The following is a 43,061-nucleotide window of genomic DNA, read 5'->3' as shown; positions in this document are numbered from 1 at the left end:
CTCTCGCCGGGCCCGGCACGGGTATCGGTCAGCGGAGACGACCGCGCTTGGCGTCGGCGGCGGCCCGGGCCTCGGCTCCCCTGATCCGCCACTCGCGGCGGATCTCCTGGCGGAGGCGGGCGTCGGTCTTGGCGACGATGCGCTGGTTCTCCCGCTGGAGCTTGCGGTAACTCTCCAGGCGCCGTGCCGGCAGTACGCCGCCGTCGACGGCGGTGAGGACGGCGCAGCCCGGCTCGCTGTGGTGGGCGCAGTCCTGGAAGCGGCACCGCCGGGCGTACTCCTCGATCTCGGCGAAGACCCGGTCCACGCCGGTGCCCGCGTCCCACAGGCCGACGCCGCGCAGCCCGGGGGTGTCGATGAGGACGCCGCCGCCCGGCAGCGTCAACAGGTTGCGGGTGGTCGTGGTGTGACGGCCCTTGCCGTCCACGTCCCGGGCCGCCCGCACCTCCATCGCGTCCCGGCCGAGCAGGGTGTTGGCGAGGGTGGACTTGCCCGCCCCGGACTGGCCGAGCAGCACGGTGGTGCCGGAGCCGGCCAGCGCCGCCAGGCGCTCCAGGCCGGTGCCGTCGGCGCTGCTGGCGGCGAGGACGGTCACACCGGGCACGGTCCGCCCGACGTCGGAGAGGAGGTGGCCGAGGGTGGCCGGGTCGGGCACCAGGTCGGCCTTGGTGAGGACGACCAGGGGTTCGGCGCCGGACTCCCAGGCGAGCGCGGTGAAGCGTTCGATCCGGGCCAGGTCGAGTTCGGCGGCGAGGGAGACGGCGATGGCGGCGCGGTCGATGTTGGCGGCGAGCACCTGGGCGTCGGAGCGCTTGGAGGAGCCGGAGCGGACCAGAGCGGTACGGCGCGGCAGGTGGTCGCGGACGTAGCGCGGGCTGCCGCCCTCGGGGTCGAGGGCGGCCCAGTCGCCGGTGCAGATGACCTTCATCGGGTCGCGGGGCACCACGAACGCGGTGTCGGCGCGGACGGTGCCGTCCGGCGTGACCACGTCGCACTGGCCGCGGTCGACGCGGATGACCCGGCCGGGGACGAGGCCGCGGGCGGCCCAGGGACGGAAGGCGTCCTGCCAGCCGTCGTCCCAGCCGTAGGGGACGAGCGGCGAGGCGAGGGCGGTGGAGCGGTCGGGGACCTCGGAGGAGGCGGGGAGGGGCAAGGGGGCGACCCTTCGCAGGCCGGCCCCCTGGGCGTCGTACGGGCCGGTGGTTACCGGTCGGTCGCCCGGGGGCGGCGGGGCTGGGGAATGGCACGCTGAGTGCGGGCGAAGCCCGTCTCGGTCTCGACAGCCATCGGTCACACCTCCCGGTTCGTACGACGTGGGACAGTGACGGCGCGTCGGCGCGCGGCCACCGTCGTGAACTGTGAGGACCGTAGCCCGCGGCGGGCTGAGGGGGCCACAGGTTTTTCCGGACCGAGGTCGCCGCCCGGTCCGCACGGCGGTCCGAGCCGCGCACCCCGCGCGAAACCCGCCGCGGGGCTCCGTGCGCACGCGGCCAGGGGCGCGCGGTCCCAACCCTGTGCGCCGGCCTCGCGAGTGCGGGGGCGAGGGTGGCGATGACGCGAGGGTGAGTTCCCGCCGTGCGGCGGTGGCCCGCGCCCGCGCCGCCGCCCCCCGCACCGCCGTCGTCGTCCCCGGCTCGGACAACGACCTGGAGAACTTCGACCGCTCCCCCGGCTCGTACGGCACCCCCGCCGGCATGGCCCGCTCGCTCTACCAGGCCACCGACCGGCAGACCGCCGTCATCGCCTGGACCGGCTACACCACCCCGGTCGGGATCGGCCTGGGCGCCGCCACCGAGGACCTGGCCCGGGCCGGGGCCGCGCGGCTCACCCGACTGCTCGACGGACTCGCCGTCAGCACCCGTCCGCAGGCCCCGGCCACGGTGTTCTGCCACAGCTACGGCTCGGTGGTCTGCGGGCTGGCCCGCCCCGGGCCCGACCAGGCCTCCGGCGTGGTCGTCCTCGGCTCTCCCGGGATGGGCGTCGGCTCGGCCGCCGCCCTCGACCCGCGCGTCCCGCTCTGGGCCACCGCCCGCAACGACTCCGACTGGATCGGCCGGGTCCCCTACGTCTCGGTGCTCGGCCTCGGCCACGGCGCCGACCCCACCGCCCCCGGCTTCGGCGCCCACCCGCTGCCCGCCACCGGATCCGAGGGCCACGCCGGCTACTTCGCCCCCGGCACCGCCTCGCTCACCGCCTTCGCCGCCATCGCCCTCGGCCTCGGCCTCGACCGCTGACCGCTGACCGCTGACCGCCTCACCGAAAGGAGCACCGCCATGGCCCACCCGCTGACCGCCCTGCGCCGCGCCGCCCACCAGGTCGACGCCCGCACCCCCGAGACCCGCGACCGCGCCCTGGACGGGCTGCGCGCCCTCGCCCTGCTCGCCGTGCCGGTCGGGCACTGGCTGCTCGGCGGCTTCACGCTCTCCGCCGACGGCGCCCTGCACAACGCGAGCCCGCTCTCCTCGCTCGGCGGCCTCGCCCCGATCAGCTGGGTGCTCCAGATGCTCGGGGTGTTCTTCCTGGTCGGTGGCCACTCCTCGGTCCAGTCGCTGGAGCGGGCCCGGGCCAAGGGCGTGACGTACCTGGGCTGGCTGCGCGGCCGGTCGGTGCGGCTGCTGCGCCCGGTGTTGGGGGTGACGGCCGTCTGGGCGCTGCTGATCGCGCTGCTGCCCGCGCTCGGTGTCCCCGGCGACACCGTGCGGACCGGCGCGACGCTGGTGGTGCAGCCGCTCTGGTACATCGCGGTCTACCTGGGGCTGACCGCGCTCACCCCGCTGTGCGTGGCGGCCGGGCGCCGGCTGGGCGGCTGGGCGGCTGGCGTCCTGGTGGCCGCCGTCGCCGCGGTCGACCTGCTGCGGTACGGGCCGTGGGCGGAGGCGGTGCCGTCCTGGGTCGGACTGTTGAACATCCTGCCGGGCTGGCTGTTCGGCTACCAGCTGGGCGTGCTGTGGGCGCAGGGCCGGCTCGGCCGCCCGGTGGCCCGGGTGCTGCTGGTTGGCGGCGGCGCGCTGTTCGCCACGCTGCTGCTGGCGTTCCACTACCCGGCCAGCATGGTCGGGGTGCCCGGGATGGAGCGGACCAACTCGCACCCGCCGTCCCTGTTGGTGTTGGCCCTGGCGGCGACGCAGTGCGGCGCCGCGGTGCTGCTGCGGGAGCGGCTGGGCCGGCTGCTGACCCGCCGCCCGCTGCTGTGGCTGCCGGTGGTGGTGGTCAACCTCTCGGCGATGACGATCTTCTGCTGGCACCAGAGCGCGATGCTCGCGGTGGCGGTGCCCGGCGCGGCCGGCCTGGGCGCCGTACCGGGGCTGACCACCGCGCCGGACTCGATCGGCTGGGTGGCCGCCCGGGTGGCGCTGCTTCCGCTGTTCGCGGCCGTGCTGGTGGCGATCGGGTGGTTCACCCGGCGGTTCGACGGGCCGTGGACGGCCTTCTCCCGGGCCGGGAAGGCGCTGGCCGCGGCGGGTGCGGCGCTGTTCGCCGCGTACGCGCTGGGCATGGTGTGACCTGCGCCGGAGAGTGAGGCACTGAGGGGGCGCGGACCGATCGGTCCGCGCCCCTCCGAGCCCCCTGCCCGGGCCCGCGCGCTGTCGGTCCCCTGCCCTACGCTGCGGGCATGGTGACGTTCGAGGAGTTCCGCGCGATGGCGCTCGCCCTGCCGGAGGCCGCACAGGAGCCGACCTGGGACATCGAGACCCTGCGGATCCGCGGCCGGATCTTCGCGATGGGCGCGCCCGGGGGCCGGTCCGTCACCGTCAAGGCCTCCCCCGAGGACCAGGCCGAACTGCTCGCCGCCGAGCCCGAGGTGTTCTCCAGCGCGCCGTACGTCGGGCGGCACGGCTGGGTGAGCGTCCGGCTGGACCTGGTCGATCCGGAGGAGCTGCGCGACCTCGTCGTCGAGGCCTGGCGGCGCACGGCGCCCACGCGGATGGTGCGCGAATTCGACGTGCGGGCCGCTCTGTGACGCTGAAACGACACCGCCGGTTCATGTGAGCCATCCCACAGTTTGGGCGGGCGCGTCGCCTCTCCGGGCGCCCTACGCTTGCGCAGGGAAGCAGGCAGTCTTGTCGCACCCTCCGGGCACCGCCCGAGAAACGGTGACGGGCCCTAAGGGAGTTGGTGCGGTGCGCAACCGTCGGCGCTGGAAGCGGGTACTGATCGGGGCGTTCGCGGGCTGTGCCGTGCTCGCCGACGCCGGCGCCGCGGCGGCCCAGGCGGCCGCCTCCACCGAGCAGCTGGCGATCTCCACACCCCCGGCCGGCAGCGCCGCCTGGGTCCAGGACCACAGCTTCGACCGCACCCTGCCCGACCCGGCCACCACCACCCCGGCCGCCGCCGCCGCGTTCTTCGCCTCACTCGCCCCCACCGAGCTGGACCGGCTGATCCGGGACTACCCGCTGGTCGTCGGCAACTTCGACGGCGCCCCGCTGGACCTGCGCTACCGCGCCAACAGGATCGCGCTGGCCGCCGAACGCGACAGCGCCCGGGCCCGCGCCGCCGACCACAAGCTCGACGCCGACACCCGCGAGCTGGCCGTCTCCCGCGCCAACGACGTCGAGCACCTGCTCGGCCCCGACCGGCAGATCCTCGCCTTCGACCCGCGCGGCCGCGGCCTGATCACCGAGGTGTGGGGCGACCTCGCCGACGCCGAGCGGATCTCCGTCGTCGTCCCCGGCTCGGACGCCGACCTCGGCCACTTCGACCAGGCCGCCGAACCGCTGCGCTCCCCGGCCGGCATGGCCCGCGCCCTCTACACCGAGGAGCAGCGGCAGGCGCCGAACACCCGCACCGCGGTGATCGCCTGGACCGGCTACGTCACCCCGTCCGGCCTCGGCCCGGACGCCGTCACCTCCCGGCTCGCCGACGTCGGCGCGCCCCGGCTGCAGCGGCTGCTCGCCGGGCTCAAGGAGACCACCCGGCCGGACGCGCCCCCGGCCCTGCTCTGCCACTCGTACGGCTCCGTGGTCTGCGGCAACGCCGCCCCCGAGATCCCGCGCGCGGCCGCCTCCCCCTCCGACACCTCCGGGATCACCGACCTGATGGTGTTCGGCAGCCCCGGCATGGGCGTGCAGAGCACCAGCGAGCTGGGCACCGGCGTGCACGTCTGGGCCACCCGCAACCCCACCGACTGGATCGGCAACGTCCCGTACCTGGAGGTCGGCGGCCTCGGCCACGGCGCCGACCCGACCGCCGGCGGCTTCGGCGCCGAGCAGATCTCCTCGGCCCGCGCAGCCGGCCACAACGGCTACTTCACCGAGGGCACCGACAGCCTGCACAACTTCGCGGCGATCTCGCTCGGCCACTACCAGGACGTCGTCCGGCCCGCCCCGAACTCCTAGAGCCCCACCTACTCCTAGTCCTGGTACAGGCGCAGCGCGTCCGCCGCCGCCCGGGCCAGCTCGCGGCGGGCCGCGAGCGGGGCCAGCACCTCGGCGTCCGCGCCGAAGGCGAGCAGCGCGCGGACGGCCGCCGGCGCCGGGAAGACCATCGCCACCTCGACCCACTCCTCGGCCGGCCCGGCGCCCGCCTCCGGCGGCGGCGCGGTGACCCGGCCGCCGTGGATGCGGACGAACATGTCCAGCCGCCCGCGCCGCACCCGCACCCGCACCGGCAGCTCCTTCGGCAGCCGCTCCACCTGCTCGCGCAGCACCGCCCAGGCATCCCCGAGCCCCACTCCGGCGCGGCGGCGCACCGCCTCCTCGGTGGTCTCGGCGGCCAGCACCCGGTCGGCCCGGAACAGCCGGGGCTCGCCGTGCAGATCGGCCACCAGGTACCAGACCGCGGCCTTGCTCACCAGCCCGTACGGGTCCACGGTGTACTCCACCGGCGCGGGCGTGCCGCTGTGCCGGTAGCGCAGCCGCAGCCGCCGGTCGGCGAACACCGCGTACTGCAGCTCGCCCAGTTCGGGGCCGGTCGAGGCGCCGGCCGCCGGGCCGCTCTGCAGCCAGCGGGCCGGGTCGACCAGGATCCGCTCGGTGATGCGCTCGGCGGCCGGGCGGTGCGGGGCCGGCAGCGCGGCCATCACCTTGCGCAGCGCCGAGCCGAGCGCGCCGTCCAGCCCGAGGTCGCTGTGCGCGCCCTGGGCGGAGAGCACGAACAGCGCCCGGGCCTCGTCCGCGGTCAGTCCGGTGACGTCGGTGCGGTAGCCGGGCAGCAGGCTGATGCCCCCGTGCCGGCCGCGTTCGGTGAACACCGGCACGCCGGCGACGGAGAGCGACTCCACGTCGCGGTAGATGGTGCGGACGGACACCTCCAGGCGCCCGGCCAGTTCGGTGGCGGGCACCCTGCCGCGGGTCTGGAGCAGGAGCAGGATGGAGAGCAGGCGGTCGGCCTTCATGGCAGCAGAATCCCAGCAATCCTGACGGCGGTTGTCAGGTTTTACTGGGAGATTGCCGTTCGAGCCCGAAAGCCCGTACCACCCCAGGGAGCTGATTCCACGTGAACTCCGTCCAGGACGCCCGCCCGCAGTACCTGCTCGCCCTCGGCCAGTTGGAGAAGCTGTTCGCCGAGATCACCCCGGACGCCCTCGACCGGCCCACCCCGTGCAGCGCGTTCACCCTGCGGGAGCTGCTGAGCCACGTGGTCGGCGGCATCCACCGGTTCGCCTACCTGGGCGAGGGCGGCCGGGCCGAGGACGTCGCCGCCGCCACCGGGGACCTGGCGGACGACGCCTGGCCGGGCGCGCTGGACCGGGCCCGCGCCCGGGCCGTCGCGGCCTGGTCGGACGACGCCGCGCTGGACCGCCCGACCCACGCGCCCTGGGGCGTGGTGCCCGGCCGGGTCGCGGTCGGCGGCTACCTGATGGAGACGGTCGCGCACACCTGGGACATCGCCCGGGCGCTCGGCTCCCGGCAGCCGCTGGACGACGCCCTGGCGCACGCCGCGTTGGCCGTCGCCCAGGCCGTCCTGTCGGCCGAGCACCGCGGCGGCCCGGTTCCGTTCGGCGAGGTGCGGCCGGTCGCCCCGGACGCCGACGTGCACACCCGGCTGGCCGCCTGGCTCGGCCGGGAGGTCTGAGAAGGCACCCGGGACGGGAGGGGGAGCGGCCCGGGCGGCCGCTCCCCGGCCGCCGCTACTCCCGGCCGACCTGGGTGAGGCGCATGTCCGGGTAGCGGTCCCCGGCGACCTCGCCCGCCACCGGCTCCAGCCGGGCCAGCTCCTCGGCGGTGAGCCGCAGCGCGGCGGCCGCGGTGTTCTCGGCGAGCCGGCTGCGCTTGCGGGTGCCGGGGATCGGCACGACGGTGAGCCCGTGCACCTCGGCCCGCTGGTGCACCCAGGCCAGCGCGACCTGCGCGAGGGTCACCCCGCGGGCCGTCGCGATCTCCCGCAGCGGCGCCAGGAGTTCGGCGTTGACCGCCGCGTTGGCGCCGGTGAAGCGCGGCTGGGTGCGCCGGACGTCGTCCGCCGCGAGCTGCTCGGCGGCCTGGAACGCCCCGGTCAGGAAGCCCCGGCCGAGCGGCGAGTACGGCACGAAGGCGACGCCCAGTTCGGCCGCGGCCGGCACCGCCGTGCGCTCGACGTCCCGGGCGAACACCGACCACTCGGACTGCAGCGCGGCGATCGGGTGGATCGCGTACGCCTCCCGCAGTTCGGCTCCCGTCACCTCGGACAGTCCCAGCCGGCGCACCTTGCCGGCCCGGACCAGCTCGGCCATGGTGCCGACCGAGTCGGCCAGCGGCACGGCCGGGTCGCGGCGGTGCATGTAGTAGAGGTCGATCTCGTCCACGCCGAGGCGGCGCAGCGAGGCGTCCACGGCGGCCCGGATGTACGCCGGGTCGTTGCGGATGCTGCGGCGGCCCGGGTCGTCCTCCGTGCGCTCGAGGGCGAACTTGGTGGCGAGCACCACCCGGTCGCGGTTGGCGCGGACGAAGGGGCCGATCAGCTCCTCGTTGCGGCCGAAGCCGTAGGCGTCGGCGGTGTCGAACAGGGTGACGCCGGCCTCCAGGGCGGCGTCCAGGGTGGCGAGCGCCTCGGGCCGGTCGGTCGGGCCGTAGAAGTCGCTCATGCCCATGCAGCCGAGGCCCTGGACGCCCACGAACGGGCCGTCGGTGCCGAGTTGGACGGTGGGGAGGACGGAGACGGTCATCGCTCTGCTTCTTCCTCTGCGTGCGGTGCACTCCGCTGCGGTGTACTCCGCGTGCGGCGTGCTGATGGTGGCTACTCGTGGCGGCAGACGGCCGGTTCGTCGGACGCGGCGATCCGGCCGGAGTACAGGTCGATCTTGTAGTCGAGGACGGCGAGGGTGGTCTGGAGGTCGGCGACCCGCTGGCGGACCTCCTCGCGCTGGTCGACCAGCAGTTGGCGCCGCGCCTCGTAGGTCCGCTCACCCTCGCGGGCCAGCTCCACGTAGCGGAGCATGTCGGCGATCGGCATGCCGGTCAGCCGCAGCCGGCCCAGGAAGGCCAGCCGGTGCAGGTCGGCGTCGCAGTAGCGGCGCTGGCCGCTGGCGGAGCGGTCGACCGGGTCGAGCAGGCCGATCCGCTCGTACCAGCGCAGGGTGTGGGCGGTGAGCCCACTGGCCACGGCGACCTCGCTGATGGTGTGCCGCGGGGTCCGGTCCGGATCGCCGACCGGGCGCTGGTACACGTCGGCGCAGGTCCGCAGGTCGAGCTGGACGGGTGCGAGCGTGGCCATGAGCGGTTACCCCCTGTGGTGAGCGGTGACGACGACGCTATCGAGTTGGAGTGCACTCCAAGCAAGCCTCGCACCCGGGTGCTCCCGCCACCCGTTTTCGGGCCTTCGTTAGAGTCGGGCGCATGGAGAGCTTGCGGATGATCGAGAACTGGCCGGTGCCCCACGCCGCGGCGGCGGTGGTCCGGGGGGCGGACGGCGCGGTGCTGGGCACGTACGGGCCGCAGCAGCACCTGTTCCCGCTGGCGTCGGTGACCAAGCTGCTCACCTCGTACGCGGTGCTGGTCGCGGTCGAGGAGGGCGTCTTCGAGCTGGACGACCCGGCCGGGCCGGCCGGCTCGACCGTCCGCCACCTGCTCGCGCACACCTCCGGCCTGGGCTTCGACGAGGACCGGGTGTTCGCCGAGCCCGGCAACCGCCGGCTGTACTCCAACGCGGGCTTCGACGCGCTGGCGCGGGCACTGTCCGACGCCGCCGGGATCGAGTTCTCCCGGTACGCCGCCGAGGCGGTGTTCGAGCCGCTGGGCATGCACGACACCCTGCTGAACACCGCGCACAGGTCCCCGGCCGGCGCCGGCGGCCTGTCCACCGTCGCGGACCTGGTCCGGTTCGCCGCCGAGCTCCAGTCCCCGAAGCTGCTGGACCCGTCCACCGTCCGGCAGGCCACCCGCGAGGTCGCCTTCCCCGGCACCAGCGGCGTGCTGCCCGGCTACGGCCACCGCCGGCCGAACGACTGGGGTCTCGGCTTCGAGATCCGCGACGGCAAGGCCCCGCACTGGACGGGCACCGCCAACTCGCCCGCCACCTTCGGCCACTTCGGCCAGTCCGGCACCTTCCTGTGGGTCGACCCGGAGGCCGGCGTGGCCTGCGTCGCGCTCACCGACCGGGACTTCGGCCCGTGGGCCGCCGAGGTCTGGCCGGCCTGCTCGGACGCGGTCCTGGCCGAACTGGACAGCTGAACGACTCGAAGGCTGAAAGGACAGCCCCTAGCCGTACGAGACCGGCGAGTGCATCTCCCAGAGCAGGAGTTCGGCGCCGGTCTCGCCGGCCGTCGGGTCGGCGAAGGCGTCGCCAGTGATCCGCACGCTGTCGCCCGGGGCCATCGAGCGGCCGCCGCCCTTGGGCCCCGGGATCGTCCGGTAGCCGAGCGAGCCGGCCGTCAGGTGCGCGTACCGCCAGGCGGCCTCGGGCAGTGCGGGCAGCGGCTGCCACGGCCCCGCCGTCGCCAGCCAGAGCGCGGCGTCGCCGCGGCGCAGCCGCAGGGCGTCCGTCCCGGCGTCGCGCTCCAGCCCGGAGGCGAGCAGCGTCAACCCGCCGTCGGCCGGTTCCACCTTGCGCAGCCCGTACGCCGGGGGCGCGTCGAACACGTCCGGCTGGAGCCACATCTGGACGAAGCGGACCGGGCCGGCGGCCCCGCCGACGTTGCGCTCGGTGTGGGTGACGCCGGAGCCCGCGCCGAGGTGCTGGACCATCCCCGGGCGGACCACCCCGCCGTGCCCCCGGGAGTCCCGGTGCGCCAGCGCGCCCTCCAGCACCCAGGTGAGGATCTCGGTGTCCCGGTGCTTGTGCTCCTCGTACCCGGCGCCGGGGGCGAGGAGTTCCTCGTTGCACGCGAGCAGCGCGCCGAAGTGCGTGTTCTTCGGGTCGTAGTGGCCGGAGAAGGAGAACGCGTGTCGGGTCTCGACGCCCTCGGCCGGGGTGGAGAGGTAGCGCTCGGCGGTGCGGCGCAGGTCGGCGCGGGGGCGGGCGGCGTCGTCTGTCACGGGCCCCACGGTAGTGGGTGTGACCGGCACCACCGTGCCGCTGCACCGGGGGGTGTGCACGAGCAGTCACTCACGTGAGGCAGTCTTGTCCTTGTGCCAGCCGCTTCCGCGAACTCCAAGAGCGAACCCAGTCCCACGGCCGAGCCGACCGGGAAGAGCCCGGCCCCCAGGGCCGGCCGCGACCGCCCCGGCCGGGCGGCGCCCCGCCTCACCGCGCAGGAGCGCAGAGTCGCCGCCGAGCGGGCCGAGCGCCGGGCCGCGACGCTCAAGCGGCTGGAGAAGTCCTCGGGCAAGCTGGCCACCGCCGCGATCTCCCGGATGGACGACCAGCTCGGCTGGTACCGGCGGATGCCGCCGGAGCACCGCTCCTGGATCGGCCTGGTCGCCCAGGCCGGCATCGCCGCCTTCACCGAGTGGTACCGCCACCCGGACGCCGCCCAGGCGATCTCCACGGACGTCTTCGGCACCGCCCCGCGCGAGCTGACCAGGGCGATCACCCTGCGCCAGACCGTCGAGCTGATCCGCACCACGATCGAGGTGATGGAGGAGGCCATCGAGGAGGTGGCCGCCCCCGGCGACGAGGCGGACATGCGCGAGTCGGTGCTGGTCTACGCCCGGGAGATCGCCTTCGCGACCGCCCAGGTGTACGCCCAGGCGGCCGAGGCGCGCGGCGCCTGGGACGCCCGGCTGGAGGCGCTGGTGGTCAACTCGCTGCTGTCCGGCGACGCGGACGAGGGCGTGCTGTCGCGGGCCGCGGCGCTCGGCTGGGGCCAGCCCAGCCAGGTCCGGGTGGTGATGGGCAGCGCGCCGGACGGCGACAGCGAGCTGGTGGTCGAGGCGATCCGCCGGGCCGCCCGGTACGCCAAGCTGCACGTGCTGACCGGGGTGCTGGGCAAGCGCCTGGTGGTCGTGGTCGGCGGCGACAAGGAGCCGGTGCACGCGGCCCGGGCGCTGATCGGCCAGTTCGCGCCGGGCCCGGTGGTGGTCGGCCCGACCGTGCCGGACCTGCTCTCGGCGACCCGCTCGGCGCACGCCGCCGCGGCCGGCCTGCGTGCCTGCGCCGCCTGGCCGGACGCGCCCCGCCCGGTGCTGGCCGACGACCTGTTGCCCGAGCGCGCGCTGGCCGGCGACCAGGCCGCCCGCCGCCAGCTGGTGGAGGAGATCTACACACCGCTGGACGAAGCCGGCTCGGCGCTGCTGGAGACGCTGAGCGTCTACCTGGAGCAGGCCTCCTCGCTGGAGGGCGCCGCCCGGATGCTCTTCGTCCACCCCAACACGGTGCGCTACCGGCTACGACGTGTGACCGACGTCACGGGGTACGCCCCGTCCGACGTCCGTTCGGCGTTCACGCTGCGGATCGCACTCGCCCTCGGCCGACTCACCGCGGCCGGGGAGCCGAGCTGAACCGCCTGTAGGGACCTTACAATCCCGGATGGTTTTCTTCGTTACCGTCGCCTACCCGCCCCTGGGCGCCTGGCGAGAGAGGGTTGAACCGTGCTCGTAATCGTCGCCCCTGGACAGGGTGCCCAGTCCCCCGGTTTCCTCAGCCCCTGGCTGGAGCTGGACGGTGTCGCCGACCGCCTCCGCGGCTGGTCGGAGGTCGCCGGGCTCGACCTGGTGCACGCCGGGACCGAGGCCTCCGCAGAGGAGATCAAGGACACCGCCGTCGCCCAGCCGCTGCTGGTCGCGGCCGGTCTGATGACCGCCCGTGAGCTGTTCCCGGACGAGGACGTCGCCCGCAAGCTGGTCGGCGCCGTGGCCGGCCACAGCGTCGGCGAGATCACCGCCGCCGCCGGCGCCGGAGTGCTGAGCGCGCACGACGCGCTGACCTTCGTCCGCGAGCGCGGCCGGGCGATGGCCGCGGCCGCCGCCGTCACCGAGACCGGCATGATCGCCGTGCTCGGCGGCGACCCGGAGGTCGTCGCGGCGAAGCTGGCCGAGCACGGCCTGACCGCGGCCAACAACAACGGCGGCGGCCAGATCGTCGCCGCCGGCACGCTGGCCCAGCTGGAGACGCTGAAGGCGGACCCGCCGGCCGGTGCCAAGCTGGTCGCCCTGAAGGTGGCCGGCGCCTTCCACACCGAGCACATGGCCCCGGGTGTCGAGCGGCTGGCCGCGCTGGCCCCGACGCTGACCGTGGCCGACCCGCAGGTCCGCTACGTCTCCAACAAGGACGGCGAGGTCGTGGCCTCCGGCGCCGAGGTGCTCACCCGCCTGGTGTCGCAGGTCTCCAACCCGGTCCGCTGGGACCTCTGCATGGAGACCCTCGGGCAGCTGGGCGCGACCGCCGTCATCGAGCTGTCCCCCGCGGGCACCCTCACCGGACTGGTCAAGCGCAACCTCAAGGGTGTGGCGACGCTTGCCCTCAAGACCCCCGCCGACCTGGACAAGGCCCGCGCGCTCGTCGCGGAGCACGGCGGTCAGGATCAGGAGACCCAGGCATGACGAACCCGCAGATCCGCCCGTCCGAGGGCGCGCAGTACGCGCGCATCCTCGGCGTGGGCGGCTACCGCCCGGTCCGGGTGATCCCCAACGCCGAGGTGCTGGAGTGGATCGACTCCTCGGACGAGTGGATCCGCACCCGCAGCGGGATCGCCGAGCGCCGCTGGGCCGGCCCGGAGGAGAGCGTCGCCGAGATGTCGGTGCAGGCCTCCGGCAAGGCCATCGCCCAGGCCGGGATCACCCCGGACCAGATCGGCGGCGTGATCGTCGCGACCGTCTCGCACCTCAAGCAGACCCCGGCGATCGCCACCGAGATCGCCGAGCGGCTCGGCTGCGGCACCGCCCCGGCCTTCGACATCTCGGCCGCCTGCGCGGGCTTCGGCTACGGCCTGGGCCTGGCCGACGGCATGATCCGCGGCGGCAACGCCGAGTACGTGCTGGTGATCGGCGTCGAGCGGCTGAGCGACCTGACCGACCAGTCGGACCGCTCGACCGCGTTCATCTTCGGCGACGGCGCCGGCGCCGCGGTCGTCGGCCCGTCCGACACGCCCGGTATCGGCAAGCTGATCTGGGGCTCGGACGGCTCGCAGTCCGACGTCATCTCGCAGACCCAGGCCTGGGACACCGCCTTCGCCAAGCCCGACGCCGTCAACGGCGTGGGCGAGGAGGCCAAGTGGCCGGCCCTGCGGATGGACGGCCAGCCGGTCTTCCGCTGGGCGGTGTGGGAGATGGCCAAGGTGGCCCAGCAGGCGCTGGACGCCGCCGGGGTCACCGCCGACCAGCTCGGCGCGTTCATCCCGCACCAGGCCAACATGCGCATCACCGACGCCATGATCAAGGCGCTCAAGCTGCCCGACTCGGTGCCGGTCGCCCGCGACATCGCCGAGACCGGCAACACCTCCGCGGCCTCCATCCCGCTGGCGATGGAGCGCATGCTGGAGAGCGGCGAGGCCCGCAGCGGCGACCTCGCGCTGATCATCGGCTTCGGGGCGGGTCTCGTGTACGCCGCGGCAGTCGTTACGCTCCCCTAGGCGCGTTTCGCCCCACTCATTCCGCAAAGCCTGCGTCCGGCCGCCGGTCGGACGCGTTCAACACCGAAGAGGAGCAGCCAGTATGGCTAAGGACAAGGCCGAGGTCCTGGAAGGTCTCGCCGAGATCGTCAACGAGATCGCCGGTATCCCGACCGAGGACGTCCAGGAGGACAAGTCCTTCACGGACGACCTGGACGTCGACTCGCTGTCCATGGTCGAGGTCGTCGTGGCCGCCGAGGAGCGCTTCGACGTCAAGATCCCGGACGACGAGGTCAAGAACCTGAAGACCGTCGGCGACGCGGTGAACTACATCCTCACCAACGCCACCGCCTGACCGATCGACCCGTTCGATCCGTCCAGCACGTCCGGCGTTCTCGACGCCTCGGACGGCTGAATCGTCGGCCCGGCTCCCCCGAGCCCGGCCGACCCGCCGGCCGGGACGCCCCACCGGGCGCCCGGCCGGGCCCTTCCTCGGCTCGCCGCCGACCCCACGATCGTGAGAGAAGAAGAACCAGTGACCGCTGAAAACCGTACCGTGGTCGTCACGGGTATCGGCGCCTTCACGCCGCTGGGCGGCGACGCCGCCACCACCTGGGAGAACCTGGTCGCAGGGCGCTCCGGAGTGGCGGCCCTGACCGAGGAGTGGGCCGCCGAGCTGCCCGTCAAGATCGCCGCCCGCACGGCCGTCGAGCCGGGCGAGATCCTCCCCCGGCCGCTGGCCCGCAAGCTGGACCGCTCGGCGCAGTTCGCGCTGATCGCCGCCCGTGAGGCCTGGGCCGACGCCGGCTACGAGACGCCGGCCACCGACGACTCCTCCAAGCTCGCCCCCGAGCGCCTCGGCACCGTCATCGCCTCCGGCATCGGCGGCGTGACCACCCTGCTCGACCAGTACGACGTGCTGAAGGAGAAGGGCGCCCGCAAGGTCTCCCCGCACACCGTCCCGATGCTGATGCCCAACTCCCCGGCGGCCAACGTCGGTCTGGAGGTCGGCGCCCGCGCGGGTGTGCACACCCCCGTCTCCGCCTGCGCCTCCGGCGCCGAGGCGATCGGCTACGCGATCGAGATGATCCGCACCGGCCGCGCCGACGTCGTGGTGGCCGGCGGCACCGAGGCGGCGATCCACCCGCTGCCGATCGCCGCGTTCGCCAACATGATGGCGATGTCCAAGAACAACGACGACCCCGAGCGCGCCTCCCGCCCGTACGACAAGGGCCGGGACGGCTTCGTGCTGGGCGAGGGCGCCGGCGTGGTCGTGCTGGAGTCGGTCGAGCACGCCGAGGCGCGCGGCGCCCGGATCTACTGCGAGGCCGTGGGCCAGGGCCTGTCCTCGGACGCCCACCACATCGCCCAGCCCGAGCCGACCGGCGCCGGCGTGGCCCGCGCGCTGGCCGACCTGTTCGAGCGCAACACCCTGGACAAGGCCGAGATCGTGCACGTCAACGCGCACGCCACCTCGACCCCGCAGGGTGACACCGCCGAGCTGAAGGCGCTGCGCAAGGAGCTCGGCGACGACCTCGACCACATCGCCATCTCGGCCACCAAGTCGATGACCGGCCACCTGCTGGGCGGCGCCGGCGGCATCGAGACCGTCGCCACCGTGCTGGCCCTGTACCACCGGGTCGCCCCGCCGACCATCAACGTCGACGAGCTGGACGACGACGTGGACGCGGACATCGTGCGCGGCGAGGCCCGCCCGCTGCCCGAGGGCCGGATCGCGGCGCTGAACAACTCGTTCGGCTTCGGCGGCCACAACGTGGTGCTGGCCTTCCGCTCCCGGTAGTCCGCACTCCGACCCGGTACGCACCGGGTCCGAACGCACCGAGAGGGGCCGGCGCTCGCCGGCCCCTCTTCATGCGCCGCGTCGTGGGCCCGCCGGCTCAGACCACCTGGTGCAGCCAGCGCACCGGTGCGCCCTCGCCCGCGTAGCGGAACGGCTCCAGCTCGTCGTCCCAGGGCTTGCCCAGCAGCCGGGAGATCTCGGCCTCCAGGTCGGCCCCCTCGCTGCGGGCCCGCAGCAGGACGGCGCGCAGCCGGTCCTCGGGGATCAGGATGTCGCCGTGGATGCCCGTGACGGCGTGGAAGATGCCGAGCGAGGGCGTGCTGCTGTACCGCTCCCCCTCCGCCGTGGCGCAGGGCTCACTGGTGACCTCGTACCGCATCAGCTGCCAGCCGCGCAGCGCGGAGGCGACCTTCGAGGCCGTACCGGGCTCCCCTTGCCAGGAAAGCTCGGCACGCCAGTGTCCGGGCGAGGCCGGCTGGCGGATCCAGTCCAGGCTCACCCGCACACCCAGCACCCCCGCGACGGCCCACTCGACGTGCGGGCACAGCGCGCGGGGCGCGGAGTGGATGTAGAGAACTCCACGTGTCGTCACCGGGACCTCCAGGCTGTGGACGAGGGTCGCCTTCCCCAGCTGCCTCGTGCCTGCAGTTGATCCACAGTTACCCACGTTAGCCGACATTAAGCTACTAAATTGAGCAAAACGGACAGGCTTTCGCTCAATGCTAGTCGAATCCTCAACGAGGTCTACCCCTCGGCCGGATCTCTCCCCCGAACGGCCCCATCGCCAGGCGGGACCCACCGTACCGCGCCGCCCCGCACCGTGGATGACGCACTTTCGGATCCGGCCGGAATGCGGTAGTGCGGCCGATTCCCCCGCGCCCGTACGCAAACCGCCCCGCGCGCCCGGTGGGGGGGGCGGCGGGGCGGTCGGCGAGCTGACGAAGGGTCAGCCGTCCAGGCGGACCACCATCTTGCCGGTGTTGACGCCGCGCAGCAGGTCGAGGAAGGCGTCCGCAGTGCGCTCGAAACCGTCCACCACGGTCTCCTCGTGGCGCAGTTCGCCGGACGTCAGCCAGCCGGCCACGTCGGCGACGAACTGCGACTGCAGCGCCGCGTGGTCGCTGACCAGCATGCCCTCCAGGCGCAGCCGCTTGCCGATCGCGAGCGCCAGGTTGCGCGGGGCGGCGGGGGCGGTGGTGTCGTTGTACTGGGCGATCGCGCCACAGAGCACGGCGCGGCCGTGCACGGTGAGCGCGCCGATCGCGGCCTCCAGGTGGTCCCCGCCGACGTTGTCGAAGTAGAGGTCGATGCCGTCGGGGGCAGCCTGCGCCAGCTGCTCGTGGACCGGGGCGTCCTTGTAGTTGAAGGCGGCGTCGTAGCCGTAGACGTCCACCAGCTTGGCGACCTTCTCCGCCGAGCCGGCCGAACCGACCACCAGCGAGGCGCCCTTGAGCTTGGCGATCTGGCCGACCATGCTGCCGACCGCGCCGGCCGCGCCGGAGACGAAGACCTTGTCGCCCTTCTTGAGGCCGCCGACGGCGAGCAGCCCGGCGTAGGCGGTCAGGCCGGGCATGCCGAGCACGCCGAGGTAGGCGGAGAGCGGGGCGGCGGCCGGGTCGACCTTGACCGCGTGGCGGGCGTCCAGGGTGGCGTACTCGCGCCAGCCGAGGCCGTGCAGGACGGCGTCGCCCGGGGCGAAGCCCTCGGCCCCGGAGGCGACCACGTGGCCGACCGCGCCGCCCTCCATGGCCTCGCCGAGCCGGAACGGCGGGGCGTAGGACTTCACGTCGTTCATCCGGCCCCGCATGTACGGGTCCACCGAGAGGAAGGCGTTGCGCACCAGGATCTCGCCCGGGCCCGGGGTCCGGACCGGGGCCTCGACCAGGGCGAAGTCGGTCGGCACCGGCCAGCCCTGGGGGCGGGCGGCGAGGTGCCATTCACGGGCGGTCGCGGGTGCGGCCTGCTCTGCCATGGGAGGAGCTCCTTAGGTGGTTCCGATGCATGAAAGGTTGAGCTACTGAAGTAACGATGGGCATGAAAGGTTCATGTTGTCAACTTTTCAGGTAGACTCTCGGACATGGACACCCAGTCGACCCAGGCCGCCACGCCGCAGTCCGACGAGATCACCCGCGAGGTCGTCGACCTGATGGCCAACCTGGTCGCGCTGTTCCATCGCGAGTACGAGGAGGCGGCCGCCGCCCGCTCGCTCACCGGCGCCCAGGCCAAGGTGCTCGCCCTGCTGCGCCGCGGCCCCATGCCGATGCGCCAGATCGCCCAGACGCTCAGCTGCGAGCCGTCCAACATCACCGGCATCGTCGACCGGCTCGAAGCCCGCGGCTTCGTCACCCGGGAGGCCGACCGGCAGGACCGCCGGGTCAAGCTGGTCGCCGCCACCGGCACCGGCGCCACCGCCTCCGAGGAACTGCGCGAATCACTGAACTTCGCCCGCGAGCCGCTGGCCGCCCTCGGCCAGGACGAGCGGGCCGTCCTGCGCGACCTGCTCCGCCGGATGGTCACCGGCGCCGCCGGCGCCGGGGCGTGATCAGCATCACAGCCCCGGAGCCAAATCCGGGCCACCGCCGGAGGTAACCGAACCGCCCGTCGAAACGTCTAATGTTCGAACATCGAACACGAGAGACGGAAAGACGGGGGGACACGGAGGATGGGCAGCAGCACGCGCAGGCGCCGCTACCTGCGGACAGCCATCGGCCTGGCCGCCGTGCTGGTGCTGTCCGTCGTGGGCGCCGGGGCCTGGTTCTACCACCGGCTGGACAACAACATCACCACCTTCGACCCGGGCGGCATCGCCACCGAGCGCCCGCCCGCGCCCGCCCCGGTCACCCCCGGCGCCCAACTGCCGGTGAACATCCTGGTGCTCGGCTCGGACACCCGCGACGACGGCAACAGCGCGATCGGCGGCGGCGACGAGGGCGTCGGCCACTCCGACACCGCGATGCTGGTGCACGTCTACGCCGACCACAAGCACGCCGTCGGCGTCTCCATACCCCGGGACACCCTGGTCACCATCCCGTCCTGCAAGCTGCCGAGCGGCACCTGGACCACGCCCCGGAACAACCAGATGTTCAACTCGGCCTTCACCATAGGCGAGTTCCCCAAGGGCAACCCCGCCTGCACGCAGAACACCGTCGAGACGCTCACCGGGCTGCGGATCGACCACACCATCGTGGTCGACTTCAAGGGCGCCGCCGCGATGGCCGACGCCATCAACGGCGTGGACGTCTGCGTCCCCAACAACGTCGACTCGCACGGCATACACCTCCGGAAGGGCATGCAGAAGCTCTCCGGCCAGCCCGCGGTGGACTACCTGCGGGCCCGCTACGGCTTCGGCGACAACTCCGACATCGGGCGGATGAAGCGCCAGCAGGCCTTCGTCTCCTCGATGATCAAGAAGGTGCAGGGCCAGGGCTTCTCCCTGCCCACGCTGCTCCCGCTCGCCGACGCGGCCACCCGCTCGCTCACCGTGGACGAGGGGCTGGGCACCGCGATGAAGCTGGTGGACTTCGCCCGCTCGCTCCAGGACATCAAGCTGTCCGACATCACCTTCGTGACCGCGCCCTGGCGCTTCGCCGGCGAGCGCGTCCAGCTCGTCCAGCCGGACGCCGACACGCTGTGGCGGCTGCTGCGCGAGGACCGCACCCTGGACGGCCAGAGCACCTCCGGCACCGACACCCCGGCGCCCTCCCCCACCGCCCCCGGCCCCGACGGCGCGACCCCGGGAGCCGCGGCCGGCCCGTCCGCGCCGCTCACGCCCGAGCAGGCCGCGGCTCCCGTGCTGGTGGTCAACGGCGTCGGCACCCCCGGCCTGTCCACCTCCGGCGGGGAGGCGCTGCGGGCCCGGGGCTTCCAGAACGTCACGCTCGGCAAGCCCGCCGGCGGACGGCTGCAGACCGAGATCAGCTACGACCCGGCCCTGAAGGCCGCCGCCGACCAGGTGGCCGCGCTCTTCCCGGGGTCGCGCGCGGTCGAGGAGCCGGGCTCCGAGGGCATCACCGTCACCCTGGGCCGCGACTACCGCCCAAGCCCCGCCACCAAGCTGGACGCGGTCGGCAGCGGCCCCGGCGCGAAGCCCTCCGCCCCCGCCACCGCCGACCCGAGCGGCGTGCCCAGCGGGGTGCCCACCGGCATAGCGGAGAACACCCGCGGCGCCGACACCGACCCGTGCGCCGACCTGACCTTCGGATGAGCCCGTCCGGGGCCTGCCCGCTCCGGCTCCGGGCCCACTCGGGCGCCGGGTCTACTCCGGGTCGGGCAGGCCGGTGACGACGGCGGTGAGCCGGGTGCCGCGGGGGAAGGCTCCGGCGGCGGCCAGGCCGGTCAGCGCGGCCAGCAGTTTGGCCACGTAGCGGCGTTCCAGCGGGATGCCGTGGCGGGCTTCGAACCGCTCGGCGAAGGCGGCCAGTTCGGCCGGGACCTTGCCGTAGCCGCCGCCGTGGTGCGCGTGGTCGATCCGCCAGTTGTCGAACTCCCGGCCGTGGGCGGCCCGGTGGAGCCGGGCGACCTCGCCCTCCAGATAGCCCTCGCCGCCGCGCAGCACGGCCACGCCGAGCGCCCGCGCGCCCGGCGGCAGGCCGGCCGCGATGCCCGCCAGGGTGCCGCCGGTGCCGACCGGGCAGCAGACCACGTCGTGCCCGCCCAGGTCGGGCAGTTCGGCCGGGATCGCCGCCGCGCCGGTCACCGCCAGCGCGTTGGAACCGCCCTCCGGGAGCACCAGGCAGGGGCCCCAGCGCCCCTGCGGACCGGCCGTGGGGCCGCCGTCGGCGCGGCCGGTGGCCTCCCGGTACTCGGCGCGGGTCAGGAACTCCAGCCGCATCCCGGCCCGTTCGGCCGCCCGCAGCGACCAGTTGCGCGGCCGGTCGGCCAGTTCCTCGCCGCGGACCAGCCCGACGCTCTCCAGGCCGAGTGCCCCGGCGGCGGCCGCGACCGCCCGCAGGTGGGTGGAGTACGCCCCGCCGAAGGTCAGCAGCCGGGTGTGGCCCTGGGCGACGGCGGCCGCCAGGTTGGGCGCGAGCTTGCGCCACTTGTTGCCCGGGACGCTCGGGTGCAGCAGGTCGTCCCGTTTGAGCCGCAGCTCCACCCCGGCCCGCGCGAACACCTCGTCGGTGCAGTCCACCAGCGGGGTCGGCAGCAGGGCGGGTTCGAGCATCCGGCCAGCTTACGACCGGCCGGTCGGGGTGAGCAGCCCCAGGTTGTAGGCGGCGGCGACGGCGGAGGCGCGGTCCTTGACGTCGAGCTTGGCGTAGACGTGGATCAGGTGGGTCTTCACGGTGGCCTCGCTGATGAACAGCCGGGCCGCGGCCTCCCGGTTGGTGGCCCCGGAGGCGACCAGTTCCAGCACCTCCAGCTCGCGCGGGCTGAGCGGCTCCCGCACGGGCGCGCGGACCTGGCCGAGCAGCTTGGCGGCGACGGTCGGCGCGATCACCGAGGCGCCGCGGGCGGCCTCCCGGACGGCGTGGAACAGCTCCTCCCGGGCCGCGTCCTTGAGCAGGTAGCCGGTGGCGCCGGCCCGGACGGCGGGCAGCACGTCGGCGTCGGTGTCGTAGGTGGTGAGCACCAGGACCCGCCCGGGCAGGCCGCGTTCGGCCATCTCGCGGATCGCGGTGACGCCGTCCATCCGCGGCATCCGCAGGTCCATCAGCACCACGTCCGGGCGCAGCGCGGCGACCAGGACCAGCGCCTCGGCGCCGTCCCCGGCCTCGCCGACCACCTCGAAGCCGGGGGCGGCGGTGAACATCCCGCGCAGCCCGTCCCGGACCACCGGGTGGTCGTCCACCAACAGCAGTCTGATCGTCGTCGCGTCGCTCACGGTTCTACTCCTCCATGCTGATCGCCGGCAGGGTCGCGGACACGGTCGTGCCGGCGCCCGGTTCGGTCTCCAGGTCGAGCCGCCCGGCCAGGCGCTGCACGCGGCGGCGCATCACGTCCAGGCCGTAGCCGCCGCCGGTGGCCCGGGAGGCGGGCTCGGCGGCCGGGTCGAAGCCGACGCCGTCGTCCCGGACGTCCAGGGTGACCAGGTCGGCCATGTACGAGAGGGTGACACCGACCCGGGAGGCCCGCGCGTACTTGGCGGCGTTGGCCAGCGACTCCTGGGCGATCCGCAGCAGCGTCACCTCGACCTCGGGGTGCAGCGGGCGGGCCTCGCCGGTGACGGTCAGCCCGGCGGCGGCGCCGTTGCGCTCCCGCCACTGCTCGACCAGCTCCGCCAGCGCCTCCGGCAGCGCGGCCCGCTCCAGCTCGATCGGGCGCAGCGCGTGGACGGCCCGGCGGGCCTGGGTCAGGCTCTCCCGGGCGAGGGCCGCCGCGTTCGCCCGGTGCCGCTCGGCGGCCGCGGCGTCCTGGGCGCGGGTCTGGTCGGCGGCCTGGAGCTGGGTGACGATCCCGGCCAGGCCCTGGGCGACGGTGTCGTGGATCTCCCGGGCGAGCCGGCGGCGCTCGTCCGCGGCCCCGGCCTCCCGGGCCTGGACGAGGAGTTGGGCATGCAGTCCGGCGTTCTCGGCGAGGGTCTCGGTGAGCAGCCGGTTGGCCTCGGCGAGTTCGGCGTTGGCGGCCTTGCGGCGGGCGCTCAGCCGGTCGGCGACCTCGCGGAGCGCGAACAGCAACCCGACCACCATCAGGTTGAAGGCGACGACGGTCAGCAGTCCGCCGAACTCCGCCGGGCTGTCGGGCAGGGCCCCGCCGACCTGGGAGAGCGAGGTGGGAACGGTGGCCGCGGCCGCGCCCGCCATCCGGACCCGGCCCCACAGGTACTGGGCGGCGTGCAGGTAGCCGGTGAAGGCGAAGAAGCCGAAGATCGGGTTGTCCAGCACCAGCACGGTGGTCAGCGCCAGCAGGACGGCGAAGTGGGCGCCGGCGTACCGGGCGCGGCCGTCCGGCCCCGGCGTGCGGTCGAGCACCGAGCGCAGGACCAGCCACAGGAAGGCGGCGGCCGCCACCGGGAGGGTGGCGGCCGCGGAGCGCGCGGTCGGGACGGGGACCAGCAGGGCCAGAGCGGTGGCGAGCAGCAGGGCGACGAAGCAGAACGGGCCGATCAGCCGGTCCAACCGGTCCAACCAGTCGCCGAGCGCGCTCTCGTCGGCCGGTGGCCGCATGATCATTCCCACCGGAACAGCCTGGCAGCCGCGGCCCCCGCGAGCACCGCGTACGCCGCGAGTGTGAGCAGGCCCACGGCGTGCGGGAAGCGCCCGGACCAGGCATCCTGCAGGGTCTGGACGGCCGCGCCGCTGGGGGTGAAGTCGCCGATCCGGTTGAGCAGGGCCGGCGAGAACTCGCGCGGCAGCCAGATCCCGGAGAAGAACATCATCGGAAAGAAGGCCAGCGCGCCGACCGCGTTGCCGGCCTTGGCGGACGGGACGACCGCGGCGAGCAGCAGGCCGACCGACAGCAGCGCGGCGGCGGCCAGCAGGAAGGCCAGCAGGAACCCCAGCGGCCGGCGCGGCAGCGACACCCCGAGCAACGGCCCGGCCGCCACCACCAGCAGCACCGAGACGACGGCGACGCCCAGGTACAGCGGCAGCAGCGCGCCGAACAGCAGCGCCGGGCGGACGGGGCTGGCGGACATCCGGCGCAGCACGCCGCGTTCGCGGTAGGCGGCGAGCAGCGAGGGCAGGCCGTTGAGGCCGAGCAGCAGCAGGGTGAAGACGGCCAGGATCGGCGCGTACAGCTGGATGGTGCTCATGCCGTGCATGTCGGGCGAGGTCTTGCGCAGGGCCGGGACGGAGCCGAGGACGAGGAACAGCACGACGGGGAAGGCGAGGCTGAACAAGGCGGTCAGCGGGTCGCGGAGGAACAGGCGGGCCTCGGCGACGGCCAGGCGGCGGACGGCGTGGGCGGTGTGGTGGGCGGTGTGGTGGGCGGTGCGGTTCACGGTGGTGGTCCCCTCGGGCGTGGTGATGGCGGCTCAGGAGTCGTGGCGGGTCAGGGGGCGTGACGGCTCAGGGGGTGTGACGGCTCAGGTGTCGCGGTGAGTCAGGAAGTGTGACGGCTCAGGTGTCGTGGCGGGTCAGGGCGAGGTAGGCGTCGTCCAGGCTGTGCTCGCGGATCCGCAGCCCGGTGACGACGATCCCCTCGCGGGCGAGCAGGCCGGTGACCTCGTCGGCGAAATCCCCGACGCCGCAGACCTCGACCCGGCCGTCCCGCTCCTCGACCCCGGTGACCCCCGGCAGGGCCGCCAGCCGGGCGGTGTCCAGCGGCCCGCTGGGGCGGAAGCCGAGCGTGCCGCCGGTGCCGGAGCGGGCGATCAGCTCCGCGGGGGTGCCGGTGGCGACGATCCGTCCGCCGTCGAGGACGGCGGCCCGGTCGCAGAGCGCCTCGACCTCGTCCATGAAGTGCGAGACCAGGACCACCGTCACGCCCTCGTCGCGGATCCGCCGGACCAGCTCCCAGGTGTCCCGGCGGCCCTGCGGGTCGAGCGCGGTGGTCAGCTCGTCCAGGAAGGCCACCTCGGGGTTGCCGATCAGGGCGAGGGCGACGAGCAGCCGCTGGCGCTGACCGCCGGAGAGCTTGTCGAACGGGGTCCGGCGCTGGTCGGCGAGCCCCCACTCGGCGAGCAGCTCGCGCCAGTCCCTGGGGTTCGGGTAGAGCGCGGCGTACAGCTCCAGCGCCTCGCCGACCCGCAGCGCGCCCTGCAACTGGGCCTGCTGGAGCTGGATGCCGATCCTCGGCCGCAGCCGGTGGGCGTCCTTCACCGGGTCCAGGCCGAGGACGCGGACCGTCCCCGCGTCGGCCCGGCGCAGGCCCTCGCAGCACTCCACGGCGGTCGTCTTGCCCGCGCCGTTCGGCCCCAGCAGGCCGAACACCTCGCCGCGCTCCACGCCGAAGGAGACCCCCTCCAGCACCTGGCGCCGCCCGTAGGCCTTGCGCAGCCCCGCCACCTCGATCACGGCCATCGCGCCGCTCCCTCCCGCTCGTCCCCGCTGGTCCGGCCGGTTCTTCCGGCCTGCGACGAGCTTCCCGCGCGGGGCCCCGGCCGCGGATCGACCGGACGGTCAGAGCTGCGGGCGGGCGCGGTGGAGGGCGGATCAACCGATCGGTGGATGGGGCACGAGCGCGGGCGCGGATCGCGGGAGGCCCGGCCGCCGTGTCGGCGACCGGGCCTCTCGTTCGGATCACACCGGCTGGGTCAGACCACCGCGGCGTCGGCGTTGCGGGTGCTGATGGCTCGGCGCAGGGCGCGCGGGACGGGGCCCGCAGCGGGGGCCAGCTTGTCGATCCGGGTGCGGAACTCGCGGCTCTGGCGCCACGGCAGGACGGCTCCGAGCCGGGCGGCGTCGACCAGCGCGACCAGCGCGGCGTCCGCCGGGTCGACCCGGCTGAGCGGCGCCTTCAGCGCCGAACCCACCGACGCCACGAGCGACTTGCGCAGCCGCTGCTCCGGCAGGACGACCCGGGTGCACGGGAACAGTCCGAGCGCGCGGCGCTGTTCGAGCCGGATCCGCCCGGACGCCGCCAGCCCGTCCCGGACCACCCGCACGGCGCGGGACGCCGGGCCCTGGCGACGGCCGACCCAGCTCTGCCAGGTGCGCCGCCGGCCCTGCCGGATCTGCTCCAGCATCGCGGCGGAGAGCGGGTCGAGGCCGTCGGCCGACGCTCCTTCGACGGCGGCCGGATGCCGGCCGTCGTCGCGGATCAGCGCGCGCCGCAGGAGTTCGGCGAGCGCGGCGGCCCGCAGCACCAGGTCGAGCCTGGCGGTGGCGGTGAGCCGCTCGCGCTCGGGGTTGTAGGCGAGCAGGTAGAGCTTCTCCGGCAGGGTGATGGGCAGGTCCACGATGGACTCCAAGCAGATGGACGGTGGATGGGCCCGTTCATCCGGCGTCGGAACCGCCGGTCTCCGGGTTCTCCTTGGGCGGTCGGCCGCGCCGGGGAAGACGGGCCGCGTCGCCGGGCATCCGGCCCGCGTCGCTGAGGGCACGGCGAAGGAGGAACTCGATCTGCGCGTTGGCGCTGCGCAGCTCGTCCGCGGCCCACCGGGCCAGTGCGTCGTGGACCGCCGGGTCCAGTCGCAGCAGGATCTTCTTCCGCTCCGTCGCCAACGCCGCGCCTTACTGGTAGAGGGAGCCCGTGTTCACGACGGGCTGGGTGCCCCGGTCGCCGCAGAGCACCACCAGGAGGTTGCTCACCATGGCGGCCTTGCGCTCCTCGTCCAGTTCGACGACGTCGCGCTCGGCGAGCCGGTCCAACGCCTCCTCGACCATACCGACGGCGCCCTCGACGATCAGCCGCCGTGCCGCGACCACGGCCCCGGCCTGCTGGCGCTGGAGCATCACCTGGGCGACCTCGGGCGCGTAGGCGAGCCGGGTGATCCGGGACTCGACGACCCGCACCCCGGCCGAGACGACCCGGGCCGCGATCTCGGCGGAGAGCATCCGGCTGATCTCCTCCGCGCCGTCGCGCAGCGACAACTGGCCCTCGCGGTGGGCGTCGTACGGGTAGCTGCTGGCGATGTGCCGGACGGCGGTCTCGGTCTGGATGGCGACGAAGTCGCTGTAGTCGTCCACCTCGAACACGGCCTTGGCGGTGTCCTCGACCTGCCAGACCACCACGGCGGCCATCTCGATCGGGTTGCCGTCCGCGTCGTTGACCTTGTTGGTCTCGGTCTCGTGGTTGCGGATCCGGGTGGAGATCCGGCGGCGGCTGGTGAACGGGTTCAGCCAGGTCAGGCCCTCGGCGCGGATGGTGCCGCGGTAGCGGCCGAGCAGCTGGACCACCCGCGCCTGGCCGGGCGAGACCACGGTCAGCCCGCACAGCAGCAGCAGCGCGCCCAGGACGGCCAGCGGCCCGACGGTCAGCAGGGTGATCCCCAGCGCCTTGGACCCGCCGGCCAGTTGGAGACCGCCGGCGATGGTCGCCCCGATCCCCGCGAGCAGGCCGAGCAGCGTCCCTCCGAGCACCGGCAGCCCCGCGGCACCGGTGATGACCTGCTCGGTGATCTTGGGGGCCGGAAGGTCGAGGACGGGGCCGCCTTCGACGTCGACGGCAGAACGCGGTGTGGCCATGAGACCAGCTCCTCCAGCGAGTGTTTCCGATCCAGCTGTCAAAGTGATATCACTTTTTTCGCCGACGACGCCAGAGGTCTGACCGCATTCGTCTGGGGGTGGGGCAAGCCGGCCCGTCAAGGGCCGTGTCCACTCGATGTCCACTGGTGGGTGAATCTCGGCGCGCCAGGCCCTGAGCGGCTGGCCGATGCTCTACAGTTCCGACCGGAACTGGAGCCGTTCTGCCAGATCAAGCCACTGTTTTGCCTGATGATCGATCCAACGATCGATCAGTGGCTGAGGTGGGGCGGGTGGGACTCGAACCCACGACCAAGGGATTATGAGTCCCCTGCTCTAACCGGCTGAGCTACCGCCCCGGTTCGCCGCGTGCGCCGGTCGTCGACCACGGCAGCAGCAGACGGCCCCGAAAGGACGTCCCGCGCAGCATAGCCGGTCGATCACCCGTGGTGCGCGCCGGGGGCGCGCACGGGTGCGCACAGGCGTGCGCCTGTCCTGATTGCGCAGTTCGGGTGGCGCCCGGACGGCCGCACGGGCAGCCTGGACGGATGACGACACGTGGGACGGGAGCCGCGGCCGGGGCGCTCGCGGTGCTGCTGGCCGCGGCGGGCTGCACCACCTCCGCCGGGCCCGGCGGGGGCGCGCCGACGGTCAGCTCGGCTCCGGCCACCCGCTCCGCCCGTCCCTCCGGATCCGCCTCGGCCTCCGGCGGCGGCCACGGCTGGAGCCGACAACGGCTCAGGGGCGCCGTCTCCAGGCACACCGGAGTCACCCGCACCGCCAGGCCCACCGTGCTCAACGGCCTGGTCGGCGCCGTCTTCACCCGCAACGCGGACGGCGACCACTTCTGCACCGCCAGCGTCGTCGACAGCGCCGGGCTCAACCTCATCGTCACCGCCGCGCACTGCGTCTGGGACCCCCAACTCGGCCAGCGCAGCGACCTCGTCTTCGTCCCCGGCTACCGTAACGGCGACACCCCCAGCGGTGTCTGGCCGCTGATCGCCGTCACCGTCGACGACGGCTGGAAGGACCACGCCGACCCGGACGTGGACGTCGCCTTCGCCGTCGTCCAGGCCCAGAACGGGCAGCAGGTGCAGCAGGTGCTCGGCGCCAACAAGCTGGGCGTCGGCCTCGGCTACCAGCTGCCCGTGCGGATCACCGGCTACCCCGGCACCAGCGACGTCCCGATCACCTGCGCCAACAACACCACCGAGCAGAGCTCCACCCAGCTGCGGATCGACTGCCCCGACTACACCGGCGGCACCAGCGGCAGCCCCTGGGTGACCGACTTCGACCCGAGCACCAGGACCGGCACCGTGGTCGGCGTGATCGGCGGCTACCAGCAGGGCGGCGACAGCCCGGACACCTCGTACAGCAGCTACTTCGGCGACCGCGTCCAGGCGCTCTACGACCGGGCCACCGGCTGACCGGAGGGGCGGCGGTGGCGCCGCCGGGCACGGCCTGATAGATCTTCCTCTCGAACGGCGGAACGCACGGACCCGGTGCCCGCCCCGAGGAACGAGACGGAGCCCCGATGGCCCCCCGCCCGGCACGGCCCCCGCGCGCCGCACGGACGGTCGCGCTGGCGGCCCTGCTGCTCGCCGCCGGAACCGCGTGCGACGGGGGCGAGCAGGACCAGGCACCCGCCGCCGAGGTCGCGCAGCAGAGCAGCACCCGCGACCGGATCGGCACCCTCTCGGTCCGCACCGCGCAGGGCCCCCGGGCCTGCACGGCGAGCGTCGTCCGCAGCCCCAGGCACAACCTGCTGGTCACCGCCGCGCACTGCGTGCAGAACCGCCGGATCGGCCTGCTGGACGGCCTGGTGTTCACCCCCGGCTACCGCAACGGCTTCATCCCGTACGGCAGTTGGCCGGTGAAGTCGATCACCGTCGACCCGCGCTGGGCGGACGACGACGACCCCGAGTACGACGTGGCCTTCGTCACCGTGGGCACGGTCGGCGGCAAGCAGGTCGAGGACGCCGTCGGCGGCAACCCGATCGCCACCGGCCAGGGCTTCGGGCTCGCCGTCTCGGTGACCGGCTACCCGAACGAACGCGACGAGCCGATCACCTGCGCGGCCAGGACCCGCTCGCAGAGCCCGACCCAGGAACGCTTCGACTGCGACGGCTACACCGACGGCACCAGCGGCAGCCCGTGGGTGACGGACAGCGGCGCGGTCGTGGGCGTGATCGGTGGCTACCAGGAGGGCGGCGAGACGGCCGGCACCTCCTACAGCGTCACCTTCGACCAGCGGGTCTCCGCGCTCTACCGGGAGGCGACCGCCTGAACCCGGGTGGCGGCCACCCGGGCCCGGGAGGCGGCCGTCCGAGCTCCGGAGGCGGCCGCCCGAGCCGCCCGGCCGTCGCGAGGTGACGAAGGCAACACGAAGGCCCCCCGGTCATCCGAGGGGCCTTCGCTCTGAGCAGTCACCGGGCGGACCCGATGAAGCTCCCGCATTTGGACTCGAACCAAAAACCTGCCGGTTAACAGCCGGCTGCTCTGCCAATTGAGCTATGCGGGATCGCGGTACCGAACTGCCGTACCGCGGACGGGAGGAGGGCTCTTGCAAGACCTCTCCCGAGCTCCCCCAATTGGACTCGAACCAATAACCTGCCGATTAACAGTCGGCTGCTCTGCCAATTGAGCTATGGGGGATCGGCTTCCGCCTCGGCCCCCGGTTCCCCGGGCTCCTCGGCGCTCGCTGCGGGACATACATTAGCGCACTCGGGGGGGTGGTCCGCCAATCGCTTTCGCCGGACCGCCCCCGGGGCTCCCGCGCGGCCTCCCACCCGGCGTGCCCGGCGCGCGCCCCGCACGGCCCCCGGGGATGCTGGGGGGCATGGACGGTTCGCCGTCCCGACGGACGGGTAGGGCAATGCGGCAGAAGGCCGCCAGGAGAGGGTGGATCCGATCATGTGGAAGCTGTCGTTGGCCGCGGGGTTCGCGGCCGGCTACGTCCTGGGCTCCCGGGCCGGGCGCCGGCGCTACGACCAGATCACGAAGGTCACCCGGCAGATCGCCCAGAACCCCACGGTGCAGGGCGCCGCCGACCGGGCCAGGCAGCAGGCCGGCGCGGTCGCCGGGAAGGCCGCCGGCGCCGTCGCGGACAAGGTCGGCGACCGGCTGCCGAACGCCGTCACCGACCGGGTGCCGTACTTCAACCGCTCCCGGGCCGAGGACGACGGCTGGGGTACCTTCCGCCCGTGACGGGACGGTGACGCCAGGGTGTACCAGGGCCCTGCGTCGAGTCCCGAACGGGCAACACCTCACCCGGCCCGGACGCGTCCAGGGCCGGGCTGAGGCATGATCTCGGCATGGCCATCGTCGCGGGGATAGACAGCTCGACCAACCGCACCCGGATCGTCGCGTGCGACGCCGACACCGGCGCCGTCCTGCGCTCCGGCAAGGCGCCGCACCCCGTCCCCGAGGACCCGGACACCCGTCCCGGCGAGGCCGACCCGCAGCTGTGGCTGCACTCGCTCGGCGACGCCGCCGCCGGCGGCCTGCTGGAGGGCGTCCGGGCCATCGGCGTCAGCGCGCAGCAGCACGGCATGATCGGCCTGGACGCGGGCGGGGTGCTGGTCCGGCCGGCGATCCTCTGGAACGACCCGCGCTCCGGCGGCGCCGCCGCCAAGCTGCTGGACGCGCTCGGCGGCCCGGCCGCCTGGACCGCCGCGATCGGCGCCGTCCCCAGCCCGACCTACACCATCGCCAAGCTGCGCTGGCTGGCCGAGTTCGAGCCGGCCAACGCCCGCCGGGTGGCCGAGGTGCTGCTCCCGCACGACTGGCTGGTCTGGCAGCTCCTCGGCCACCCCAGGCGCCGCACCACCGACCGGGGCGACGCCTCCGGCACCGGCTACTGGTCCCCGATCACCGGCGAGTACCGGCAGGACCTGGTCGAGCTGGCGCTCGGCCACGAGCTGCGGCTGCCCGAGGTGCTCGACCCCGCCGAACCCGCCGGGCACACCCCCGAGGGCCTGCTGATCTCGGCCGGCACCGGCGACAACATGGCCGCCGCGCTCGGCCTCGGGCTGCGCCCCGGCGACGCGGTGGTCTCGCTCGGCAGCGCCGGAACGATCTTCGCCGTGCACGACCAGGCCGTGGTGGACGCCACCGGGCTGATCTCCTCCTTCGCCGACGCCGCCGGCCGCCACCTCCCGATGGTCGCCACCCTCAACGCCGCCCAGGTGCTCCGCGCCACCGCCGCCATGCTCGGCCGGGACCTGGACGGCCTGAGCGACCTCGCCCTGCACTCCTCCCCCGGCGCGTACGGGCTGGTGCTCCTCCCCTACCTGGACGGCGAGCGGACGCCTGCCCTCCCGCACGCAGCCGGCACCCTGACCGGCCTGCGGGCCGAGTCGATGACACCGCAGCACCTGGCCCGGGCCGCCGTCGAGGGCATGCTGTGCAACATCGCGGACGCCCTCGACGTGCTGCGCGCCCAGGGTGTCGCGGTGCGGCGGGTGTTCCTGCTCGGCGCGGCCGGGCGGCTGCCCGCCGTCCGGCACATCGCCCCGCCGCTGTTCGGCGTCCCGGTCGTGGTGCCGCCGCCGGGCGCCCACGCCGCCCGCGGGGCCGCCCGGCAGGCCGCCTGGGCACTGGCCGGCACCCCGGAGCCGCCGGAGTGGGAGCTGCCGGACGCCGAGACCGTCGAGCCGGACGGGGAGCAGGACCTGGCGATCGGGTCGGCGGTGCGCCAGCAGTACCGCGCCGCCCGCGAACAGATCCACCCGGAGACGGCGGCCTGACCCCGGCTGCGGCGGCCTCGCCGGCCGGGGACGGCGGCGCCCCCCGGCCCCGGCCGGTGAAGATGCGTCACCCGGCGGCCGGTGGCAGCGTGGGACGGGACACGGCCACCGGCTCGAAGGGCGGCAGGACTCCATGGCGCTGCACAAGGGGGCCGGCAACGACCGCCGGCTGAGCATCGGCCCGCTCGTGGGCGCCGCCGACCCGCTGGGCTCGATGAAGCTGGCACCGCCGCTGCACCGGCTCGGCGAGGGGCCCATCGCAGCCGACACCGCGTACCAGCTGATCCACGACGAGCTGATGCTGGACGGCAACGCCCGGCTCAACCTGGCGACCTTCGTCACCACCTCGATGGAGACGCAGGCCACCCGGCTGATGACCGAGTGCCTGGACAAGAACATGATCGACAAGGACGAGTACCCGCAGACCGCCGAACTGGAGCGGCGCTGCGTGGCGATCCTCGCCGACCTCTGGCACGCCCCCGACCCGGACGCCGCGGTCGGCTGCTCCACCACCGGCTCCAGCGAGGCCTGCATGCTGGCCGGCATGGCGCTCAAGCGCCGCTGGATGCGCCGCAACGCCGAGCGCTACGCGGCCGGGGCCCGACCCAACCTGGTGATGGGCGTCAACGTGCAGGTGTGCTGGGAGAAGTTCTGCACCTTCTGGGAGGTCGAGGCCCGCACCGCGCCCATGGAGGGCGAGCGCTTCCACCTCGACGCCGAGCACGCGGTCGCGCTGTGCGACGAGGACACCATCGGCGTGGTCGGCATCCTCGGTTCCACCTTCGACGGCTCCTACGAGCCGATCGCGGAGATCTGCGCGGCCCTGGACGACCTCCAGCAACGCACCGGCCTCGACGTCCCGGTGCACGTGGACGGCGCCTCCGGCGGCATGGTGGCGCCCTTCCTCGACCCCCAGGTGGTCTGGGACTTCCGGCTCCCCCGGGTCGCCTCGATCAACAGCTCCGGGCACAAGTACGGCCTGGTCTACCCCGGAGTCGGCTGGGCCCTGTGGCGCGACCAGGAGGCTCTGCCGGAGGAACTGGTCTTCCGGGTCAACTACCTCGGCGGCGAGATGCCGACCTTCGCGCTCAACTTCTCCCGCCCCGGCGCCGAGGTCGTCGCGCAGTACTACGTCTTCCTGCGGCTCGGCCGGGACGGCTTCCGGGCCGTCCAGGGCGCCTGCCGCGAGGTCGCCATCCACCTGTCCGAAGCGATCGGGCAGTTGGGCGGCTTCCGGCTGCTGACCCGCGGCGACCAGTTGCCGGTCTTCGCCCTCACCACCGCCGACGACGAGCCGTTCGACGTGTTCGACGTCTCGCGGCGGCTGCGCGAACGCGGCTGGCAGGTGCCCGCGTACACCTTCCCCGCGAACCGGACGGACCTGTCGGTGCTCCGGGTGGTCTGCCGCAACGGCTTCTCGCTGGACCTCGCCGACCTGCTGCTGGCCGACCTCTCCCGGCTGCTGCCGGAGCTGCGGCGCCAGCCCGGCCCGCTCAAGGAGCTGGGGGTGCCGGCCCGGTCGGGCTTCCACCACTAGGCGTGCGTCCACCGGGGCGTGAACGCGGTGGGACGTGAACGCGGTAGGGCGTGATCACGGTGGGGAGGGCGCGGCGAAGCGCCCTCCCCACCGTGCGTCCCGGACGAACCGGGGCAGCCTCCCCCCGCGAGGCTGCCCCGGCCGGTGGGGGAATCGGGACGTGCTGCCGGAGCGGGGACCGGTGACCGGTCCGCGTCCGAACGACGCCGTCGGGCGGCGAACCGCGCCGACCAGAGAACTGTGCACGACGGACACGTGCACATGCGAGCGTTCCCGGGGGTTGTGAGACACTTCCGTCCGTCTCAGCGCCATGACCTGGGGTTTGGGACGCCGGACCGATGGGTTTGGAGAAGCGGAGACACCCGGACGGCCCCGGCCGGAGCCCGTTCCGCGCTCCCCGTCCCCCGTTCCCGTCTCGCACCGTTGGAAGGCCCCATGGGTTCCGCCTGGAAGAACCTGCCCGAAGAGCTGTCCGGACCCGCCCGGCTCCTGGCCGAGGAGCTCCGGGCCATCAAGGACGCCGCCGGACTCTCGCTGTCCGAGCTGGCCGCCCGGACGCACTACAGCCGGGCCTCCTGGGAGCGCTGGCTGAACGGCAAGCGGGTCATCACCGGGCAGGCGCTGGAGGCGCTGACCGGGGCGGTGGACTGCGACGGGCCGGCCCTGCGGGCGCTGTGGGAGCGGGCCGTGGCGGGGCCCGAGGAGGACGGCGGGCCCGCCGCCCCGGAGGAACCCGCCGCGCAGGCGGCCCCCGAGCAGGCCCCGGCGGCACAGCCCCCGACGGACCGGACCGGCGGGCCCGCCGCCTCCGACGCACCTGCCGCCTCCGACGTGACCGACGTGCTCGACCTGACCGCCGCACCCGGCGAGCCCGGCGGCACCGTGCCGGCACCCGTGGCGTGGTGGCGGCGCCCGGCAACGCTGCTGACCGGCGCCGCCCTGCTGGTGGCCCTGCTGGTGCTGGTCGGCCTGCGGGCCACCCGGCACCAGGAGCAGCCGCAGACCGTCGCCGAGCCCGTCCCGACCGCCACCGCGGCCAAGCCCGTCCCGGGCGCTCCCGTCTGCCAGGCCGTCGGCTGCGCGCACAAGGACCCCAAGGCCACCGGCTGCGGCAAGGACGCCCGGACCCTGCAGACCGACGTCATCGGCAAGGTCGTCGTCTACCTCCGGTACAGCCAGACCTGCCAGGCGGCCTGGGCGGCGATCACCGAGGGCGAGCCGAACGACTACGCGACCATCACCGACGGCTCCGGCCAGAGCGAGACGGCGCTCATCCACTGGGGCTACGACAACTACTCGTCGATGCTGGACGCGGCCGACCCGGCCGTCACCTTCCAGGTCTGCGGGTACCAGCCGGCCGGGCACGTCTGCACCTCGCCCGTCTCCGGCCTGGCCGCCGTGGTGGCCTCCACCCCGATCCCGATCGGCCCCGCCTCGCCGCCCCCGGGCACCGGCCCGGACGCGGCGGCCACCGACCCGCCGTCCCCGGCACAACCGACCGCCGCAGAGCCGACCGCCGCGCAGCCCGCCAGCGCACAGCCCTCCCCTGGCCGGTCCTAGCCGATCCCGGTGGGCCGCTCAGTCGAGATACCCGCGCAGCTGCGCCGCGAAGGCGTGGTCGCGGAGCTTGATCAGTGTCTTCGACTCGATCTGGCGGATCCGCTCCCTGGTCACGCCGAACACCGCGCCGATCTCCTCCAGCGTGCGCGGGCGGCCGTCGTCCAGCCCGTAGCGGAGCTGGACGACCTGGCGCTCCCGCTCGCCCAGGGTGGCCAGGACCGCGTCCAGGTGCTGGCGCAGCAGCAGGAAGGTGGCGGACTCCGCGGGTGAGGCGGCGTCGGCGTCCTCGATCAGGTCGCCGAGCGCGACGTCGTCCTCCTCGCCGACCGGGGTGTGCAGCGAGATCGGCTCCTGGGCCAGCCGGAGCAGTTCGCGCACCCGTTCCTCGGTCAGCTCCAGGGCGGCGGCGATCCCGGCCGGAGTCGGTTCCAGCCCGCGCTCCTGCAGCAGGGCGCGCTGCACCCGGATCACCCGGTTGATCAGCTCGACCACGTGCACCGGCACCCGGATCGTCCGGGCCTGGTCGGCCAGCGCCCGGCTCATCGCCTGCCGGATCCACCAGGTCGCGTACGTGGAGAACTTGTAGCCGCGGGCGTAGTCGAACTTCTCCACCGCCCGGATCAGGCCCAGGTTGCCCTCCTGGATCAGGTCCAGCAGGGTCAGTCCGCGGCCGACGTAGCGTTTGGCGACGGACACCACCAGCCGCAGGTTCGCCTCGATCAGCCGGCGTTTGGCGATCCGGCCGCGCACCACCAGGGTGTCCAGTTCGCGGGCCAGCGGGTCGGGCGGCGGGGGGTCACCGTTCAGCCGTTCCTCGGCGAACAGGCCGACCTCGACCCGGCGGGCCAGCTCCACCTCCTCGGCGGCGGTGAGCAGGCGGACCCGGCCGATCTCGCGCAGGTACTGGCGGAGCAGGTCCGGCGCCGGGCCGGCGTCGCCCTCGGCCGGCGGGCGGGGCTCCTCCTCGTCCCCGTCGTCGGGCTCCGGGTCCTCTGCGTCGGGCTCCGGACCCTCTGCGTCGGGGTCCGTCTCCGGGGCCTCGGGGTGACCCTCCGGCACGCCTCGGGCGCCGTCCGGGGACGCGGCCCCGGCCCGGCCGTGGTCCGTCTCCCGTTCCCCGGGCGGTGCGGCACTCAGCGCGCCGGGCGGTGCGGCGGTCGGGCTGGAGGTCGGTGCGGCGGTCGGGCTGGCGGTCGCGGCGAAGCCTCGGTCCACGGGCATCCCTCGGGGCGGGCGCGACTCTGGCGGACCCGCGCTGAACGGAGGTGGGACGCCCTCCAGTGTGCGGTACGCCACACTCCGTGGCCGAGACTCGTGCGCCGACTTTCTGGGCCGCTCCCACGGCCCCGCCGCACTCCTACAGCCCCGCCGCGCCCTGGCTGCGGAGCTGCTGACCGTACTGCTGGAGCTGCCACAGCTCGGTCTGCACCGCGTGCTGCTGCTCGGCGTCGGCCCGGTGGCCGAGCCGCTGGAGGTAGCCGCGGACCTCGGCGATCCGCCGGTCCACCGCCAGCAGGCGCAGCTTGACCAGGAACTCCCCGGCGTAGACCGCGTCCACCTTCCGGCGGGAGCGCACCGGCTCGACGGTCAGCTCGGTGACCAGCGAGCGCACCTGGTCGTCCGGGGCCGCCTCGCGCACCGCGCTGGTGAAGTCGGGCAACGTCGCCCCGTACGCGGCGCCGCCGGCCTTGGCGATGGCCTGCCGGACGGCGGTGTACGGCAGGGTGGGGAACTCGTCCTCGCCGTAGTGGTCGAAGGCCGGGCTGACCAGGTCCGGGTGCTGGAGCGCCAGCTTGAGCAGCTCCCGCTCGACGAACTGGGCCGGGTCGCGCGGGTTGAGCCGGAAGGCGGGCTGCGCCGGGCGCACCGGCGCGGGCTCGACGCGGCGTCCGCGGTCGGCGCCCCGGGGGTTCTGCTGGCGCTCGCGGTCCCAGCGGGCCAGCTGGGAGACCCGGCGGACGACGAAGGGCTCGTCCAGGATGCCGAGCATGCCGGCCAGGCGGACGGCGTACTCGTGCTGGATCGAGCGGTCCTTGATCTTGGCGACGATCGGGGCCGCCTCCTCCAGGGCCGCCGACCGCCCCTCCGGCGTCTCCACCCGGTGCTTGGACACCGCCGAGACCAGCGCGAACTCGAACAGCGGGACGGGGTTGTCGATCAGCTGCTTGACCGCCTCGTCGCCCTGGGCCAGGCGCAGCTCGCACGGGTCCATGCCGCCCGGGCTGACCGCGATGGAGGTCTTGGCGGCGAACTTCTGGTCGTCCTCGAAGGCCCGCAGGGCGGCCTTCTGACCGGCCGCGTCGCCGTCGAAGGTGAAGACCGTCTCGCCGCGGTACTGCGAGGTGTCCATCAGCAGCCGACGGATGATCTTGATGTGGTCCTCGGCGAAGGCCGTACCGCAGGTGGCCACCGCCGAGGTGACCCCCGCCAGGTGGCAGGCCATCACGTCGGTGTAGCCCTCGACCACGACCGCGCGGCCCGACTTGGCGATCTCCTTCTTCGCCAGGTCGATGCCGTACAGCACGTGCGACTTCTTGTAGATCGGCGTCTCGGGGGTGTTCAGGTACTTCGGGCCGTTGTCGTCCTCGCGCAGGCGGCGGGCGCCGAAGCCGACCACCTCGCCCGCGATGTCCCGGATCGGCCAGACCAGCCGGCCCCGGAAGCGGTCGATCAGGCCGCCGCGCTGGCCCTGCGAGGCCAGGCCGCCGAGCAGGATCTCCTTGTCGGTGAAGCCCTTGCCACGCAGGTAGCGGACCAGGTGCTCCCAGCCCACCGGGGCGTAGCCGACGCCGAAGGTCTTCGCGGCCTCCTCGTCGAAGCCGCGCTCGGCCAGGAAGCGGCGGCCGATCTCCGCCTCCGCCGAGGCCAGCTGCTCCCGGTAGTAGGCGGCGGCCACCTTGTGCGCCTCGACCAGGCGGGTCCGCTCGCCCTGCTGGTGGCGGGGGCTGTAGCCGCCCTCCTCGTAGCGCAGGGTGATGCCGGCCTGGGCGGCCATCCGCTCGACGGCCTCGGCGAAGGTGAAGTGCTCGATCTTCATCAGGAAGGCGATGGTGTCGCCGTTCTCCTGGCAGCCGAAGCAGTGGAAGACGCCCTTGGCCGGGTTCACGTAGAACGAGGCGGACTTCTCGTCGTGGAAGGGGCAGACGCCCTTGTACTCGCCGCCGCCACCGTTGGTGAGCTGAACGTAGTCGCCGACCACGGCGTCGATCGGCAGTGCGCTGCGCACCACTTGTACGTCTTCGTCCCTGATCCGCCCGGCCACCCCGGAAGTCTACTGGGGTGGCCGGGGTTTCCCGGCGGTCCGGTCGCGCCGGGACCGGCCCGCCGCGCGCGGTCGGGCGCCGGGCGGTTGCGCCTGGGCGGTCGGACGCCGGGCGCCGGGGCCGCGGGCGGTCAGGCCCAGGCGGCGCCGACGAGCCTGGCGTGCAGGGCGAGGGCGGAGGCGTCGGTGAGGGTGGCGATCTGGTCGATGACCGCGCGCAGGGCGGCCCGGTCGTCCTCGGCCTCGCGGTAGAGCGCGCCGAACACCGGGTCCAGGCCCTCGGGGGCGCGCTGGGTGAGCACGTACGCCAGCTCGGCGATCACGATCCGCTGGCGGGCCCGCAGCTGGGCCTGCTCGTCGCGCTGCATCACGAAGCGGACGGCGACCGCCTTGAGCACCGCGACCTCCAGCCGAACGCCCCGCGGCACCACCAGCTCGGCCGTGTACCGGGTGAGCCGGCCGGGGCCGTAGCGGGCCCGGGTGGCCTGCTCGGCGGCCAGGCAGAAGCGGCCGATCAGCTGGCTGGTGAGGTCCTTCAGCCCGGCCCGGGCGCGGGCCGTGCCGTCGTACTCCTGGGGCCACCGGTCCTGGGCGAGCAGCCGGTCGAGGGCGGCGGCCAGCTCCTCCGGCTCGGCGTCCGGGGCGTAGCGCTCGGCGACCTTGAAGAGTTCGGCCCGCTCGCTCGGCGCCCGCAGCGCGGCCGGGTCGATGTGGCCGGCCTGGAGGCCGTCCTCGACGTCGTGGGTCGAGTACGCGACGTCGTCGGACCAGTCCATGACGGTGGCCTCGAAGCACTTGCGCCCGGCCGGGGAGCCGGCCCGCAGCCAGCGGAACACCGGCAGGTCGTCGGCGTAGACGCCGTACTTGGGCGAGGCCGGGTCGGTGGGGTGGGCACCGCGCGTCCACGGGTACTTGGTGGCGGCGTCGAGGGCGGCGCGGGTCAGGTTGAGGCCGACGCTGCGGCCGGGCCAGGGGGCGAGCCGAGCGGCGGGGTGCTCACCCTCCGGGGCGAAGCGCTTGGGTTCGAGCCGGGTGAGGATGCGCAGCGACTGCGCGTTGCCCTCGAAGCCGCCGCAGGCCTCGGCGGCCTGGTCGAGCGCTTCCTCGCCGGTGTGGCCGAACGGCGGGTGGCCGATGTCGTGGGCCAGGCAGCCGGCCTCCACGAGGTCCGGGTCGCAGCCCAGGGCGGCGCCCAACTCCCGCCCCACCTGGGCGCATTCGAGGGAGTGGGTGAGCCGGGTGCGGGGGAAGTCGCTGCGCATCGGGGCGACCACCTGGGTGGTGCCGGCCAGCCGCCGCAGCGCCGCCGAGTGCAGCACCCGGGCACGGTCGCGCTGGAACGCCGTGCGGCCGGGGCGCTTGTCCGGTTCGGGGACCCAGCGGGCCTCGGCGGCGTGGTCGTACGGGAGCGGGGCGGCGGCGAGGCGGTGCGCGGTGTCATCCATATGCCCCTCACGGTACGCCGCGCCCCCGACAGCCGGGGTGTGCCGCGCACGAAGGGGCGTGGGCCGGAGCGTGAATCCTGCGGTACGCGCTGATGTCCGCCCCGGCCCCGGTGACGCGCCGGTGACCGCCCCGACCCGCGGTGCGCCGCCTGCGGTCCGGCCCCGGCCTCCGGCCTCAGCCGCGGACGGCCTTGAGGACGACGGCGGCCACCGCCTCCTGCCCCTTGGCGTTGGGGTGGATCGCCGCCAGGCCCGGGGCCGGGAAGGGCGGTTCGACCCAGCGGGTGGCCTCGCCCGCGCACATGTCGTGCCCGGCCGAGGGGGCGGCCGCGTCCACGAACACCGCGCCCGCGCCCGCCGCCCGCCGCTTGAGCATGCTGTTGAGCTGCTGCTCCTTCTCCGAGAGGAAGCCCAGGTCCCCGGCCGCGACCGCCTTGCCCAGCACCGACCGGCAGCTCGCCGGGTCGGCCGGGAGCAACGTCGGGTACCCGATCACGTAGACCCGGGCCTGCGGGGAGCGGTGCTTGATGTCCTGCAGGATCCTGCCGAGTTGCTCACCGGCCGCGTCGACCTTGCGCTGCACCTCGTCCGTCCCGCCGGAGGCGTAGTGATCGCGGCAGGGCGAGGAGGCGCGGGTGGCGCCGACGATGCCCTTCACCGCGTCCACCAGGTTCTCCTTGGCGCACTCCTTGACGACCTCCATGAAGCCCGCGTCGTTGCCGCCGATGCCGACCGTCACCAGGCGGGTGGCCGAGGTCAGCGCGTCCAGCTGGGGCGGGTTGGTGCCGTGGTCGGTCTCCTGGGCGCCGGTCAGATCCCCGGTGCGGGCGCCGCTGCAACTGACGTCCTGGAACTGGCCGGCCGGCAGCCCGAGCCCCTTCGCCACCAGGGACGGGTAGTTGACCCCCGAGCGGGAGCAGCCCTTCGGCTCGCCCACCTGCGGGGCGATCTTCAGGCCGGCGGTGTACGAGTCGCCGAGGGCCACGTACGGGCCGTTCGGCGGCGGCGTGGACTTGACGTTCTTGGCGGGCAGCGCGCCCGCGAAGCCCTCCGTCCCGCCGTCCGGGGCGGTGCACCCGGCGAGCAGCAGCGCGGCAAGCCCGGCCGTCAGGGCGACGGCCGGGCGGATGGTCCTGGACATGGTCGTGGGCATGGCATCCCCCCGGGGGATAGGCGTCACGGGCAGCTCCGTACGGCGGCGCGTCCCCCGACGCCGCCACCACCAACGAACGGAGCCCGCGAATGACTCCCATGGCTCCCGGCTGCCGCAGACCCGGCCGGTTCCCGCCCCTACGGGGCCGATTCCGCGCCGGACCGACTCCCGGCCCGGACCTGTTCCGCGCCGGGCCTACTCCGCGCCGCGCTCGTGCTCGGCCAGGAACTGCTCGAAGCGCCGCCCCAGCTCGTCCGCCGACGGCAGGTCCACCGGCTCGGCCAGCAGGCTCTCCCGACCCTCCGCCCCCGCCACCGCGTCGTACTGGCCCTCCATGCCGCGGATCGCCGAGCGCAACTCGCCGTCCCCGTGCGCCAGCTGCTCCTCGATGTCGGCGTACACCTCGCCGACCCGCTCGCGCAGCCGGGTGCCCGGCAACACCAGGCCGGTCGCGGACTGCACCGCCTCCAGGATCAGCACGGCGGCCGCCGGGTACTCCGAGCGTGCCACGTAGTGCGGGACGTGCACGGCGAAGCCCAGCACGTCGTGCCCGGCCTCGGCCAGGCGGTACTCCAGCAGCGCCTGGGCGCTGCCCGGGACCTGCGCCTGCTCGAACCACTGCGGGTAGCCGGCCGCCAGGTCGAGCCGGTTGCCGTGCGGGGTCAGGCCGACCGGGCGGGTGTGCGGCACGCCCATCGGGATGCCGTGGAAGTCCACCGCCAGCCGGACCTCGAAGCGCTCCACCAGCTCGCGGACGGCGCCGGCGAAGCGCTCCCACTCGACGTCCGGCTCGGGGCCGGTGAGCAGCAGGAACGGCGCGCCGGCGCCGTCGCGGACGAGCTGGAGCAGGATCTCCGGCGGCTCGTAGGACGCCCACTGGTCCCGGTCGAAGACCATCGCCGGGCGGCGCGCCCGGTAGTCGACCAGGCGGTCGTGGTCGAAACGGGCCACCACCTGCGGCGAGCCCGTCTCCAGCAGGTGGGCCACCACCTGGCCGCCGGCCTCGCCGGCGTCCATGAAGCCCTCGAAGTGCTGGAGCAGCACGAGGCCCGCACCGGTGTCGCGCAGCTCCGCGGTGGCCGCGGCCACCGCGGCCACGCCCTGCTGATCCAGCTCGTACAGCGCCTGGAAGTCACGCACCGCGCACCCAACCCCGTTCTCTACTCGTCACGACGTACCGGCTTCTCGTCCTCTCCAGCGTGCCGGGCGCCGCCGGAATTCCCGACCCGCCCGGCGGCGGGTCCGGCGGCCTCTCCGGACCGCTCCGGACCATGATCGCACCCGGGTGGAAAGCCCCTGGTCACGGGTGTTCAACGGCCCGTCCGGGGGCGGGTCGCAGCGGCCCGCACCGCCATTCGCGTGCCGGGAAGTGACGCACCGCCTTCTGGCGGGTATCGTCCTCTCGCTGCCTCGCATCGTCGCGTCGTCGTCACGTCGTCCCGTAACGCCGTCGGCCACGTCCCGGACCGGTGCTCGGCCAGCCCACACGACGCATCTTGCCTTCATCTGGCCGCCTGTTTCCTTCGCGCTCCCGTTTCCTCATCGGCCATCTCGCGGACGCACACTGTCCCCTCGCTCATCCCCGCCGGACCGGTCCGTGGACCCGAGTCCGTTCCGGCACCGCGCTGCCCGCCTCCGGGCCGCCGCCCCCGCCCCGCCCGACCGGCTCTCCGGCGTGCGCGGGTACCGGCGGGCGTGCTCCGGGGCCGGGGCGACTGTCCCTGCCTCCCGAGCCGTACCCCGGCACGGTAGGCACCCTCCGACCGATGAAGGACCGAAGGTTCCGTGCCCGTACCTGTCATCCTCACCGGCCGCACCGTGCGGCTGGAGCCCCTCGCCGCGCACCATGCCTCGGCCATCGCCGAGGCCGGCGCCGAGGACCGTACGACCTACGCCTTCACGCCCGTCCCGCACGGCCTCGAAGCGGCCCGCGACTACATCGCGCGCGCCCTCGCCGACCAGGCCGCGGGCCGGTCGCTGCCGTTCGCGACGGTGAACGTGGCGGACGGCCGGGTCGTCGGCTCCACCCGATTCCTGGAACTCGACTACTGGCGGGGGCCGATGGTCTGGCCACCGGTGCCCGGGGTGCCGTTCGGCGACCCGGCCACGGCCGTCCCGGACGCCGCCGAGATCGGCAACACCTGGCTCTCGCCGCGCGCCCAGGGCACCGGCATCAACACCGAGGCCAAGCTGCTGATGCTGCGCCACGCCTTCGAGACCTGGGGGGTGCAGCGGATCTCGCTGCGCGCCGACGCCCGCAACCAGCGCTCGCGCACCGCCATCGAGCGGCTCGGCGCCACCTCCGAGGGCGTCCGCCGGGCCCACTCGCGCGGGCTCGACGGGGTGGTGCGCTCGACCGCGTTCTACTCGATCCTCGACGACGAGTGGCCCGCGGTACGGGACATCATCGAGCTGCGGATCGCCGCCGCCACCTCGCCCAGCGCCCCGGATCCGGCGATCAACCAGGAGTGCCTTAGACACGGCGGCGGTCCCGGGCACCTGATCACGGCCTGAAACGGTCCGAAGGGGGCTACGGCCGCCACCCGTAGCCCCTGGCGGCCAGGCCGAGGACCCGTGCGAGGAGCTCCGGATCGGCAGCTCCCCGGAAGCGGTCGGGGTGCGCCTCGGCCAGCGCCGACCCGGGTCGCCAGCCGCCGCGCACCGGGGTGACCCGGACGCTCCAGATCTCGAAGCCGGTCCAGCTGC

Annotated in this window: 41 protein-coding genes and 3 tRNA genes (1 of these 44 cut by a window edge); 20 read left to right on the top strand and 24 right to left on the bottom strand. The window is 74.3% G+C overall.

Translation table 11 applies throughout. The features are described from left to right. Positions 1-28: 28 nt before the first annotated feature. Entirely contained in the window at positions 29-1,153 is a 1,125-nt protein-coding gene (gene rsgA / locus ACIO9K_RS22900) for a ribosome small subunit-dependent GTPase A (protein ID WP_400332486.1), read from the bottom strand. 409 nt (positions 1,154-1,562) lie between these two features. Here rsgA and ACIO9K_RS22895 point away from each other — a divergent pair, with 409 nt between their 5' ends. The 4 genes from ACIO9K_RS22895 to ACIO9K_RS22880 all read left to right on the top strand — a co-directional run bounded on the left by ACIO9K_RS22895 (position 1,563) and on the right by ACIO9K_RS22880 (position 5,336). Continuing rightward, complete coding sequence (locus tag ACIO9K_RS22895; RefSeq protein ID WP_400332483.1) at positions 1,563-2,234, top strand: alpha/beta hydrolase; 672 nt, start codon at positions 1,563-1,565, stop codon at positions 2,232-2,234. Positions 2,235-2,273: 39 nt separating this feature from the next. Continuing rightward, positions 2,274-3,503, top strand: a complete 1,230-nt coding sequence (locus tag ACIO9K_RS22890; RefSeq protein ID WP_400332480.1) for an acyltransferase — start codon at positions 2,274-2,276, stop codon at positions 3,501-3,503. A 110-nt stretch (positions 3,504-3,613) separates the two neighbouring features. Continuing rightward, complete coding sequence (locus ACIO9K_RS22885) at positions 3,614-3,961, top strand: MmcQ/YjbR family DNA-binding protein (protein ID WP_400332477.1); 348 nt, start codon at positions 3,614-3,616, stop codon at positions 3,959-3,961. Between the two features lie 160 nt (positions 3,962-4,121). Continuing rightward, positions 4,122-5,336, top strand: a complete 1,215-nt coding sequence (locus ACIO9K_RS22880) for an alpha/beta hydrolase (protein WP_363620367.1) — start codon at positions 4,122-4,124, stop codon at positions 5,334-5,336. A 14-nt stretch (positions 5,337-5,350) separates the two neighbouring features. Here ACIO9K_RS22880 and ACIO9K_RS22875 read toward each other — a convergent pair whose 3' ends face one another. Then, positions 5,351-6,334, bottom strand: a complete 984-nt coding sequence (locus ACIO9K_RS22875) for a helix-turn-helix transcriptional regulator (RefSeq protein ID WP_400332473.1) — start codon at positions 6,332-6,334, stop codon at positions 5,351-5,353. Positions 6,335-6,435: 101 nt separating this feature from the next. On the opposite strand from ACIO9K_RS22875, the gene ACIO9K_RS22870 reads away from it, so the two are divergent. Further along, on the top strand, positions 6,436-7,014 hold the full coding sequence (locus tag ACIO9K_RS22870; RefSeq protein ID WP_363620364.1) for a TIGR03086 family metal-binding protein: 579 nt from the start codon (positions 6,436-6,438) through the stop codon (positions 7,012-7,014). A 55-nt stretch (positions 7,015-7,069) separates the two neighbouring features. Here the strand turns inward: ACIO9K_RS22870 and ACIO9K_RS22865 are convergent, their stop codons facing one another. Next, positions 7,070-8,083: an aldo/keto reductase gene (locus ACIO9K_RS22865; protein WP_400332469.1), complete on the bottom strand. Its 1,014-nt coding sequence runs from the start codon at positions 8,081-8,083 to the stop codon at positions 7,070-7,072. Positions 8,084-8,154: 71 nt separating this feature from the next. Beyond that, positions 8,155-8,631 carry a MerR family transcriptional regulator gene (locus tag ACIO9K_RS22860; RefSeq protein ID WP_400332466.1) on the bottom strand — a complete coding sequence of 159 codons (477 nt, stop codon included), beginning with the start codon at positions 8,629-8,631 and terminating at the stop codon, positions 8,155-8,157. Positions 8,632-8,753: 122 nt separating this feature from the next. On the opposite strand from ACIO9K_RS22860, the gene ACIO9K_RS22855 reads away from it, so the two are divergent. Continuing rightward, on the top strand, positions 8,754-9,587 hold the full coding sequence (locus ACIO9K_RS22855) for a serine hydrolase domain-containing protein (protein ID WP_363586296.1): 834 nt from the start codon (positions 8,754-8,756) through the stop codon (positions 9,585-9,587). A gap of 27 nt (positions 9,588-9,614) precedes the next feature. On the opposite strand, the gene ACIO9K_RS22850 is transcribed toward ACIO9K_RS22855, so the two are convergent. Continuing rightward, a complete protein-coding gene (locus ACIO9K_RS22850; protein ID WP_363620358.1) occupies positions 9,615-10,391 on the bottom strand; it encodes a pirin family protein in 777 nt (258 codons plus the stop codon). A gap of 273 nt (positions 10,392-10,664) precedes the next feature. Between ACIO9K_RS22850 and ACIO9K_RS22845 the strand changes: the two genes are divergently transcribed. The 5 genes from ACIO9K_RS22845 to fabF all read left to right on the top strand — a co-directional run bounded on the left by ACIO9K_RS22845 (position 10,665) and on the right by fabF (position 15,644). Continuing rightward, the gene (locus ACIO9K_RS22845; RefSeq protein WP_363620430.1) at positions 10,665-11,795 is read left to right on the top strand and encodes a helix-turn-helix domain-containing protein; all 1,131 of its coding nucleotides are present in this window, start codon (positions 10,665-10,667) and stop codon (positions 11,793-11,795) included. Between the two features lie 90 nt (positions 11,796-11,885). Beyond that, a complete protein-coding gene (locus tag ACIO9K_RS22840; RefSeq protein ID WP_063347458.1) occupies positions 11,886-12,836 on the top strand; it encodes an ACP S-malonyltransferase in 951 nt (316 codons plus the stop codon). Next, complete coding sequence (locus tag ACIO9K_RS22835; protein ID WP_363586298.1) at positions 12,833-13,864, top strand: beta-ketoacyl-ACP synthase III; 1,032 nt, start codon at positions 12,833-12,835, stop codon at positions 13,862-13,864. Before ACIO9K_RS22840 ends, ACIO9K_RS22835 begins: the two co-directional genes overlap by 4 nt. Before the next feature lie 82 nt (positions 13,865-13,946). Then, the gene (locus ACIO9K_RS22830) at positions 13,947-14,198 is read left to right on the top strand and encodes an acyl carrier protein (protein ID WP_363620356.1); all 252 of its coding nucleotides are present in this window, start codon (positions 13,947-13,949) and stop codon (positions 14,196-14,198) included. Positions 14,199-14,378: 180 nt separating this feature from the next. Further along, a complete protein-coding gene (gene fabF / locus ACIO9K_RS22825; RefSeq protein ID WP_400332459.1) occupies positions 14,379-15,644 on the top strand; it encodes a beta-ketoacyl-ACP synthase II in 1,266 nt (421 codons plus the stop codon). A 97-nt stretch (positions 15,645-15,741) separates the two neighbouring features. Here fabF and ACIO9K_RS22820 read toward each other — a convergent pair whose 3' ends face one another. Next, positions 15,742-16,236: a DUF3145 domain-containing protein gene (locus ACIO9K_RS22820; protein ID WP_063347462.1), complete on the bottom strand. Its 495-nt coding sequence runs from the start codon at positions 16,234-16,236 to the stop codon at positions 15,742-15,744. Positions 16,237-16,590: 354 nt separating this feature from the next. Further along, the gene (locus ACIO9K_RS22815; RefSeq protein WP_363586301.1) at positions 16,591-17,616 is read right to left on the bottom strand and encodes an NADP-dependent oxidoreductase; all 1,026 of its coding nucleotides are present in this window, start codon (positions 17,614-17,616) and stop codon (positions 16,591-16,593) included. A 105-nt stretch (positions 17,617-17,721) separates the two neighbouring features. Between ACIO9K_RS22815 and ACIO9K_RS22810 the strand changes: the two genes are divergently transcribed. Beyond that, complete coding sequence (locus tag ACIO9K_RS22810; RefSeq protein ID WP_400332455.1) at positions 17,722-18,186, top strand: MarR family winged helix-turn-helix transcriptional regulator; 465 nt, start codon at positions 17,722-17,724, stop codon at positions 18,184-18,186. Between the two features lie 120 nt (positions 18,187-18,306). Beyond that, a complete protein-coding gene (locus ACIO9K_RS22805) occupies positions 18,307-19,848 on the top strand; it encodes an LCP family protein (protein ID WP_363620352.1) in 1,542 nt (513 codons plus the stop codon). A 51-nt stretch (positions 19,849-19,899) separates the two neighbouring features. On the opposite strand, the gene ACIO9K_RS22800 is transcribed toward ACIO9K_RS22805, so the two are convergent. The 9 genes from ACIO9K_RS22800 to ACIO9K_RS22760 form a co-directional block, all read right to left on the bottom strand. Further along, positions 19,900-20,808 (bottom strand): pyridoxal-phosphate dependent enzyme, encoded by a 909-nt coding sequence (locus ACIO9K_RS22800; RefSeq protein ID WP_363620350.1) that lies wholly within the window; start codon positions 20,806-20,808, stop codon positions 19,900-19,902. A 9-nt stretch (positions 20,809-20,817) separates the two neighbouring features. Beyond that, a complete protein-coding gene (locus ACIO9K_RS22795) occupies positions 20,818-21,468 on the bottom strand; it encodes a response regulator transcription factor (protein ID WP_363586305.1) in 651 nt (216 codons plus the stop codon). A 4-nt stretch (positions 21,469-21,472) separates the two neighbouring features. Continuing rightward, the gene (locus ACIO9K_RS22790; RefSeq protein ID WP_400332495.1) at positions 21,473-22,756 is read right to left on the bottom strand and encodes a sensor histidine kinase; all 1,284 of its coding nucleotides are present in this window, start codon (positions 22,754-22,756) and stop codon (positions 21,473-21,475) included. After that, on the bottom strand, positions 22,753-23,526 hold the full coding sequence (locus ACIO9K_RS22785; RefSeq protein ID WP_400332450.1) for an ABC transporter permease: 774 nt from the start codon (positions 23,524-23,526) through the stop codon (positions 22,753-22,755). Before ACIO9K_RS22785 ends, ACIO9K_RS22790 begins: the two co-directional genes overlap by 4 nt. A gap of 118 nt (positions 23,527-23,644) precedes the next feature. Continuing rightward, the gene (locus tag ACIO9K_RS22780) at positions 23,645-24,547 is read right to left on the bottom strand and encodes an ABC transporter ATP-binding protein (protein WP_400332447.1); all 903 of its coding nucleotides are present in this window, start codon (positions 24,545-24,547) and stop codon (positions 23,645-23,647) included. 233 nt (positions 24,548-24,780) lie between these two features. Next, positions 24,781-25,425, bottom strand: coding sequence for a GPP34 family phosphoprotein (locus ACIO9K_RS22775; RefSeq protein WP_400332444.1), 645 nt, complete (start codon positions 25,423-25,425; stop codon positions 24,781-24,783). A gap of 37 nt (positions 25,426-25,462) precedes the next feature. Further along, positions 25,463-25,690: a hypothetical protein gene (locus tag ACIO9K_RS22770; RefSeq protein WP_063347470.1), complete on the bottom strand. Its 228-nt coding sequence runs from the start codon at positions 25,688-25,690 to the stop codon at positions 25,463-25,465. 9 nt (positions 25,691-25,699) lie between these two features. Then, entirely contained in the window at positions 25,700-26,653 is a 954-nt protein-coding gene (locus ACIO9K_RS22765) for an SPFH domain-containing protein (RefSeq protein WP_400332440.1), read from the bottom strand. A 282-nt stretch (positions 26,654-26,935) separates the two neighbouring features. Next, positions 26,936-27,009 (bottom strand) — tRNA-Ile (locus tag ACIO9K_RS22760). 189 nt (positions 27,010-27,198) lie between these two features. Between ACIO9K_RS22760 and ACIO9K_RS22755 the strand changes: the two genes are divergently transcribed. Beyond that, the gene (locus ACIO9K_RS22755) at positions 27,199-28,077 is read left to right on the top strand and encodes a trypsin-like serine peptidase (RefSeq protein ID WP_400332437.1); all 879 of its coding nucleotides are present in this window, start codon (positions 27,199-27,201) and stop codon (positions 28,075-28,077) included. Between the two features lie 107 nt (positions 28,078-28,184). After that, positions 28,185-28,937, top strand: a complete 753-nt coding sequence (locus tag ACIO9K_RS22750) for a trypsin-like peptidase domain-containing protein (RefSeq protein WP_363620338.1) — start codon at positions 28,185-28,187, stop codon at positions 28,935-28,937. Between the two features lie 161 nt (positions 28,938-29,098). On the opposite strand, the gene ACIO9K_RS22745 is transcribed toward ACIO9K_RS22750, so the two are convergent. Together ACIO9K_RS22745 and ACIO9K_RS22740 are read right to left on the bottom strand one after the other, a co-directional pair. After that, positions 29,099-29,171, bottom strand: a tRNA-Asn gene (locus ACIO9K_RS22745). A 61-nt stretch (positions 29,172-29,232) separates the two neighbouring features. Continuing rightward, positions 29,233-29,305, bottom strand: a tRNA-Asn gene (locus ACIO9K_RS22740). A gap of 246 nt (positions 29,306-29,551) precedes the next feature. On the opposite strand from ACIO9K_RS22740, the gene ACIO9K_RS22735 reads away from it, so the two are divergent. From ACIO9K_RS22735 to ACIO9K_RS22720, 4 genes are all read left to right on the top strand, one after another. Then, entirely contained in the window at positions 29,552-29,857 is a 306-nt protein-coding gene (locus ACIO9K_RS22735) for a hypothetical protein (protein ID WP_350878155.1), read from the top strand. Positions 29,858-29,964: 107 nt separating this feature from the next. After that, the gene (locus ACIO9K_RS22730) at positions 29,965-31,398 is read left to right on the top strand and encodes an FGGY family carbohydrate kinase (RefSeq protein ID WP_363586322.1); all 1,434 of its coding nucleotides are present in this window, start codon (positions 29,965-29,967) and stop codon (positions 31,396-31,398) included. 133 nt (positions 31,399-31,531) lie between these two features. Further along, positions 31,532-32,935, top strand: coding sequence for a glutamate decarboxylase (locus ACIO9K_RS22725; RefSeq protein WP_363586323.1), 1,404 nt, complete (start codon positions 31,532-31,534; stop codon positions 32,933-32,935). A 435-nt stretch (positions 32,936-33,370) separates the two neighbouring features. Beyond that, positions 33,371-34,495: a DUF2690 domain-containing protein gene (locus tag ACIO9K_RS22720; RefSeq protein ID WP_400332431.1), complete on the top strand. Its 1,125-nt coding sequence runs from the start codon at positions 33,371-33,373 to the stop codon at positions 34,493-34,495. An 18-nt stretch (positions 34,496-34,513) separates the two neighbouring features. Here ACIO9K_RS22720 and ACIO9K_RS22715 read toward each other — a convergent pair whose 3' ends face one another. The 5 genes from ACIO9K_RS22715 to ACIO9K_RS22695 all read right to left on the bottom strand — a co-directional run bounded on the left by ACIO9K_RS22715 (position 34,514) and on the right by ACIO9K_RS22695 (position 41,495). After that, the gene (locus ACIO9K_RS22715) at positions 34,514-35,716 is read right to left on the bottom strand and encodes an RNA polymerase sigma factor (protein WP_400332428.1); all 1,203 of its coding nucleotides are present in this window, start codon (positions 35,714-35,716) and stop codon (positions 34,514-34,516) included. Positions 35,717-35,852: 136 nt separating this feature from the next. Continuing rightward, positions 35,853-37,757, bottom strand: a complete 1,905-nt coding sequence (gene dnaG, locus ACIO9K_RS22710) for a DNA primase (RefSeq protein ID WP_400332425.1) — start codon at positions 37,755-37,757, stop codon at positions 35,853-35,855. A gap of 131 nt (positions 37,758-37,888) precedes the next feature. Further along, complete coding sequence (locus ACIO9K_RS22705) at positions 37,889-39,202, bottom strand: deoxyguanosinetriphosphate triphosphohydrolase (protein WP_363620334.1); 1,314 nt, start codon at positions 39,200-39,202, stop codon at positions 37,889-37,891. Positions 39,203-39,377: 175 nt separating this feature from the next. Beyond that, on the bottom strand, positions 39,378-40,343 hold the full coding sequence (locus tag ACIO9K_RS22700; protein WP_400332422.1) for an SGNH/GDSL hydrolase family protein: 966 nt from the start codon (positions 40,341-40,343) through the stop codon (positions 39,378-39,380). 207 nt (positions 40,344-40,550) lie between these two features. After that, a complete protein-coding gene (locus tag ACIO9K_RS22695; protein WP_363586327.1) occupies positions 40,551-41,495 on the bottom strand; it encodes a PAC2 family protein in 945 nt (314 codons plus the stop codon). Between the two features lie 645 nt (positions 41,496-42,140). On the opposite strand from ACIO9K_RS22695, the gene ACIO9K_RS22690 reads away from it, so the two are divergent. Further along, complete coding sequence (locus ACIO9K_RS22690) at positions 42,141-42,869, top strand: GNAT family protein (RefSeq protein ID WP_363586328.1); 729 nt, start codon at positions 42,141-42,143, stop codon at positions 42,867-42,869. 16 nt (positions 42,870-42,885) lie between these two features. On the opposite strand, the gene ACIO9K_RS22685 is transcribed toward ACIO9K_RS22690, so the two are convergent. Next, positions 42,886-43,061, bottom strand: partial view of a hypothetical protein gene (locus tag ACIO9K_RS22685; protein WP_400332419.1) — the 3' end only. It continues 220 nt past the right edge of the window; 176 of the gene's 396 nt are visible here — the last part of the coding sequence; the start codon falls outside the window, past its right edge — the gene reads right to left on this strand; it ends in the stop codon at positions 42,886-42,888.

Origin of the sequence: Kitasatospora sp. NPDC087271, from assembly GCF_044744605.1 — a bacterium.
Taxonomy (GTDB): Bacteria; Actinomycetota; Actinomycetes; order Streptomycetales; family Streptomycetaceae; genus Kitasatospora.
This window is presented reverse-complemented; position numbering and strand designations above follow the sequence as displayed.

What these genes read in the sequence shown, in the direction of transcription:
- ACIO9K_RS22890 (WP_400332480.1), top strand. Translation starts at nt 2,274, where the DNA reads ATGGCCCACCCGCTGACCGCCCTGCGCCGCGCCGCCCACCAGGTCGAC.
- ACIO9K_RS22885 (WP_400332477.1), top strand. Translation starts at nt 3,614, where the DNA reads ATGGTGACGTTCGAGGAGTTCCGCGCGATGGCGCTCGCCCTGCCGGAG.
- ACIO9K_RS22875 (WP_400332473.1), bottom strand. Translation starts at nt 6,334, where the DNA reads ATGAAGGCCGACCGCCTGCTCTCCATCCTGCTCCTGCTCCAGACCCGC.
- ACIO9K_RS22865 (WP_400332469.1), bottom strand. Translation starts at nt 8,083, where the DNA reads ATGACCGTCTCCGTCCTCCCCACCGTCCAACTCGGCACCGACGGCCCG.
- ACIO9K_RS22860 (WP_400332466.1), bottom strand. Translation starts at nt 8,631, where the DNA reads ATGGCCACGCTCGCACCCGTCCAGCTCGACCTGCGGACCTGCGCCGAC.
- ACIO9K_RS22855 (WP_363586296.1), top strand. Translation starts at nt 8,754, where the DNA reads ATGGAGAGCTTGCGGATGATCGAGAACTGGCCGGTGCCCCACGCCGCG.
- ACIO9K_RS22835 (WP_363586298.1), top strand. Translation starts at nt 12,833, where the DNA reads ATGACGAACCCGCAGATCCGCCCGTCCGAGGGCGCGCAGTACGCGCGC.
- ACIO9K_RS22830 (WP_363620356.1), top strand. Translation starts at nt 13,947, where the DNA reads ATGGCTAAGGACAAGGCCGAGGTCCTGGAAGGTCTCGCCGAGATCGTC.
- ACIO9K_RS22815 (WP_363586301.1), bottom strand. Translation starts at nt 17,616, where the DNA reads ATGGCAGAGCAGGCCGCACCCGCGACCGCCCGTGAATGGCACCTCGCC.
- ACIO9K_RS22810 (WP_400332455.1), top strand. Translation starts at nt 17,722, where the DNA reads ATGGACACCCAGTCGACCCAGGCCGCCACGCCGCAGTCCGACGAGATC.
- ACIO9K_RS22805 (WP_363620352.1), top strand. Translation starts at nt 18,307, where the DNA reads ATGGGCAGCAGCACGCGCAGGCGCCGCTACCTGCGGACAGCCATCGGC.
- ACIO9K_RS22800 (WP_363620350.1), bottom strand. Translation starts at nt 20,808, where the DNA reads ATGCTCGAACCCGCCCTGCTGCCGACCCCGCTGGTGGACTGCACCGAC.
- ACIO9K_RS22790 (WP_400332495.1), bottom strand. Translation starts at nt 22,756, where the DNA reads ATGATCATGCGGCCACCGGCCGACGAGAGCGCGCTCGGCGACTGGTTG.
- ACIO9K_RS22780 (WP_400332447.1), bottom strand. Translation starts at nt 24,547, where the DNA reads ATGGCCGTGATCGAGGTGGCGGGGCTGCGCAAGGCCTACGGGCGGCGC.
- ACIO9K_RS22765 (WP_400332440.1), bottom strand. Translation starts at nt 26,653, where the DNA reads ATGGCCACACCGCGTTCTGCCGTCGACGTCGAAGGCGGCCCCGTCCTC.
- ACIO9K_RS22755 (WP_400332437.1), top strand. Translation starts at nt 27,199, where the DNA reads ATGACGACACGTGGGACGGGAGCCGCGGCCGGGGCGCTCGCGGTGCTG.
- ACIO9K_RS22750 (WP_363620338.1), top strand. Translation starts at nt 28,185, where the DNA reads ATGGCCCCCCGCCCGGCACGGCCCCCGCGCGCCGCACGGACGGTCGCG.
- ACIO9K_RS22730 (WP_363586322.1), top strand. Translation starts at nt 29,965, where the DNA reads ATGGCCATCGTCGCGGGGATAGACAGCTCGACCAACCGCACCCGGATC.
- ACIO9K_RS22725 (WP_363586323.1), top strand. Translation starts at nt 31,532, where the DNA reads ATGGCGCTGCACAAGGGGGCCGGCAACGACCGCCGGCTGAGCATCGGC.
- ACIO9K_RS22720 (WP_400332431.1), top strand. Translation starts at nt 33,371, where the DNA reads ATGGGTTCCGCCTGGAAGAACCTGCCCGAAGAGCTGTCCGGACCCGCC.
- ACIO9K_RS22715 (WP_400332428.1), bottom strand. Translation starts at nt 35,716, where the DNA reads ATGCCCGTGGACCGAGGCTTCGCCGCGACCGCCAGCCCGACCGCCGCA.
- ACIO9K_RS22705 (WP_363620334.1), bottom strand. Translation starts at nt 39,202, where the DNA reads ATGGATGACACCGCGCACCGCCTCGCCGCCGCCCCGCTCCCGTACGAC.
- ACIO9K_RS22700 (WP_400332422.1), bottom strand. Translation starts at nt 40,343, where the DNA reads ATGTCCAGGACCATCCGCCCGGCCGTCGCCCTGACGGCCGGGCTTGCC.